Genomic DNA, 56,822 nt, shown 5'->3' on the forward strand with positions numbered 1-56,822 from the left:
CCGCCTGCGTAAAAAGCTGCACGACAGCGCCACCGAACCTTATCGGATAAAAACCATCCGTAATAAAGGTTATCTGTTTGCGCCACATGCCTGGGATACGCACGCGGAATGAGAAAACTCTTTATCCAGTTTTATCTGCTGTTGTTCGTCTGCTTTCTGGTAATGACCATGCTGGTCGGCCTGGTGTACAAATTCACCGCCGAGCGCGCCGGGCGTCAGTCGATGGACGATTTGATGAAAAGCTCGCTTTATCTGATGCGCAGCGAGCTGCGGGAAATTCCGCCGCGCGACTGGAACAAAACCATCAACAATCTTGATTTGAACCTCTCGTTTAAGCTGCATATCGAGCCGATGAGCAAATATCAGCTTGATCCGGTCAGCATGCGCCGCCTGCGCGCCGGGGAAATTGTGGCGCTGGACGACGAATACACCTTTTTGCAGCATATTCCACGCAGCCACTATGTGCTGGCCGTCGGCCCGATCCCCTACCTTTTTTATCTGCATGAGATGCGGCTGCTGGATATCGCGCTGCTGGCGTTTATCGGCATGTCGCTGGCGCTGCCGGTATTTATCTGGATGCGCCCCTACTGGAAAGATATGCTGAAACTGGAATCAGCGGCGCAGCGCTTCGGCAAGGGGCATCTGGATGAGCGCATTCATTTCGATAATGCTTCCAGCCTGGTGCGTCTTGGCGTCGCCTTTAACCAGATGGCGGACAATATCAACACGCTGGTGGCCAGCAAAAAACAGCTCATCGACAACATCGCCCATGAGCTGAGAACGCCGCTGGTGCGCCTGCGCTACCGGCTGGAGATGAGCGATAATCTCAGCGTGGCGGAATCGACCGCGTTGAAGCGCGATATCGGCCAGCTCGAATCGCTGATAGAAGAGTTGCTGACCTATGCGCGGCTCGATCGTCCGCAGGTAGAGCTGTTTTTGCAGTCGGTGGATCTCGCCGCCTGGCTCAGCGAGCGCATCGCCGATATCCGTTCGGTGCATCCTGAATATGAGATCGCGCTCGATCTGCCTCAGCGCGACAATATCGGCGTCTCCGACACCCGACTGATGGAGCGCGTGCTGGACAACCTGGTGAATAACGCGCTGCGTTATGCCAGCCAGCGACTGCGGGTCGGACTCTGGTTCGACGGTAATCTGGCCTGCCTGCAGGTTGAGGATGACGGCCCCGGCATTCCGCTTGAAGAGCGTCAGCGCGTACTGGAGCCGTTTGTGCGTCTCGATCCCAGCCGCGACCGCGCCACCGGCGGCTGCGGTCTGGGGCTGGCGATTGTGCAGTCAGTGGCGCAGGCGCTGGGCGGCTTTGTCGTCATCGACAGCAGCCCGCTCGGCGGCGCCAGCGTTCGCTTTTGCTGGCCGGTTGATCTACCCTTGCGCAGTACGGCGATCCGTTCCTAACTTATCAAGGAGATATGCGTGACATCGGCTTATCAACAACTGACCCAGACTTTTCAGCGCCTGTCGCGCTTCGGCCATCTCTCCGCCATCGCCGGCTGGGATATGCAAACCATGATGCCGCCCGCCGGCAGTCAGGCACGTGGCGAAGCGCTGGCGGAACTGAGCGTTTTGCAGCATCAGATTCTGACCGACAGCAGGATGGAAGCCTGGCTCGATGCGGCGCAGCAGGAATCCCTGAACGACGTGGAACAGGCCAATCTGCTGGAGATGCGACGCGCGTGGCAACAGGCGGCGCTGCTGCCCGCCTCGCTGGTGGAGGCGAAGTCGATTGCCGGCTCGCGCTGCGAACACGCCTGGCGTCAGCAGCGTCCGGCTAATGACTGGCAGGGTTTCTCCGCTAATCTGAAAGAGGTGGTGCGCCTTAGCCGCGAGGAAGCGGAAATCCGCGCGCAGGCCGCGGGCTGCTCACGCTATGACGCCTTGCTCGATCTCTATGAGCCAGGCATGACCAGCGCGCAGCTGGACGCCACGTTTGGCGATCTGATCCAGTGGCTGCCGACGCTGCTTGAACGCGTCGTGGAGAAACAGGCGGCAGAGCCGGTCGATGTGCCGCTGGGCCCCTTCCCGATCGAGGCGCAGCGCCAGCTCGGTTTACAGCTGATGAAACTGCTTGGCTTCGATTTTAACGCCGGACGTCTCGACGTCAGCGCCCATCCTTTCTGCGGCGGCGTGCCGGAGGATGTGCGCATCACCACGCGCTATAACGAAAACGAGTTCGTCAGCGCAATGATGGGCGTCATCCATGAAACCGGCCACGCGCGCTATGAGCAGAACCTGCCAAAAGCCTGGCGCGGCCAGCCGGTGGCGCTGGCGCGCTCCACCGCCATTCATGAGTCGCAGAGCCTGTTTTTCGAGATGCAGCTGTCGCGCAGCGCGCCGTTCCTGCAGCATATTCTCCCGCTGGTAACCGCGCAGATGGGCGAACAGCCCGCGCTGACGTCCGGTAACTTTGTACGGCTGAACCAGCGAGTGAAGCGCGGCTTTATCCGCGTCGACGCCGATGAGGTCAGCTACCCGCTGCACGTCATTCTGCGTTATGAGATCGAGCGCGCGCTGATTGGCGGCGATATCGAGGTGGAAGATATTCCGGCGCTGTGGGATGAGAAAATGCAGCGCTATCTGGGGCTGGATACCCAGGGCAACTACCGTGACGGCTGTATGCAGGATATACACTGGACCGACGGCGCCTTCGGCTACTTCCCGACCTATACGCTGGGCGCGATGTACGCGGCGCAGCTGTTCCAGGCGGTGCGCCGCGCGCTGCCGCAGCTGGATCAACAGATCGCCGCTGGTGAACTGCAGCCGATTTTCGACTGGCTTTCACAGAATATCTGGCAGCACGGCAGCCGCTTCCCGACGGCGCAGCTGATAACGCAGGCGAGCGGTGAAGACCTGAATCCGCTTCACTTCCGTCTTCATCTGGAGCAGCGCTACCTCGGTTAAGCGCTTGTCACCGGCCTGCCGCCCTCGCGCAGGCCGGTTTTTCTTGTTGTACATTCCGTTACACGCCGATACCAATCACTCACGGAAAGCCCGCGCGCGTTTCTTTATATTCTCTTCACCGGCCCCGCAGTGGGCTAATACATGAAGAAACATTCGAGGGTTTTACAATGAAAAAATTATTCGCTCTGGTTGTCGCCGCTGCTATGGGTCTCTCTTCCGTTGCCTTCGCAGCTGAGACCACCGCAGCTCCGGCCCCGGCCGCCGCCACTCCGACCACTGCGGCTCCGGCTAAAGTTGAGCATAAAGCCGTTCATCATAAACATAAAAAAGCAGCTGCTCAGAAAGCGCAGGCGGCTAAAAAGCATCACAAAAAAGCGGCTAAACCGGCGGAGCAGAAAGCCCAGGCCGCTAAAAAGCATCACAAAAAAGCGGCTAAACCGGCTGAGCAGAAAGCCCAGGCCGCTAAAAAGCACCACAAGCACGCCACTAAACCGGCTGCGCAGAAAGCTCAGGCCGCTAAAAAGCACCACAAGCACGTCGCTAAACCGGCTGCGCAGAAAGCTCAGGCCGCTAAAAAGCACCACAAAAAAGTTGTAAAATCAGCGGCAAAATAATGGCGGGAGCCAGCTCCTGACGAGAACAGCTAACAAACACCCGGTTTTCCGGGTGTTTTTTCCTGGAGTAACGGAAATGGTACGTCGCTATCGTTTCGAAATAATCCTTGCCGTAATGATTTTGTGTGGCGCAATTGCGGCCTGCTTCTATATTTGATAGTCGTAGCGTACTGATATTCTGGATTAAACTCCCTTTTTTGTTTCTCACCGACTATAGTTAACGCATGACGCGTGTTAACCCTTTATTCTTATCATTCTCCCCCTTCCTGAGAGAGATATGCGCATAACGGCTGTGTTAGTAGTGGGTTTGCTCTGTTTTCCCTTTTTTACGCATGCAGATGATGACAGCGATGAAGGGCCGGGTCCCGAAGAGATTAAAATGCTGTTCTTCGGTCATGACGACCGCAAGCCAGTCGATCGCCCCGCCAGCGTACCGTGGGAAGCGATTGGACAGCTGGAAACCGAAAGCGGCAACCTGTGCAGCGCAACGCTGATCTCCGCACATCTGGCGCTGACCGCCGGTCACTGTCTGGTGACGCCGCCTGGCCGTCTGGATAAGCCAGTCGCCCTGCGCTTTATCGCCGGGGACAATGGCTGGCGTTATGAAATTCACGATATCGAAGCGCGCGTAGACCCCAGCCTTGGCAAAAAACTCAAAGCTGACGGCGACGGCTGGATCGTTCCCGCCGCCGCAGCGCCTTATGATTATGGTCTGATTGTGCTGCGCAATCCGCCTTCCGGTATTACGCCAATTCCACTGTTTGACGGCTCACGCAGCGATCTCACCGCCGCGCTAAAAACCAACGGCCGCAAAGTCACCCAGGCGGGCTATCCTGAAGATCACCTGGATGCGCTCTGGTCGCATCAGGACTGTCTGATTACCGGCTGGGCGCAGCGTTCGGTGCTGTCGCATCAGTGCGATACGCTGCCCGGAGACAGCGGATCGCCGCTGCTGTTGCAGACCGACGACGGCTGGCGGCTGATTGCGGTGCAAAGCTCCGCGCCGGCGGCGGCGGATCGTTATCGCGCCGACAACCGCGCCATCGCCGTTACCGCGTTTCATGATGATTTAGAGGCGCTGGCCGCAGAATAATCCGCTGTCGCGGAAGAAAACGCACGGGCGGCCGTCACGTTATGATCGTTGCTTATCGCGCTGACCGCAGATGATTCTGCGGCCAGCTGCGATCAGGCGGCGATTTGCTCCATCGCCTGCAGGATGCGTTTATCGGAAACAGGATAAGGCGTGCCAAGCTGCTGGGCGAAATAGCTGACGCGCAGCTCCTCGATCATCCAGCGTATCTCCTGTACATCCTCGTCATCGCGACGCGCGGGCGGCAGCTTATTCAGCCAGCTCTGCCATGCCTGCTGCACCTGCTCCACCTTCAGCATTCGCGCGCGATCGCTGTGCGGATCGACCGGCAGCTTCTCCAACCTGCGCTCAATCGCCTGCAGATAGCGCAACGTATCCGGCAGCCGTTTCCAGCCGTTCTGCGTTACGAAGCCGCGATAAACCAGACCGCTCATCTGCGCTTTGATATCCGACAGCCCTAACGCCATGGTCATATCCACGCGTCCTTTCAGGCGCTTGTTGATATTGAACACCGCCGTCAGGATCTGCTCCACCAGTTTAGCGATGTCCACCACGGTCTCGTTCAGTCCGGCGCGCACCTTATCATGCAGCTGCTGGAAATCCGCTTCTTTCCAGGCCGGTCCGCCATTTTCCGCCATCAGCTTATCGATGCCGCAGGTAATACAGTCGTCGATCAGCTCCAGCACCTTGCCGTAAGGATTAAAGTAGAGTCCCAGCTTGGCTTTGTTCGGCAGCTTTTCGTGCAGATATTTAATCGGCGAGGGAATATTCAGCAGCAGCAGACGACGCTGGCCGCGCCACATCATTTTTTGCTGTTCATGCTGGCTGTCGAACAGGCGTATCGCCACGCTGTCCTTTTCATCCACCAATGCTGGCCAGGCCTTGACGCTGTAGTTGCCGCGCTTCTGCTCGAACTGTGCGGGCAGATCGCCGAAGCTCCAGATATGCAGGCCGCTCTGCTCCAGACCGTCATCGGCCACTTTCGACAGCGTCTCCTGCACCTTGCCTTTCAGCGAGGCTTTCAGCGCCGCAAGATCTTTGCCCTCTTTCAGCTTGCGGTTATGTTCATCCAGCACGCGGAAGGTGATTTTCAGGTGATCGGGCACCTGATCCCACTGCCAGGCGTCGCGGTCGATGGTGACGCCGGTCATGCGGCGGAATTCACGCTCCAGCGCGTCCAGCAGCGGCGTCTCGGTGCCGGTGACGCGGCCGAGGAACGCCTCGGCGTAGTTAGGCGCGGGCACAAAGTTGCGGCGCACCGGCTTCGGCAGTGATTTAATCAACGCGATGATCAGCTCGCGGCGCAGGCCGGGGATTTGCCATTCAAAGCCCGCCTCTTCCACCTGATTCAACAGCGGCAGCGGAATATGCACCGTGACGCCATCCGCGTCCGCGCCCGGCTCAAACTGATAGCTGAGGCGCAGCTTCAGGTTGCCCTGATGCCAGAAGTTGGGATAGTCGAGCTTGCTGATCTTGTCCGCGCCCTCTTTGATCAACATCTCTTTATCGAAAGAGAGCAGATCGGGCGTTTGCTGGCTGACCTTTTTCCACCAGCTGTCGAAGTGGCGCGCGGAGACGACTTCATGGCCGACGCGGCTGTCATAGAAGGCGAACAGCGTTTCGTCATCCACCAGGATATCGCGCCGCCGCGATTTATGTTCCAGATCTTCCACTTCGCTGCGCAGCTTCTGGTTCGCCTTAAAGAAGGCGTGGCGAGTTTGCCAGTCGCCCTCCACCAGCGCATGACGAATAAAAAGCTCACGCGACAGCTGCGGATCGATGGGGCCGTAGTTCACCTTGCGCGCGCTCACGATCGGCAGGCCGTACAGCGTCACCTTCTCCATCGCCATCACCGCGCCCTGCGCTTTTTCCCAGTGCGGTTCGCTGTAGCTGCGCTTGATCAGATGCTGCGCAAGCGGCTCGATCCACTCAGGATCGATGCGCGCGGCGATGCGTCCCCACAGGCGGCTGGTTTCCACCAGCTCCGCCACCATGGTCCATTTCGGCGGCTTTTTAAACAGCGCCGAGCCGGGGAAGATGGCGAAGCGCGCGTTGCGCGCGCCGCTGAATTCCTGCTTTTCCGCATCCTTGAGGCCGATATGCGACAGCAGGCCGGTCAGCAGCGCGGTATGAATTTCACGGTACGGCGCCGGTTCGCTGTTGACCGGCATACCCAGCTCGCGCACGACCTGGCGCAGCTGGGTATAGATATCCTGCCATTCACGCACGCGCAGATAGTTCAGATAATCGACCTTGCACTGGCGGCGGAACGCGTTGCCGGAGAGCGCTTTTTGCTGCTCCTGCAGATAGTTCCACAGGTTAACGAAGGCGATAAAATCGGACTCTTTATCGGCAAAGCGGCGATGTTTCTCATCGGCGGCCTGCTGTTTTTCTGCCGGACGTTCGCGCGGATCCTGAATCGACAGCGCCGCAACGATAATCATCACTTCGCGCACGCAGCCATATTTCTGCGCTTCCAGCACCATCCGCGCCAGGCGCGGGTCAACCGGCAGCTGCGCCAGCTGGCGGCCCGACGGCGTCAGGCGATAACGGCCATTTTCCTCTTCGGTAATCGCGCCCAGTTCTTCCAGCAGGCGCACGCCATCCTGGATGTTGCGCTTATCGGGCGCCTCGACAAACGGAAAGGCGCTGATATCGCCCAGCCCCAGCGCGGTCATCTGCAAAATAACCGAGGCCAGGTTGGTGCGCAGGATCTCCGGGTCGGTAAATTCCGGGCGGCTTAAGAAATCCTCTTCGGAATAGAGGCGAATGCAGATGCCTTCAGAGACGCGGCCGCAGCGCCCTTTACGCTGGTTGGCCGAGGCCTGCGAAACCGGCTCGATCGGCAGGCGCTGCACCTTGGTGCGGTAGCTGTAGCGGCTGATGCGCGCGGTGCCGGGATCGATAACGTATTTGATGCCGGGCACCGTCAGCGACGTTTCGGCCACGTTGGTGGCCAGCACGATGCGACGACCGCCGTGCGGCTGGAACACCCGATTCTGTTCGGCGTTCGACAGGCGCGCGTAGAGCGGCAGAATTTCAGTATGCGGCAGGTCGCGTCGGCTCAACGCATCGGCGGTGTCGCGGATTTCGCGTTCGCCGCTCATAAAAATCAGGATATCGCCGTTGCTCTCCTGGCCCAGCTCATCCACCGCGTCGAAGATCGCCTGCAGCTGATCGCGGTCGCTCTCATCGACATCGCTGACCACCGGACGATAACGCACCTCCACCGGATAAGTGCGGCCTGAGACTTCCACCACCGGCGCATGATTAAAGTGGCGCGAAAAGCGCTGCGGATCGATGGTGGCGGAGGTAATGATCACTTTCAGATCGGGACGACGCGGCAGCAGCTCGCGCAGGTAGCCGAGCAGGAAATCGATGTTCAGGCTGCGCTCGTGCGCCTCATCGATAATGATGGTGTCGTACTGCATCAGCAGCCGATCCTGCTGGATTTCCGCCAGCAGAATACCATCAGTCATCAGCTTGATCTGGGTGGCGTCGCTGACCTGATCGTTAAAACGCACCTTATAGCCGACGCAGCCGCCGAGCGAGGTTTCCAGCTCCTCGGCGATACGGTTCGCCACGGTGCGCGCCGCCAGACGGCGCGGCTGGGTATGGCCGATCAGCCCTTTCACCCCGCGCCCCAGCGACAAACAAATTTTCGGCAGCTGAGTCGTTTTACCTGAGCCGGTTTCGCCCGCCACGATCACTACCTGATGATCGCGGATAGCGTCGGCGATCGCCTGCTGCTTCTGGCTGACCGGCAGATTGTCCGGGAAGCGAATGGTGGGCGTCAGCGACAGACGCTGCTGCAAACGCTGTTCCGCCTGGGCGAACTCTTTTTCCAGCTCGTCAGCGATGCCCTGCTGCGCAGCAGGATTTTTCACCTTTTTGGCGCCGTGCAGGCGCCGTTGCAGCCGCTGGCGGTCGCGCAGCGTCACGTTTTCCAGCCGCGCCCAAAAAGGCGCAAGCGGCGATGTGTTTGATTCGACAGACATATTGATTACCTTTTTCACGCGGCGGCTTCTGCTTGCTGTTATGGCCGCCGCGTCGTCGGGCCTCGCCGACGCTACGTTCATTTACTGCGGCGTATGTTACCACAGGCGGTGCGGACAGGGATGGCCTGCTCCGCGCTTGTTCAAGAATTTCGAACATCGGTCTCGAAATATTGCGCTTTCACTGTCGCGATAAACTCCCTACAGTGTAAGCCATTGAGCGGACAGACTTCCGTATTTACAGACAGGAAAAAATTATGAGCAAAGTATTAGTCTTAAAATCCAGTATTCTTGCCGGTTATTCTCAGTCTGGTCAGCTGGCCGACTTTTACGCCGAGCAGGCGAAAGCCAAAGGCGATCAGGTGACGGTACGCGACCTGGCGGCAGATGCGATTCCGGTGCTGGACGGCGAACTGGTTGGCGCGCTGCGTCCTTCCGATGCGGCCCTGAGCCCGCGTCAGCAGGAAGCGCTGGCGCTGTCTGATGCGCTGATCGCTGAACTGAACGCGCACGATGTGATTGTTATTGCGGCGCCGATGTACAATTTCAACATCCCGACGCAGCTGAAGAACTACTTCGATCTGATCGCCCGCGCCGGCGTCACCTTCCGCTACACCGAAGCGGGCCCGGAAGGCCTGGTGAAAGGCAAACGCGCTATCGTCATCTCCAGCCGCGGCGGCATTCATAAAGATACCCCAAGCGATCTGCTGACCCCTTACGTACAGCTGTTCCTGGGCTTTATCGGCATTACCGACGTCAGCTTCGTCCTTGCCGAAGGCATCGCCTACGGTCCGGAAGTGGCGGCCAAAGCGACTTCGGAAGCGAAAGAAACGCTGGCGCAGCTGGCTACCGCCTGATGCGCAACGCTGGCCGCCGATCGGCGGCCAGCCTGCTTTACTTCTTAATCCACTGTCCGTTTATTCCCTGCACATACTCGCCCGCCGCAGCGCGGCGCACCAGTTTTTCGCCGGCGATACGCGCCACCTCATCCGTGCTTAAATGATTCTGCTGCGCAATCTGCTGATAATGTTGCTCGCGTCCCTGATTGATGCGCGCCACCAGCGCCAGCGTTTCCGCATCCTGCTGACGAGGCGCCAGATAGCCGTTCAGGGTTTCGCCGACGCGTCCCTGCTGGCGCGCTTCGTCGAGCGTCAGCGCCATGGCCGCCGGCGAAGCCAGCGCCAGCAGCAGACAGAGTTTAACCCAGCCTTTCATCCCGCCTCCGCTCAAAAAAGATCGCTCTGGTTTAACAGCGCTTCCACATCTTTATCCACCTTAATATGGATCTCATGTTCAATCTTCACGTTCATATTGATGGTGATCGGTTCTTTCGGCGCCGCGACTTCGATGCGCGGTACGCAGCCGACCAGCCCGCTACAGCAGGCCAGCAGCAGCAGCCGGTTAATTTTCATGATGGGTGTCCTTTTTTGTCGGCAGAGTGGCGTTCTGCTCTACCCAGGATTGTAAATTATCGCCAAAGCGCAGGCTGCGCCACAGCTGAAACAGGTTCTCCTGATGGCGGTAGGTCAGATTCACATGCTGGTCGCGGTTGCTGAAGCGGCTGGTGCCGTTGACCTGCGCCTGCATTGTCAGATCGCCGATGGCGTTAAGGTTTATCGTGGCCCAGCTGCGCGAGATTTCCATGTAGCGCAGCCAGTCCAGCGCCGCGCCCGCAGCGATATTATTGCTGGCGATGGCGTCCGCCATCTGCTTATCCAGCCGCAGCGTTAAAGCGCCGTCGTTGGCGATCCAGCCCTCTTTCACCAGCCAGGGCGAATCGTTCAGCCACAGCGGCAGTTCGCCGTTGATGCGCCCAGACAGCGCGATCTGCTTGGGTTTCAGTGCAGTGATCAGCTCGCTGAGGCTGATCTCCCGCAGGCGTATTATCGCGGGCTGGTGCTGCGGCAAACGCAGCTGCGGCATACTCAGGCTGCCGCCGAGCAGACCCATGCTGACGTCGCTGAGGGTCAGCGGCTCGCGTTCGCTCCAGGGCCAGCTGCCCTGCAAATCGGCGCTGACGCTGGTCATGGGAAACTGGCTGTTGATGGTCTTGATGCGCAGCGACACCGGACCGTGCGTGCCGAGCCGCCAGCGGCTGTCGCGCAGCCGGAACGGCAGGGAAAAATCGATGCCCCGGATACTATTGTCCGGCATCCAGATCGCGCCGTCCTCGACGACCCAGTGACCGCCGGCGGCGAAACCCTGCTGGTCAGAGGCGGAAAACGCCACCTGCGCGCGCAGCGTGCCGTCGGTGATCTTCATTTTCAGATCGGGACTCAGCAGCGGCTGGAAGACGGTCAGCGACTGGCGCGGCCACCAGGCCTGCCCGCGCAGCCGCTCGCCGTCCCAGCGGCCATTCACGCGCACCGGCCCGATATCGCGCGCGCGCAGCTCGCCGTTAAACAGGAAATGCGCCGGATCGCCGCCCTTAAGCGTCAGCCGCAGCGCCGGTGAAGGCAGATAGCCGCCGTTGTCGAAGCGCGTTTCGCGCGCCTCCAGCGTCAGGGCGCCGCCAACGGCGCCGTCGCCGTCGCCGACGCCGCGCCGCCAGACCAGCGGCTGCGTCAGATACAGGCGCGGCTGCGCAACGGTGGTTTTGCCGTAGCGCAGCTTGTCAAAGCCGGTAGAGAGCGTATCGAGCGTGATAATGTTCTGCTGCCAGCCGCCGGTGCCCTGTCCATCCCACTTCGCCGCCAGCGGCGCCAGATAGCCGTTGCCCCAGTAGCGCCAGTCCCAGCGCCCGCTGTCGGGCCAGAAATCATGGGCGCGGCCGTCAAGATGCAGCATAAAGCGTCCCCGGCTGGCGTCATGCGCGCGCAGGATCGCCTGTAAACGTCCGTTAACGCCGGAGGATGAGATCGTGACGCCCGCCAACGGCCAACGCGCTTCATCCACCTCCAGCGTAGAGAGCAGCCGACCGCGCATCCGCAGCAGCGCGCCGGGCGCGATACGCAGCTGCGGGTCCAGCAGCGAGCCGCTCAGCGTGCCGGGCAAAGAGGCGTAAAATTGCAGCGCGGCCAGCTTGCTTTCGCCAGTCAAACGTAGCGGCAGATCGCTGTCGCTCAGTGACAGACGGCCCGGCCCCAGGGTTAGCACCACGTTGCCTTTGCCGCCGCGCCCCTGCGTCAGCATATTCATGCGTCCGCCGATCCCGGTCGCCTCCAGCCCCTGCCGCCAGTTTGTAAACGTCAACGCCACGCCGCCCGCCAGCGGCTGCGTCGCCCACGGCCAGCGCCAACGGCCCGCCGTAATGCGAATCTGTTCAGCGCTGACCTGCCACGGCAGATCCACCAGCGGCGTCGCTTCATCTGGCGAGGTGACGGTCAGACTGCCCGCCTGCTGACGCCAGTCAAGGGCGACATGCAGCGGATGCGGCGCCTGCGCCAGCGTAAAATCGCCTTCAAGCCGCCCGGTTTCCGGCACGCCGTTGGCGAACTCCGTCAGTTCCAGCGCGCCATGCAGCGTAACGGGCTGGGTAAGGCCCGGCGCCTGAAGCGTCAGCTGACGCAGCGACAGATGCTGCCCTTGCAGATCGGCCTGCACGCGCAGGTTCTCGCCCTGATAATCGAGCCGCTGCGCCGTGCGGTCGAGGGTCAGCCGCAGCGCGCCCGCCCAGCTCTGATAAGGATTCACGATCAGCTGCTTTACCGTTACGTCGGCGGACGGCAGCAGCGCCTGCCACTGCGCCAGGGTGCGCGGCGCGGCGGGAGAGGCATCGTTATCGGGCAGCTGACTCAGGCAGGCGCTGTCGAGCGCCAGACGCTGCGCGTCGGCCTGCCAGCGTGAATGGCCATAGCGCAGCGTCAGTTCGTCGACCTCAGCCAACAGGCAGTCGCCCGCCAGATAGCGCAGCGCCGGAATATATAGCGCTCTCTGCCGCCAGCGCGGAGAGGCATCAAGCGCGATGCGCGTGCCTGCGGGCAGCCAGATCCCTGCCAGGCGCGGCAGCCAGTGCGTCACGCTCAGCAGCAGCGCCAGCACCAGCAGAACCAACGCCAGCAGAAAGGCCAGAGCGAAAGAGAAGCGCCGACGCATTGCCATAACAGTCCTGTTCTGTAAAAAATCCCGACGGCTATGATGGCACGATCGTCAGGCAGGGTGAAGAATCGAGACGCGTTAATCCCTGTGTAAACGTAACGTAGATTAAAGGTTACGTCATATGACAGCCAGTCTAGAATAAAGGGAGAAGACAATAAGGAGACGATAATGAAACTTGCGGTCTATAGCACCAAACAGTATGACAAGAAATATCTCGATCATGTTAACGAGCGCTTTGGTTTCGATATCGAATATTTCGATTTCCTGCTGACTGAACGTACGGCGATCAACGCCGTCAACTGCGAAGCCGTTTGTATTTTTGTTAATGATGACGCCAGCCGCCCGGTGCTGGAGATTCTTCATGCCCAGGGAGTAAAAATTATCGCGTTACGCTGCGCCGGTTTTAATAACGTCGATCTGGACGCGGCGAAAGAGCTGGGAATGAAGGTGGTGCGCGTGCCGGCCTACTCGCCGGAGGCGGTAGCGGAACACGCGGTCGGTATCATGATGACGCTGAACCGCCGTATTCATCGCGCTTATCAGCGCACCCGCGACGCCAACTTTTCGCTGGAAGGGCTGATCGGCTTTAACATGCATGGCCGCACCGCTGGCGTTATCGGCACCGGGAAGATCGGCATCGCCACGCTGCGCATCCTGAAAGGGTTCGGCATGCGTCTGCTGGCGTTCGATCCTTATCCAAACCCGCAGGCGCTGGACCTGGGCGCGGAGTATGTCGATATCAAAACGCTGTTTAAAGAGTCGGACGTGATTACGCTGCACTGTCCGCTGACGCCGGAAAACCATCATCTGCTGGACGCCGCCGCCTTCAGTCAGATGAAAGATGGCGTGATGATCATCAATACCAGCCGCGGCGGCCTGGTCGATTCGCAGGCGGCGATTGACGCGCTGAAACAGCAGAAAATCGGCTCGCTCGGTATGGACGTCTATGAGAATGAGCGCGATCTGTTCTTTGAAGATAAGTCTAACGATGTGATTCAGGATGACGTTTTCCGTCGTCTGTCGGCCTGCCATAACGTGCTGTTTACCGGCCATCAGGCATTCCTGACCGCCGAAGCGCTGACCGCTATTTCTGAAACCACCCTCTCCAATTTGCAACAGTTGCAAAAAGGCGAAGCCTGCCCGAACGAAGTCAACGCTTAGCCACTTATTGCTGGTGCGTTCTGCGCGCCAGCCTCCTTAAAAGCGTGCGCAGCTTCCGCTTTCCAGCGCGCTTTCGCTACAGCGGCGTCCATTCGCTAACTGACACATGCCGATGCTGCTGCCATCAAGCTGACGTGAAAACGCCAACGTGCCGCCTGCGCTGGCGCAGTTGCTTTCCGCTAAGGATGACATGGCGACTCTGGGCTGTACGTGAGCGGCGGTAGCCTGCTGTGGTGGTTCATTGTCGCTGCTGCTGCATGCTGAAAGTAGCAGCGCAGCGCCGGCAAGCAGAAAGGAGGCTGCTTTCATCTGTCGGGCTCCGGGATTAGTGAAGTGAAGGCTTTGCCAGCATAAGCGACGTTTATCGGTGCGTCGAGATGTGAAACAACTTTTTACGTAATTTTCCCGTGCAAAAGTCTCCAGGAATACTCCCGTTTCGCTTACGGAATAGACCGAAATTATTTCATGCCGAAAGCAATGCGCTATCTCCCTTCTGAAAAGGATCGCTTGTCAATCTTCGAACGCTCTGGCATTTTGGAAACGAATGTTTCCTTATTCGGAAAAGCGATCATGACATTATTAGCGGGTACTGCCGACAGCGGCAAAGAACGCGGACGCCCCAGGGCGTTCGATCCTGAACTGGCGCTGGATAACGCCATGCTGGTCTTCAGGCAGAGGGGTTTTCACGCAGCCTCGATTGCGGACTTAACTACCGCAATGAACCTCACCGCGGGCAGCCTGTATAAAGCGTTTAAAGATAAGCGCACCCTTTTTTTGCAGGTTTTCGACCGCTACATCGCCTTACGCCATGCCGAACTGCAGTCGCGGCTGGCGCAATGCGCCAACGGACGCGCGCGCGTCGCCGAGCTGCTGCGCTTTTACCTTGATTCGGCATTTGATTTTGAAGGACGCCGCGGCTGTCTGGTGGTCGGCAGCGCGACAGAACTTCAGGTGTTGGATGAGGAACTGTCGGAGCGGGTGCGTCAGGCGGTGATGCGCAACAAAGCGCGACTGATTTCAATGCTGGAAGAAGGACAACGTGACGGTTCCGTGTCCTCCGCCATTCATGCGGAAACCGCCGCCGGGCTGATTCTTTGCATCACCTTTGGCATCCGCGTAGTGGGAAAAATCGAAGATATCGCTGAACGCGAGAATACCGTCAGCCTGGCGCTGAAGATGCTCGACTGACCTTTTTTACAGACATAAACAGTCTGAACCTGTTAATGCCGCATTCAATCATAAGGTGACCAGATGGATAATTCGAACCAGGCCGTGAATACCACGCCATTGCGCTATGCCGTTGCCGACCCTGCCGCTTTAAGCGATCCGCGTCTTACTGGCTTTACGCACCGTTACGCTAACGTGGAAGGCGTGCGAATGCATTATGTCATGGGCGGCGATGCCGCAGGCGAAACGCTGGTGCTGCTGGCGGGCTTTCCGCAGAGCTGGTACGCATGGCGCAAAGTGATGTCGATGCTGGCGACAAGTTATCGCATTATCGCGCTGGATCTGCCAGGCCAGGGTGACTCCGATCGGCCTGAAACAGGCTATGACACCCGTGCGCTGGCGGAAAAAGTACACGGCCTGTTAGCACAGCTCCATATCGACCGCTATTTTATCGCGGCGCATGACGTGGGCGCATGGGTGGCATGGCCTTACGCCGCGCTGTATCGGGATGAGGTGCGCGCGCTGGCGCTGCTGGATGCGGGCATTCCGGGCGTAACTTTGCCGGACGCGCTGCCGGTTTCGCCCGACAAAGCCTGGAAAACCTGGCACTTCGCCTTTCATGTGATCCCCGATTTACCGGAGGCGTTGATTGCCGGACGCGAACGTCTTTATATCGACTGGTTCCTGAAGCGTAAAGCGGCCCGCCCCGACTGCTTTACCGATGAGGATATCGATGAATATCTGCGCGTGCTGATGATAAACGGCGGATTGCGCGCAGGCCTGGGCTATTATCGCGCCGCCGCGCTTTCCGCCGCGCAGAATCGCGAACTGTTGCAGACAGGCCCGCTCAGCATGCCGATCCTGGCGCTTAGCGCCGATCAGGGGTCGATTGCCGATATGGCCGCCCCGCTGCGCCCATTTGCAGAAAACGTATCGGGCGTATTGATCCCGCACTGCGGCCATTTTATTCCTGATGAACAGCCTCAGGCGGTCGCCAACGAATTGCGCGCCTTCTTTAACTGATAAAGCCTCATGGTTGACCGCTCGTTCAGGCGCTCATCTCCGCGCGGTTGCGTCCGTTGCGCTTCGCGTCGTAGAGCGCCTTGTCCGCGCGCTCCTTAAGCCGCTCCGCTTCGCCCTGCTGGCCGCTGGCGATCAGGGTGCAGCAGCCTGCGCTGATCGTCACCACCTTTTCCTGACGTTCCGTCGCTTCGTGGAGAAGGCCCGCTTCGCGCACCGCACGCACCGCTTTCTCAGCAAACAGCTTTACGTCAGCCACGCCGGCAAAAGGCAGAATGATGGCAAACTCCTCGCCGCCGTAGCGTGCCACCACATCACTATGACGATGGGTCAGCCCGCGTAGCACTGTCCCTACTTTTTTCAGGCACATATCGCCGGCAACGTGTCCGTAGGTATCGTTGTAGCGTTTAAAGAAGTCGATATCCAACATAATCAGCGACAGCGGCTCGCCGCTTTTGCGGGAGCGCTGTAACTCCTGCTCCAGCAGCGCATCGAATTGCCTGCGATTCGCCAGCCCGGTCAAGCCATCCACCAGCGCCAGCGATTGTAGCGTATGGTTTATTGTCGTCAGCTCATCCCTGACCTGCGTCAGCTCGATTTGGTTTCTGACATTGGCGCTAACCTGTCGTAAAACAAACCAGCCCATAATGATTATCATTGCCAGCAGCACCAGGTTCAGTATGACGTCAGTCAGATTCGCGGCAAGCCAGTCAGCGCGAATTTTATCGCGATCATAGCCTGCGGTGACAATCAACGGATACTGCTCCAGGCGGGCATAGCCGTAGATGCGCTCGATGCCGTCCAACGCCGAACGCCATGTCGCGCTGCCGCTGGCAGAGGTTTTAAGCATGGTGGTAAAGAGCGGACTGGCGGAGAGGCTTTTATTGATCACCGAATCCGGCAGCGGACGCACGTAGAGAACCGCACTGTCAGCCAGAATCAGCCCCAATACATCACGCTCGCCGAGAATGTAGTAGCTATAAAACTGCCTGAAGTAATCCACCTTTACCGTCGCCAGCGCCACGCCGGCAAATTCGCCTTTGCTGTCATTCAGACGCACCGATACCGGAATCACCAGATCGCCGGTGGAGCGGCTGCGGATGACACGGCTGATATGTGCTTTGGCATCATTATGCGTCCGGTGCCAGATAAAATATTCCCGATCCGCATTGCTGGCTTTGGCAGGGATATAGTTCCCCGATGTAACGATCCAATTGCCCTGCTTATCATAAATAAACAGGCCATGCAGCTGCGCCAGCTTGCCATGCTGCTCCTTCAACTGACGAGCAAATGCCGGAGAGGAGGCATAGCCCGGCCCGTTTTGCCGCAGCTGTCTCACCGCGTCGGCCAGCGTGATATCGACCTGAAGAAACGCATCCTGCGCCTGGCGCGCCAGCGAGACCGAAAGATTGCGGGCGTCATTTTCGCTTTTAGTCAACGTATGTTCCCAGGAAACCCATAGCGACCAGCTGTTGATGCCAATGACGGCCAGGCCGGTAAACAACAAGAAAACGGCCATGCTTCGACCAAGAGAAGTGCGTAAAAGTGATGAAACTGAGCTATCCGATTTTCTGGTAATGACTCCAACTTATTGATAGTGTTTTATGTTCAGATAATGCCCGATGACTTTGTCATGCAGCTGCACCGATTTTGAGAACGACAGCGACTTCCGTCCCAGCCGTGCCAGGTGCTGCCTCAGATTCAGGTTATGCCGCTCAATTCGCTGCGTATATCGCTTGCTGATTACGTGCAGCTTTCCCTTCAGGCGGGATTCATACAGCGGCCAGCCATCCGTCATCCATATCACCACGTCAAAGGGTGACAGCAGGCTCATAAGACGCCCCAGCGTCGCCATAGTGCGTTCACCGAATACGTGCGCAACAACCGTCTTCCGGAGCCTGTCATACGCGTAAAACAGCCAGCGCTGGCGCGATTTAGCCCCGACATAGCCCACTGTTCGTCCATTTCCGCGCAGACGATGACGTCACTGCCCGGCTGTATGCGCGAGGTTACCGACTGCGGCCTGAGTTTTTTAAGTGACGTAAAATCGTGTTGAGGCCAACGCCCATAATGCGGGCGGTTGCCCGGCATCCAACGCCATTCATGGCCATATCAATGATTTTCTGGTGCGTACCGGGTTGAGAAGCGGTGTAAGTGAACTGCAGTTGCCATGTTTTACGGCAGTGAGAGCAGAGATAGCGCTGATGTCCGGCAGTGCTTTTGCCGTTACGCACCACCCCGTCAGTAGCTGAACAGGAGGGACAGGTGATAGAAACAGAAGCCACTGGAGCACCTCAAAAACACCATCATACACTAAATCAGTAAGTTGGCAGCATCACCCGAATAAGGTGCTTTATATTTTTGATTGATGGATACTTTAAGGATTAAAAATATTATCCTTATGCAGCTTGTTCTCTTTTCCTGGGTCAAGACCTGCAGCAAGCCATGATCCACATTCGTCCCGCTTTTCCCTGGCTTGCTTCAATGACATATCAGGATTTTACCCAGCGTCATCCAGATCGGGGCGCAATTACGCCCACCAATACGGAAGAAAAAACAAAACTTAGCGCTCCCTTTTGGCTCACGCGAACGGAAAGCCCGCGACCATCAGCTATGATTTTTGCCTATCCTGCGGCTTCCCGTGCAAAGCTTTCAGCGCCTTATCCGACAGTTTTTTCACCCCCATACCCCCCCTTTTGCAATACACATTGCAATACGCGATTACATGTAACCCACCGATAGGCACGAAAAAACAGACAATGTAAAAAGCCAACAGCCTTTTTATAAACATACATTTATGGACAATACCTGATTTTTCGTAATGTCTCATGGGTTATTGTGATGGTTTATGGATCACAAACCAGAGCAAAAGTTGTACAGAACAGACGTCCCCTGACCATGCAGCTGTAAAACGTGCTGGCATTCGGCGGCGTAATCCGTACCATACGCGCCATACTTATGCATGCTGGCTGTTATCTGCCGGTGCGAATCCGTCATTTATCGCTAACCAGATGGGGCATGAGAACGCGCAAAGGGTGTGTCATAGTGACACCACCTGGATTGAAGAAATGAACGGCGATCGGCTTAATGCCCGTCTGGCGATGTAGCAATCCCGCCCCTTATCTGCCCTTGCTGGTTCCTGAGACATTAAAAATGCAAGAAAACCAACCAAATAACAAAAAAGAGCAGTACAACCTGAACAAACTCCAGAAGCGCCTGCGCCGCAACGTGGGCGAAGCGATTGCCGATTTCAATATGATTGAAGAAGGCGACCGCATCATGGTCTGCCTGTCAGGTGGCAAAGACAGCTATACGATGCTGGAAATTCTGCGCAACCTGCAACAGAGCGCGCCGGTGAATTTTTCGCTGGTGGCGGTCAATCTTGACCAGAAGCAGCCGGGCTTCCCGGAGCATGTGCTGCCGCAGTATCTGGAATCGCTCGGCGTGGAATATAAAATCGTCGAAGAGAACACTTACGGCATCGTCAAAGATAAAATTCCGGAAGGCAAAACCACCTGCTCGCTCTGTTCACGCCTGCGTCGCGGCATTCTTTACCGTACGGCTACCGAGCTGGGCTGCACCAAAATCGCACTGGGGCATCATCGCGACGATATTTTGCAGACGTTGTTTTTGAATATGTTCTACGGCGGCAAGATGAAAGGCATGCCGCCGAAGCTGATGAGCGACGACGGCAAGCATATCGTTATCCGTCCGCTGGCCTACTGCCGCGAAAAAGATATCGAGCGTTTCGCCATTGCGCGCCAGTATCCGATTATCCCCTGCAACCTGTGCGGCTCGCAGCCGAATCTGCAGCGTCAGGTGATCGCCGATATGCTGCGCGACTGGGATAAACGTTATCCGGGACGGATAGAAACTATGTTCAGCGCAATGCAGAACGTGGTGCCTTCTCACCTGGCTGATACCACGCTGTTTGATTTCAAAAGCATTCAGCACGGCAGCGAAGTGGTGGACGGCGGCGATCTCGCCTTTGACCGCGAAACGCTGCCGCTGCAACCTGTCGGCTGGCAGCCGGAAGAAGATGATGTCGCGCCCGGCGCGCGTCTCGATATTCTGGAAATTAAATAGTATTTAACGCCATACCGGAGATGACCGGTATGGCGGCGATCACATATGCGGCGGTGGATCGATAATGGGTTCCGGGTCCGGCGAGGGATCGGGCTGCGGCTGGGGTTGCGGAATCGGCTCTGGAATCGGCACGGGATCGGTCGGCACAGGATCGGAAGCGGAAATTTGATGGGGTGTCCACTTAGTCAGCATACTCTCCTCCTCATTGGCTCACTTCTTTAAGCGTAGAGGAGTTTGCCGTTAAGTGGCGAAGCGGCAAAAAAAAAGCCGGCGTTTAAGCCGGCGTCGTACGAATCAATTGTGCTATGCAGTAATTCAAAAAAAGGAAGTAAGACAATATGGAGCGCAACGCCCATCGCTTGACGTTGCATTCACCTGCGAGAAAGAGTTTGCCCCAGCTGTAGCTGACGTTTATTGACACCGATCAGCTTTTTTTCGCTTTCTTGCCTCACCGGGTCCTGTCGCTACAACCACTTACGTTTACGCAACCACAGGGCAACACCCACCACCAGTACGACTAACATCAGACAAAAAATCGCAAATCCCTGATGGCTTTCCGCGCCAGGAATGCCGCCCAGATTGACGCCAAACAGGCCGGTGAGAAAGGTGGTCGGGAGAAAAAGCATCGCCAACAGCGACATGGTGTAGGTGCGTCGGTTCATCGCTTCCGCCATCACCGAGGCGATCTCATCCGCCAGCACGGCGGTGCGCGCTACGCTGGCATCGAGATCGTCGAGGCTGCGCCCCAGCCGGTCGGAAATTTCCTGCATGCGGCGACGTTCATCATCATCCATCCAGCCCAGCTTTTCGCTGGCCAGCCGCGCATAGACATCCCGCTGCGGCGCCATATAGCGTCGCATCACGATCAGCTGCTTGCGCAGCAGCGCCAGCTCGCCGCGCGGCGGCACGTTCTGATCCATCAGCGCATCTTCCAACTCAATAATCTTATCCTGCAAGTCTTCGATAAATTCACTGGCGTGGTCGGTTAACACGTCGCACACCTCTACCAGCCAGCTGCCACCATCGACCGGACCATTGCCGTTTTGCAGCTCGTTCAACACCTCATCGATGGCGTATACCTTGCGGCGGCGCGTGGAGACAATCAGCTTATCGTTGATAAACACCCGAATGGCGACCAGCTGATCGGGACGGGAATCACTGTTGAGGTTAACGCTGCGCAGCGTGATCATAAATCCGTCGCCGAGCCGGCTGACGCGCGGACGCAGGCTGTCGCCCGCCAGCGCATCGCGCACCGCATCCGGGATCAGCGGCGTGGTGGAGAGCCACTCGGCGCTCTGCCGGTGGGTATAGTTAAGGTGCAGCCAACAGGGCCGCTCGCAGTGGATAACATCTTTATCTTCAATCGGGATAAGACCGCCCTGTCCATCAAGCTGGCAGGCGATAATCGCATCCGATACCTGTAGCGCTTTTCCTTCTATGACGTTCACGTCATGCCTCTTAAGCCGCATAATCAATGTGATACAGTCTAGCGCGCCGCCAGGCAGAATCAATCTTCCGGCGCGGCGCCAGGCGTTATCGCTGGGGAAAAGCGCAATGAGAGTGCGCCAGCGTTATCAGCAACCAGCATAAAAGTATAGCGGCAGTCGAAGCAGAGGCCGGTGAGGCGCGTCCTGCCATTACGGCGACAGGACGCATTCGTTTCGTTAAGGGACGCCTGAACCTCAGTGCTTCAGAATATAGAGCTGGCGGCTGTAGGCGACATCTTCCGGGTTGTTGATCGGATAGCCTTTGACCCACGGTTTAATCAGGCGACCGTTGGTGTATTGATAAATCGGCGCAATCGGCACCTGCGAATCAATAATCTGTTCCGCCCGGTTGTAGTCCTCATTGCGCGCCTGAGCGTTGCTTTCCTTGCTCGCCTGCGCCAGCACCGCATCATAGTCGGCGTTATGGAAGCGGGCGATATTGCCGCTGTGGCTGGAGGTCAGCAGGCTCAGGAAGGTGGACGGTTCGTTGTAATCGCCAATCCATGAGGCGCGGATCACATCGAAATTTCCGCTGTTGCGGCTGTCGATGTAGGTTTTCCACTCCTGATTTTGCAGCTTCACTTCTGCGCCGAGGTTTTTCTTCCACATGGAGGCCACGGCGATGGCGATCTTCTGGTGATTCTCTGAGGTGTTATAGAGCAGCGTCAAACGCAGCGGTCGGGTCGGCCCGTAACCCGCGGCGGCCAGCAGCGCTTTCGCCTGAGAATTCAGCTCCGCCTGGCTGTGCTGTTGTAAAAACGACGGTTTCGGGCTGAAGCCAGCGGTGACATCAGGGGTAAAGTGCCAGGCCGGTTTTTCGCCGGTGCCCAAGACCTTCTCTGCAATAATACGACGATCGATGCTCCAGGAGAGCGCTCTGCGCACGCGTGCGTCGGCGGTCGGCCCCTTCTGCGTATTAAACGCGTAATAGTAGGTGCCTAACTGATCGGGCGTGTAGACCTCGTCCGGGATGGTTTTCTTCAGCATGCCGTAGAGGTTTTTCGGGAAAGATTCGGTGATATCGATGTCGCCAGCGCGGTAGCGCTTAGTGGCGCTGGACTCTTCATTGATCGGCACGAAGGTGACCTGGTTCAACACCGAGTGCGCGTCATCCCAGTAGTGGCGATTGCGCGTCAGAACGATTTTCTCATTCACTACGCGGCTTTGCAGCTGATAGGCGCCGTTGCCGATCAGGTTGCCCGGTTTGGTCCAGGCGTCGCCCCATTTTTCTATGGCCTTGCGCGGCGCGGGAAACAGGCTGACGTGCGCCGTCAGGCTGGGAAAGTGCGCTACGGGATGATCGAGCGTTACCTTCAGATGATAGTTATCCAGCGCGGTCACGCCGAGACTTTCCGGCGACAGTTTGCCCTCAGTAATCGCGTCGGCGTTATGGATCGCCGCCAGCCCGGCGAACCAGGCGAACGGCGAAGCGTTTTTGCTGTTGACCAGCCGCTGCCAGCCATAAACAAAGTCATGCGCGGTGACCGGCTCGCCGTCAGACCAGCGCGCATCCTGGCGCAGCGTAAAAATCCAGCTCTGGTTATCGTAACTTTGCCAGCTCTGCGCCACGCCCGGCACGACCTTGCCCTGCGCGTCCTGATTGGTCAGCCCTTCAAACAGATCGCGGATAACCTGTATTTCCGGCAGCCCAACCGCTTTAATCGGATCAAGGGAGGCGGGCTCGTCTTTGATATGGCGCACGATCTCCTGGCGCGCCGCCAGTTCTGTGCCGGGCGGCACCTGCGCCGCCATGGTCGGCATCTGCGTCGCCAGTAAAAAGGCGCCCAGCGCAATGCGAAATGATTTCATCTTGTCCTACCCTTAAAGCTGCCGGAGTGGCAAAAGCGTGAGATGGCTTATGCTAACCGGCACTTTAGCGCAAATAATTGATCCCGAACCAGCTGTTTTGCTTATTGTCCGTCGCCGTCGAGCCGCTCTGCGACGCTTTTCACAGGAGCTGAAGATGACCCTGTTATATCCGCGCCCGTTGCGCGGCGCGCTGGAAGTGGAAATGACGCGCTATGGCACCTCGGTGCTGGGCGCACCGCTAATCTGGTTTCCCGCCGCGCAGGCGGACAGCGACAGCGGGCTGGTGCTGGCGGGCACCCATGGCGATGAGAGCGCGGCGCTGGTAACGCTCTCCTGCGCCCTGCGCACTCTGCACAGCGCCCACCGTCGACATCATGTGGTGCTGGCGGTCAATCCTGACGGCTGTCAGCTGGGACTACGCGCCAACGCGCGCGGCGTCGACCTTAACCGCAACTTTCCCGCCGCCAACTGGCAGTCGGGAGAAACGGTCTACCGCTGGAACAGCGCCGCCGAAGCGCGCGACGTGCGCCTGTCTACCGGCGGGCGCGCCGCCTCCGAGCCGGAAACCGCCGCGCTGTGCCAGCTGATTCACCAGCTGCGTCCGGCCTGGGTCGTCTCTCTGCATGAGCCGCTGGCCTGCATCGACGATCCGCAACAGACGCCGATCGGCGAATGGCTGGCGGCGCAGACCGGACTGACTCGCGTCGCCAGCGTCGGCTACAGCACGCCGGGATCGTTCGGCAGCTGGTGCGCCGATCTGGCGCTGCCCTGCGTCACCGTCGAACTGCCGCCGATCTCTACCGACGAGGCGACGGAACGCTATCTCAGCGCCTTCACCGGCCTACTCAGCTGGCGGCCGTGAAATCGATGCGGCCGCTACCGAAATGCAGGCCGGGCTCCACATCTACCGCCAGCCAGGTGGGGCCGTCCAGATCGATAAAGCGCGCGCGCGGCACCAGCGGCAGCGAGGCGCTGATGGCGCGCGAGGTGCAAAGCATGCAGCCCAACATAATCGTCAGACCGGCCTGCTCCGCCTCGTCCGCCAGCGCCAGCGCCTCGGTCAAGCCGCCGGCTTTATCGAGCTTAATGTTGATCATGTCATAACGCTGACGCAGCGTGGCCAGATTGCCGCGGGTATGGCAGCTTTCATCGGCGCACACCGGCAGCGGATGAATAAAGTTCGCCAGCGCCTCATCATCATTTGCCGGCAGCGGCTGCTCCAGCATCTCTACGCCAAGATCGGCCAACAGCTGACAGCGCGCCGCCAGCCCTTCGCTGCGCCAGGATTCATTCGCGTCAACAATCAGCCGCGCCTCCGGCACCGTGCTGCGAATCGCCATCAGCCGTTCGGTAATCAGATGATCGTCCAGCTTAATCTTTAGCAAGCGCGCGCCGTTTTCCCACAGCGCCAACGCGCTGCTCGCCATCGACTCAGGGGTGTCGATAGTCACGGTTTGCGCCATATGGACCGTATCCGGCAGCGTCACGTTAAGCTGTCGGCACAGGCTTTGCCGTTGCTGGCGGCAGGCGAGATCCCACAAGGCCGAATCTATCGCATTGCGCGCCGCGCCCGCAGGCAATGCCGTCTGCAACGCTTCGCGCGTCATGCCCAGCTCCAGCTGTGGCAGCATCAGGGCGATCTGCGCCAGCACCGACGCCTCGCTTTCGCCATAGCGCGGATAAGGAGTGCATTCGCCCACCCCTTTAACGCCCTCTTCTTCCAGCTCCACTACCACCACGCCAGCCTGTTCCCGGCTGCCGCGCGCAATAACAAAAGGCTTATTGAGCGGCCAGGCTTCAGGATAAACTTTAACCGTTCTCATCTTTTTTTCTCTCGTTAATGATAATCAGGTAAAACAGCAACGTGGCGGGCCTCGCAAACTCTGCCGTCGCCACGGGCTTCGGTCTCTTGTGTCTGTTATATAATTTACTGTCTCACCTTAGTGCGTTCCTTTACACTGTTAACCTTGTTAAGCAAAAGTAAAAGGATAGATTATGTCTCAGACTGTTAATTTTCAGGGCAATCCGGTTAGCGTAGCAGGCCAGCTGCCGCAGGCTGGCGAAAAGGCGAAAGCTTTTACGCTGGTGGCAAAAAACCTTTCTGATGTTTCCCTTTCTGATTACGCAGGCAAGCGTAAAGTGCTGAATATTTTCCCAAGCATCGATACCGGCGTTTGTGCGGCATCGGTACGCAAATTCAATCAGCTGGCGGGCGAAATGAAAAACGCCGTGGTGCTATGTATTTCCGCCGATCTGCCGTTCGCGCAGTCGCGCTTCTGCGGCTCCGATGGGCTTTCTAACGTGGTAACCCTGTCGACGCTGCGCGGCAGCAACTTCAAGGATGACTATGGCGTGGCGATCGTGGATGGTCCGCTACAGGGCCTGACGGCGCGCGCGGTTGTGGTATTGGATGAGAATGATACGGTGATCTATAGCCAGCTGGTGGATGAAATTACCACCGAGCCTGACTACGATGCGGCGCTGGCGGCGCTGAAGTAAAAAACGGGCGCCTCCTGAACGTGGAGGCGCTATTTATTAAGTGAGCGATTAAATAATTTTCTTACCATTTATTTATTCCCCTGCATTTCATCATTTTATTTATCAATGCCTCGCATTACGCTTCCGGTAATGACTCCAACTTATTGATAGTGTTTTATGTTCAGATAATGCCCGATGACTTTGTCATGCAGCTCCACCGATTTTGAGAACGACAGCGACTTCCGTCCCAGCCGTGCCAGGTGCTGCCTCAGATTCAGGTTATGCCGCTCAATTCGCTGCGTATATCGCTTGCTGATTACGTGCAGCTTTCCCTTCAGGCGGGATTCATACAGCGGCCAGCCATCCGTCATCCATATCACCACGTCAAAGGGTGACAGCAGGCTCATAAGACGACCCAGCGTCGCCATAGTGCGTTCACCGAATACGTGCGCAACAACCGTCTTCCGGAGCCTGTCATACGCGTAAAACAGCCAGCGCTGGCGCGATTTAGCCCCGACGTAGCCCCACTGTTCGTCCATTTCCGCGCAGACGATGACGTCACTGCCCGGCTGTATGCGCGAGGTTACCGACTGCGGCCTGAGTTTTTTAAGTGACGTAAAATCGTGTTGAGGCCAACGCCCATAATGCGGGCGGTTGCCCGGCATCCAACGCCATTCATGGCCATATCAATGATTTTCTGGTGCGTACCGGGTTGAGAAGCGGTGTAAGTGAACTGCAGTTGCCATGTTTTACGGCAGTGAGAGCAGAGATAGCGCTGATGTCCGGCAGTGCTTTTGCCGTTACGCACCACCCCGTCAGTAGCTGAACAGGAGGGACAGGTGATAGAAACAGAAGCCACTGGAGCACCTCAAAAACACCATCATACACTAAATCAGTAAGTTGGCAGCATCACCGGGCTTTTAATAAACCGTTGCCCCCGCCCACCATCGCCCTGCCCTTATAAACCGCGAGCGCCTGATGCGCCCGCAGCCACGGTGCGGCAGCACGGTTAGCTCTCCGGCTCCCCTTTCTTCTGGCTCAGCCCATATTCGCGCAGCTTGTTGGCTATCGCGGTATGGGAGACGCCAAGCCGTTTCGCCAGCTTGCGCGTGCTGGGGTAAGAGAGATAAAGCCGCGTCAACACTGAACGCTCAAAGCGGCTGGTAATCTCATCCAGCGATCCTTCCATTGCCTGCTCGTCCAGCGCCAGCTGCTCGGTAAACTCCGGCAGCATGATGTCCTGCGGACGTAGCTCATATCCTTCCAGCTGCGCCAGCGCACGGTAGAGCGCGTTTTTCAACTGACGCACGTTGCCCGGCCAGTTATAGCGTGTCAGGAAGGCGTTCAGCTGCGGCGACAGGCGCGGACGCGGCACGCCCTGCTCGTCGGCGAAGCGGGCGACGAACAGCTCGGTCAGCGGCAGAATATCCTGTGGACGATCGCGCAGCGGCGGCAGATTAAGCGTCAGCACGTTCAGACGATAGAAAAGATCCTCGCGGAATTCGCCGCGCTGTACCAGCTCCGTCAGATTGCGCTGGGTGGCGCAGATCACGCGCACATCGACATGCACCTCGTGCTCCTCGCCGACGCGTCGGAAGGTGCCGTCGTTAAGAAAACGCAGCAGCTTGGTCTGCATGCGCGGCGACATTTCGCCAATCTCATCCAGCAGCACCGAACCGCCGTTAGCCTGTTCAAAAAACCCTTTTTTACCTTCCAGCGCGTTGGGATAGGCGCCTGGCGCATGGCCGAACAGCTCGCTTTCCGCCACGTCGTCGGGCAGCGAGGCGCAGTTGAGCGCAAGGAAGGGTTGTTTGCCGCGCGCGCTGCGAAGATGACAGGCGCGCGCCAGCATATCTTTGCCGGTGCCCGTATCACCGACAATCAGCAGCGGCGCATCGAGCATCGCCAGCTTGCGCGCCTGTTCCACCACCTGACGCATTTTCGGACTGACCGCGACGATATGCTGAAACTCGCGGTCGTCGTTGACCGCCAAGTTTTGCAGCTGGCGGCCCATGCGCGCCGTCGATTTCAGCATCACCATCGCGCCGACCGGCAGCGTGGCGCCCTCTTCCTCGGCGGCGTAAACCGGACGCGCCTCCAGCAGGAAGTCGCGCCCCTGGATCACTACGTGCTGCGTCTGCGCCTCTACCCGCTCGCTCTCCAGCCAGCGGGTAAAGTTAAAGCCGCTCACCAGCGTGGCGATGCCGTAGTTGCGGATTTTATGCTCATCCAGACCGAACAGGCTTTGTGCCGCCGGGTTCGCCAGCTCCACTTTGCCCTTCATATCGATAGAGAACACCGGTTCCGGCATGGCGGTCAGCAGCGCGCTCAGCGCGCGATGCTCGCGCTCTGAAGGCATATAGGCGATGGTGCGCACGTCGGTGACGCCGGGAATACGACGAATTTCCGCCATCAGCTGGCTGAACTGCTCAAAGGCGATAGCGGAAAAGTTGAGATAAATACGGCCAATCGGCGCAATTTCAATGCCCCGCAAATCTATGCTGCGCTCCACAAGCAGATCGAGCAGTTCACGGGCGAGACCAATTCGGTCCTGACAAAAGACTTCCAAACGCATTGGGTAGGCCTTATTGAATTTGGTAACAGCGAATCATGAAATAATACGCCAACTTACGAAGAGCCTGAAGCGCTCTGTCAGGATAAGTTGACAGAGCACGGCGTTGCGCAAGGAGTGTAGCGGAAGCGTGAGCGATAATCATGCGCTTCCACCATTTTTTAGAGGGTTATAACATTTTTTTTACTTCATGCAGGACAGCATCGCCGTCAGGCCGCGATTGGTCCATTTTTATACCCTTATGAAAGCGTATCCTTTTTTTCCGTTTTAACGGCGCGCGGCTGTAGACGTGTTTTTAACTGTGCGATCAGATCACGCCGAAAATCGCCGAGCTGCGGGCGGTCATCCAGCCAGGGCAAAGGGCGACACAGCTCCATCGCCTTGATCCCCAGACGCGCGGTCAGCAGGCCGGCGCCGATGCCCTGCGCGGCGCGGGTAGAAAGCCGCGCCGCCAGATCCTGCGACAGCCAGTCCATTCCCACCTCGCGCACCAGTTCCGACGCGCCAGCAAAAGCGATATTCAGCAGCACCAGACGAAACAGGCGCAGACGGCTGAAATAGCCGAGCTGAATGCCGTAAACGCCGGCGATGCGGTTGATCATGCGCAGGTTGCGCCAGGCGATAAAGGCCATATCCACCAGTGCCAGCGGGCTGACGGCGATCATCAGCGTCGCTTCGGCGGCGTTGCGGCCGATTTCGGCGCGCGCCTGACGATCGAGTACCGGCTGAACCAGTTGGGCATAGAGCGCGACCACTTCGCGATCGTTGTGCGTCTCATGCAGGGCCGCCTGCCAGCGCTGTAGCGCCGGGTGCCCCTGATCCAGGCCCGCCTGCCGCGCCAGCTTTTCACAGAACGCTTTGCCGCGTCCGATGCCGTGGCTGTGCAACAGTTCGCGTCCGGTATCACGCTCTTCCGCGCGCTGACGCAGCTGATAAAGATGCCGCCATTCGGTAACCAGCGCGCCGACGCCCGCCAGCACGATTAGCAGGCCTGCCGCGCCAGCGCCAAGCGCAAACCACGCCTGATCGCGCCAGGCGTCCAGCATCCACTGTACGCCCTGCGCCACCGCGCTGGCGGCAAACAGCCCGATGCCAGCCATCACCATACGGCGCCAGATGCTGCGGCGAGGACGCAGCGCGGCCTCCACTACCTGTTCCTCACGCGGCGCTTCCGCCAGCGCATCCTCATCCTGACGCGCGGTAAACAGGCTCTCTTCCGCCGCATCGAAGCGCTGCGCGGGCTTCAGCGCCTGCGCTTTTTCGCTCTCCAGCGGCTGCGCAAAATCGATGCGCGGTTTTAACGGCGGCTGACTCATCGCAATTTATCTCCTAACAAAAATTCCAGCGCGGCGTCCATACGGATATGGGGCAGCGGCCGATCGACATCCAGCGGCTGCGGCCGAAACTGTTCAAAATGAAAACCCTGCCCCTGCCAGAACGCGTTGCCCGGCAGTCGTGACGGCACTTCGCCTGGAAACACCGTCAGCGGCGCGCCGTCATTCAGACGATGGCCGCGCAGCGCAGGGATTTTTTCGCCTTGATGATCCACGATGCCGCTCTGCGTCGCCTGTACCGACGCCAGTCCAATGCAATCCATATTGATGCCTTCGAACGCGGCGTTTTGCCAGGCGTCCTGCACCAGCTGCTGTAACAGCGACACCATATTGGCGTGTTGATCGGCGGTGATATGGTCAGCTTTGGTCGCTGCGAACAACAGCTTATCGATAACCGGGGAAAAGAGACGGCGAAACAGCGTACGCTGGCCGTAGTGGAAGCTTTGCATCAGCTGGGTCAGCGCTAAGCGCATATCGTTGAACGCCTGCGGCCCGCTGTTCAGCGGCTGCAGGCAGTCCACCAGCACAATCTGACGATCGAAGCCCAGGAAGTGATTTTTATAGAATCCCTTAACGATATGCTGGCAATAGTAGTCATAACGCGCCCGCAGCATAGCGATGTTGCTGCCCTTATCCGCCTGCGCCAGACGCGCTTCGCTGACGTCGCCTTCCTGAGGCCAGGGAAAAAACTGTAACGCCGGCGCGCCAGCCATCTCGCCCGGCAAGACGAAACGTCCGGGCTGAATAAAGTGCAGCCCCTCCTGCTTGCAGCGCAACAGCGAAGCGGTCCAGGCGTCGGCAATCGCGGCCAGGCGGTTTTCATCCGCCGGGGCCAGCGGATCGAGACCGTGACAGAGACGACGCCACTCCGCCGCCCATTCCACCCGCTCGCCCTGCAACAGACCATTCATCTGACGCGACCAGCTGAAGTAATCCTGCGCCAGCATCGGCAGATCGAGCAGCCACTCTCCTGGATAATCGACGATTTCCAGCCACAGCGTCGCCGTCTGCTTGAAATGACGCAGCAGCGAATCTTGCGAACGGAAGCGCAGCGCCAACTGCATTTCGCTGACGCCGCGCGTCGGCGTCGGCCACGCGGGCGGATCGCCATAGAGCTGCGCCAGCCCTTCATCATAGGTAAAACGCTGGACGCCCATATCGCGCTGCGGCACGCGCTTCACGCCCAGCAGTCGCTCTTCGCGCGCCACGGAGAACAGCGGCAGCCGCGCGCCGCCGTGAATATTCAGCAGCTGATTGACCAGCGAGGTAATAAAGGCCGTTTTACCGCTGCGGCTCAGGCCGGTCACCGCCAGCCGCAGATGACGATCTACGCCCCGGTTAACCCATGTCGCCAGTTCATGTTGAATTCTTTTCATCAGGCTCATCCTTGCTGCATTTGCCGCGCCGGGAGAAACCGAGGCGTCCCGGCAGATCGACCATTAGTGTACCGTATGCGGGGAAAAAAGGGCTAACCGACGACGCGCCTGCGCTTTTTCAGCAGGCGAAGCCGGGGCCGGACGCGCCGATCAGCGCGCCGGGGAACGCAGGCGGGAAGCAAGGCGGCTGGCGGCTTTTTTCAACAGCGGCTCCAGCGCAAAGGCGATCAGCAGGCGCAGCGGCTTACGCGCCACCGCCTTTACCGCCCAGCCGCTGATGCCGGCAGGCGCCAGCATCAGGCCATGAATCAATAACTTCTTGCCGGCGCGTTTCAGCGTCGGCGTTGCGCGGATTGCGCGCTGACGAAAATTCGACATAACTCTCCTTACGGACGGCTGGCCGGGTCGCCCCGACACAGCCACATTAAAGCTGACGAAAACGGCTGCGGACGCTGAAGGTTTCCGAAGTGACGTAGCGCTCCAGATGGCGCAGCTTCGTTTCGTTCTGCTTCATCTCATGGCTTAACGCGTCGAGCAGCTCATCGGCGCGCAGCGGCGCGGCTTCGTCCTCGGCATGCGGCGGCATCGGGTCCAGCGCATAGCTGAGAATGATGTAGGCCGCCAGCGTAAACATAAACAGGCCAAACAGCATCGACAGCACCACAATGACGCGAACCAGCGTCACCGGGATTTCAAGATAGTGGGCAATCCCGGCGCAAACGCCTTTTACTTTTCCCTGCTGCGGAATACGCCACAGCTTTTTCCCGCTGAATCGGCTTTTATTCATGGCTGTCTCCATTCTGGATGTTCCGCATCAAGGATCTCTTCCAGCGCCTGGATACGCTCGCGCATACGCCTGGCGTCCTGGGTCAGCTGTTGCAGGCGCTGCATATCGCCTGATGACAGGCTGGCGGCGCCGTTTTGACGATTGCTGTAGTGCAGCCATAACCAGACCGGCGCCACAAACAGCACAAAAATCGTCAGGGGTATGGCAAGAAATAGTGCGCTCATTCTCTCTCCTTGAAGGTGTCGCCCCACGGGCGAAATGGCTAAATACAACGCGGCAGCGCCCTGCGATTCGTGAACAGGGCGTGCTTTCCTTATTCGCTGCGGTTCATTTTAGCTTTCAGCGCCGCCAGCTGCTCGCTGATGGCGTCATCCGCTTTCAGCTCGGCGAACTGCTGATCCAGCGTTTTGCTTTTACCGAAACGATGGCTTTCTGCTTCCGCTTCCATATGATCGATGCGGCGCTCAAAGGACTCGAAACGCGCCATGGCGTCGTCGATTTTGCCGCTGTCGAGCTGACGACGCACGTCGCGGGAAGAAGAAGCCGCCTGATGACGCAGCGTCAGCGCCTGCTGGCGAGCACGGGTTTCGCTCAGTTTTTTCTCCAGCTCGGCGATTTCACCTTTCATGCGCGCCAGGGTTTCGTCAATCTGGCTCACTTCCTGCTGCAAGGACGCCACCAGATCGGTCAGCTTCTGTTTTTCGATCAGCGCTGAACGGGCCAGGTCGTCTTTATCTTTACGCAGCGCCAGCTCGGCTTTTTCCTGCCATTCGTTCTGTTGCAGTTCGCCCTGCTCGATACGACGCAGCAGCTGTTTACGTTCAGCCAGCGCGCGCGCTGAAGTGGAGCGCACTTCAACCAGCGTATCTTCCATTTCCTGAATCATCAGGCGAACCATTTTCTGTGGATCTTCTGCTTTATCCAGCAGCGTGTTGATATTGGCGTTCACGATGTCGGCGAAACGAGAAAAAATACCCATAATTAACTCCTCCAGTGTTTAGCGCTAAATGTCGCTTTCGCTATCTCTTATCCAATAAGCGTGCCAACTTTTAATTCATTGATAATATTGATTTTATAAAATTGACGTTATTGCTCACCTCGGCTAAATTGGTTTTTATCACCAACTGTTGGTCAAATTAACCATGAGCGAAAGCAACGAAAACCTGTTGGGCGAAGCCAATAGCTTTCTTGAGGTGCTGGAACAGGTTTCCCGGCTGGCACCGCTGAACAAGCCGGTGCTGGTGATTGGCGAGCGCGGCACCGGTAAAGAGCTGATCGCCAGCCGCCTGCACTATCTCTCTGACCGCTGGCAGGGGCCGTTTATTTCGCTTAACTGCGCGGCGCTGAATGAAAACCTGCTCGATTCAGAGCTGTTTGGACATGAGGCCGGCGCCTTTACCGGCGCGCGCCAGCGCCATCTGGGACGCTTCGAGCGCGCCGACGGCGGCACGCTGTTTCTTGATGAGCTGGCGACCGCGCCGATGCTGGTACAGGAGAAGCTGCTGCGCGTGATTGAGTATGGTCAGCTGGAGCGCGTGGGCGGCAACCAGTCGTTGCAGGTCAACGTCAGGCTGGTGTGCGCGACCCATGCCGACCTGCCGCAGCTGGCGCAGGAGGGCCGCTTTCGCGCCGACCTGCTCGACAGGCTGGCGTTTGACGTGGTGCAGTTGCCGCCACTGCGCGAGCGCCGCAGCGATATCCTGCTGCTGGCCGACCATTTCGCCATTCAGATGTGCCGCGAGCTGAGGCTGCCGCTGTTCCCCGGCTTTTCCGACGCGGCGCGGCAGACGCTGCTGGATTACGCGTGGCCCGGCAATATCCGCGAACTGAAAAATGTGGTGGAACGGTCGGTGTACCGTCACGCCACGGCGGACGAGGAGCTGGATGAAATTATCATTAATCCTTTCGCGCAACGTTCGTCAACGCCCGCCGCCACGTTGCCGCAGGCGCCGTCGTCACAGGCTGACGCCCTGCCCGCGCTGCCGCTCGATTTACGTCTCTGGCAGCAGCGGCAGGAAAAGGCGCTGATGGAAAAGAGCCTGCGACAGGCGCGCCATAACCAGCGCCGCGCGGCGGAGCTGCTTGGCGTCACCTATCACCAGTGGCGCGCCATGTTGAAAAAGCATGAGATAAATCCTCAGCAGACAGAATAACGCGCGCAGAATTAGCTTATCGGCAGTCGCGCCGCCACAGCCCGGTTGTCGCGACGTTTAAAGCAGGCGTTAAGCGGCTGCTCGATAAAACGCCAGCAGAGAAGACCGGCAATAATCGAGCTCACCAGCAAAACGCACGTAAACAGAACATCGTGATGCGAAAGGCGCAGCATTTTCAGCGCGACGGCGCCGGCCGACAGCGTAAAGGCATGGATCAAATAGAGTGAATAAGAGGCTTCGCCAATCAGCACACATGTTTTTATGCCAGGCACTGACGACTGTTTAATATCATTTTCCAGTCCCACCACGCCGGTAAAGAATAAGAACATCGGTATTCCGCCGCTAATGACCCGGCCAGCCGCGCTATGATATATCCCGGTTTGATTCTGGATGATTAATAACAATAAACCTGACAGCGCCAGCAACGCGCATAATAGTTTCGTAAGGTGTCGATTGTGCGTCATTTTAAACGCCAGCATACCGAGAATAAACTCCAGAATAATGCCGTTGGTTAAAAATTTGGCAGTGGGATGCTGCGGCTGTAACAGCAAGCCGGTGATAAAAATTGCAATAAGCAGCAAGGAGGTCAACACGATGCGTCTTCCCGCACTGCCGGCGATAAGGCAGACGGCAAAAGTCAGATAAAAAAGGAACTCATAACTCAACGTCCAACCGTTATTGACCAGCAGTTTTTTGCCCAGCGGAAACAGCGTCCAGGAGGCAAGGATACTGGTTTCGCCGCCGGAGGCGTTAACCATGGCGGGCGCGACAAGGTAAACCGCCAGCGCAATCGCAGTCATCACCCAGTAGAGCGGGATAATTCTCTTAATACGTCTCTGAATAAATACCCAGGGAACTATTTTCTTCCCCTCCGTGGTATAACACATAATATAGCCAGAAATAATAAAGAAAAGATCGACGCCAAATTCTCCAATATGAAATCCGCTGAGCGCGTTATTATGATACTGGCCGGCTTTAATAGTAATATGATGCATCACCACCATAATGGCCGCCAGCGCGCGCAGCAGTTGTACTGAAATAATCATTCTTTATCCGTAAGCAAAAGTTAAAGATTACCCACCGGAAAACGAAAACAGCCCGGTATTAAATGCAGCGTTAACTTAATGGCGCTTATGGCTACATGACTATCTAAGCTTTGTCTGGCAAAGGACGTTCAGTGAAGTTAATCACATTTCAGGATGGGGATAACCTATGAAACGGCGGGAAAGCGGCCTGAAGATGGCGGAGACAGGGACGATAAAGCCGTGCCGCAGTCGTTTCCTTCTGCGGCACGCTGTGTATTAACCGACTGACTTCAGATCGCCCGCCTGCGGCGATCAGCTGCCTCGGTAGGTGGAAAAACCGTACTGGCTCAGCAGCAGAGGAATATGGTAGTGCTCCTGAGTGTTGGTCACCCTGAAGTTCACCGGCACGTCCGGAAAGAAAGTCTCTTTTTGCTGGCTGTGGAAATAGTCACCGGTATGGAAGGTAACGCGATACTCGCCAGCGGCAAAGTTTTTGCCGTCAGGATAAAAAGCGGGAATACGACCATCCACGTCGGTGGTTTTACTCGCCAGCCGCACCCACTTGCCGCCCTGCTGCTGTTCAAGGTCGACATTCACGCCCTGAGAAGGTTTGCCGGTCTGGGTGTTTAATACGTGTACGCTGATCGGATTGCGCGGTGTTTCTGCAACCGCGTGCTCCATCACGCCCATGCCTGCCAGCAATAAAACCGCTTGAATTTTCATTTGCATCTCCTTTGTGTTTGTCCTGACAGCCTAAGCGCAGGCGCAGGAAAGATCAGGAAATGCGTGTCAGATCTGAAATTTCCCAGAAGTGGGATTAAAAAAAAGCCCGCATCGGCGGGCAAGTCATACTGGAAGCAATGTGAGCAATGTCGTGCCCTCTCCGGTAGAGCCACCGTCGAAGCGCAGAGGAATAATAATCATTCTCAATATCGTTTGTAAACCCTTTTGTTGAGAATTTTTCTCATTCCCACAACGCGCCTGAAGGAATAGTCCCTGAACGGGGTGGAATGGTGGAAAAAACAGCGTCCGTCCCGGCAAATTTTGGGTCAACTTGCAGAGTGCGATACACTCAGCTTGTCTACCCTTGAATGTTGACTTTCTATGCTGAAATTATTATCCGGGCTGTTGTCAGGGCTTGCGCTGCTCGGCGCGGCAGCGCATGCCGCGCCGCCAGAAGATATTCGTAACGGCGGTTTCGTCTACTGCGTCAGCGGCGTCATGAATACCTTCAATCCACAGCTGGCCAGCAGCGGCCTGGTCGTTGATACCCTTTCCGCTCAGCTCTACGACCGCCTGTTGGATGTCGATCCCTATACCTATCGTCTGATCCCTGAACTGGCGGAACGCTGGGAGACGCTGGATAACGGCGCCACCTACCGTTTTCACCTGCGCCGTCACGTTCCGTTCCAGAAAACCGCCTGGTTTACCCCGACCCGCACCATGAACGCGGACGACGTGGTGTTCAGCTTCGCGCGCATATTCGATCGGCAACATCCCTGGCATAACATCAACGGCGGCGATTATCCCTATTTCGACAGCCTGCAATATGCCGATGCGGTAAAAAGCATCAGAAAAATCGACAACGATACCGTCGAAATCCGCCTGAAAGGACCGGACGCCTCGTTTCTCTGGCATCTGGCGACCCACTATGCGCCCGTGCTGTCGGCGGAATATGCCGATCGCCTGGCGGCGCGCGATCGCCAGGAAGAGTTGGATCGCCAGCCGGTCGGCACCGGGCCGTTTATGCTTAACGAGTATCGCGCCGGGCAGTATGTGCGCCTGGAACGCAACCCTGACTACTGGAAAGGCCTGCCGCGCATGCCGCAGGTAGTGATCGATATGGGCGCGGGCGGCACCGGCAGGCTGTCGAAACTGCTGACCGGCGAATGCGATGTGCTCGCCTACCCTGCCGCCAGCCAGTTAACGATTCTGCGCGACGATCCTCGTTTGCGTTTAACGCTGCGTCCGGGCATGAACATCGCTTATCTGGCGTTCAACACGCGCAAAGCGCCGCTCGACCGCGTCGAGGTGCGTCAGGCGCTGGCGCTGGCGATCAATAATGAGCGCCTGATGGAGTCAATCTACTACGGCACTGCGGAAACCGCCGCATCGGTGCTGCCTCGCGCCTCATGGGCCTATGACAGCGAAGCGCGCATTACCGAATATAATCCCGATAAGGCGCGGGAGCAGCTGAAAAAGCTGGGGCTGGAGAATCTGGAGCTGAGCCTCTGGGTGCCGTCGGCGTCGCAGTCGTGGAATCCGAGTCCGCTGAAAACCGCCGAGCTGATTCAGGCCGACCTGGCGCAAATAGGCGTACGCGTCTCTATCGTGTCGGTGGAAGGCCGCTTTCAGGAGGCGCGCCTGATGGAGATGAATCACGATTTAACCCTGACCGGCTGGGCCACCGACAGCAACGACCCGGACAGCTTTTTTCGGCCGCTGCTGAGTTGCGCCGCCATCAATTCTCAGACCAATTACGCGCACTGGTGCAATACTGAATTTGATGCCGAACTGCATCAGGCGCTGCTGTCTCAGCAGCTCGCGGCGCGTATTGAAGGCTACGATCGCGCGCAGCAGATTCTGGCGCGCGAGCTGCCGGTGCTGCCGCTCGCCTCTTCCCTGCGTTTGCAGGCCTACCGGCACGATATTAAAGGCCTGGTGTTAAGTCCGTTTGGCAATGCATCCTTTGCCGGCGTACATCGTGATAACGGCGAGGAGTCGAAACCGTGATTATCTATACGCTGCGTCGTCTGGTGCTGCTGCTGGTGACGCTGTTTCTGTTAACGCTGGTAGCCTTCAGCCTGAGCTATTTCACGCCGCACGCGCCGCTGCAGGGCGCTTCCCTGCTGGACGCCTGGTGGTTCTGGTTTACCGGCGTGCTGCAACTCGATTTCGGCGTCTCCAGCATCAACGGCCAGTCGATCAATTTGCAGCTGCACGAGGTGTTTCCCGCCACGCTGGAACTTTGCATCCTGGCGTTCAGCCTGGCGCTGCTGCTGGGCATTCCGCTGGGCATTATCGCCGGCGTGATGCGCAATAAGTGGCAGGATCGCGCTATTGGCGCCTCCGCCCTGCTCGGCTTCTCGATGCCGGTATTCTGGCTGGCGCTGCTGCTGACCCTCTTTTTCTCGCTCAACCTTGGCTGGCTGCCGGTGAGCGGCCGCATCGACCTGCTGTATCAGCTGAAGCCAGTGACCGGCTTCGCCCTGATTGACGCGTTCATCAGCGATTCGCCCTGGCGCAATGAGATGATCGTCAGCGTCATTTTGCATATGGTGCTGCCGGTCACCGTGCTGGCGGTCGGCCCGACGACCGAAGTAATCCGTCTGCTGCGCAACAGCACCAGCGAGGTTATCGACGCCAACTATGTCAAAGCGGCGGCGACTCGCGGCCTGTCGCGCTTTACGGTAATTCGTCGTCACGTACTGCACAATGCGCTGCCGCCGGTGATCCCGCGGCTGGGATTGCAGTTCGCCACCATGCTGACGCTGGCGATGATCACCGAGGTGGTGTTCAGCTGGCCTGGGCTCGGCCGCTGGCTGGTAAACGCCATTCGTCAACAGGATTATGCCGCGATCTCCGCTGGCGTGATGGTGGTCGGCGGTCTGGTGATTACGGTGAATGTACTGTCAGATATTTTGGGCGCCATGATGACGCCGCTGAAACATAAGGAATGGTATGCCCTTAGATAATATCTACGCCGAGAAGCGCCTGCCCAGCCCCTTTCGTCACATCTGGCGCCTGTTTTACCATGATACCAGCGCCATGGTGGGTTTCTACGGCTTTATCGCGCTGCTGTTTCTCTGCCTGTTCGGCGGCTGGCTGGCACCGTATGGCCTCGATCAGCAGTTTTTGGGCTACCAGCTGCTGCCGCCTTCATGGTCGCGTTATGGCGACGTCTCCTTTTTCCTCGGCACCGACGATTTAGGACGTGATGTGCTGAGTCGTCTGTTAAGCGGCGCGGCGCCGACCGTGGGTTCGGCCATCCTGGTGACGCTGGCGGCGGCGCTGTGCGCGGTCGTGCTGGGCGTGCTGGCGGGTATTACTCACGGCCTGCGATCGGCGGTGATGAACCATATTCTCGATACGCTGCTGTCGATCCCGTCGCTGCTGCTGGCGATTGTGGTGGTCGCCTTTATGGGACCGCGTCTGGAGCATGCGCTGCTGGCGGTCTGGCTGGCGCTGTTGCCGCGCCTGGTGCGCGCGATCTATACCGCCGTGCACGATGAGCTGGAGAAGGATTATATCGTCGCCGCCCGTCTCGACGGTGCCACCAACGGCAACATTCTCCGGCACGCCATTCTGCCTAATATCCTGCCGCTGCTGGTAAGCGAGTTCACGCGCGCGCTGTCGATGGCGATCCTGGATATCGCCGCGCTCGGCTTTCTCGATCTCGGCGCGCAGCTGCCCTCGCCCGAATGGGGCGCAATGCTCGGCGACGCGCTGGAGCTGATCTACGTCGCGCCCTGGACCGTCATGCTGCCCGGCGCGGCCATTATGCTGAGCGTATTAATTATCAACCTGTTAGGCGACGGAATTCGCCGCGCCATCGTGGCGGGAGTGGAATAATGCCGTTACTTGATATCCGTAACCTGACCATCGAATTTATGACCGCCGACGGGCCGGTGAAAGCGGTCGACCGCGTTAACCTGACGCTGAGCGAAGGCGAAATCCGCGGGCTGGTGGGCGAATCGGGCTCCGGTAAGAGTCTGATCGCCAAAGCGATCTGCGGAGTGACCAAAGATAACTGGCGCGTCAGCGCCGATCGGATGCGCTTTAATGACATCGATCTGCTTCGCCTGTCGCCACGCGAGCGCCGCCGCATTATCGGCCACAACGTATCGATGATTTTTCAGGAGCCGCAATCCTGTCTCGACCCATCGGAAAGAGTGGGCCGCCAGATTATGCAGGCGATCCCCGGCTGGACTTACAAAGGGCGCTGGTATCAACGCTTCCGCTGGCGCCACGCGCGCGCTATCGAACTGCTGCATCGCGTCGGCATTAAAGATCATAAGGATATTATGCGCAGCTATCCCTACGAGCTGACCGAAGGGGAATGCCAGAAAGTCATGATCGCTATCGCGCTGGCGAACCAGCCGCGTCTGCTGATCGCCGATGAGCCGACCAACGCCATGGAGCCGACCACTCAGGCGCAAATTTTCCGTCTGCTGAGCCGGCTCAACCAGAATAATAACACCACCATTTTGCTGATTAGCCACGACCTGCGCACCATGAGCCAGTGGGCCAACCGCATCAATGTGCTTTACTGCGGACAGACGGTGGAGACCGCCTCCAGCAGCGATCTGATCAATACGCCGCATCATCCGTATACCCAGGCGCTGATTCGCGCAATGCCCGATTTCGGTAGCGCGCTGCCGCATAAAAGCCGTCTGAACACCTTGCCGGGCGCGATTCCGTCGCTGGAGCATTTGCCTATCGGCTGCCGTCTGGGCCCGCGCTGCCCCTACGCGCAGAAGAAATGCATCGAAACGCCGCGCCTGGCTGGCGCGAAGAATCATCTTTTCGCCTGCCACTTTCCGCTGAATATGGAGAAGCCCTGATGGTTGAGACCCTGCTGGAAGTGCGTAACCTCAGCAAAACTTATCGCTATCGCACCGGGCTGTTTCGACGTCAGCACGTTGAAGCGGTTAAGGATGTCAGCTTTACGCTGCGCGAGCGGCAGACGCTGGCGATCATCGGCGAAAACGGCTCCGGCAAATCGACGCTGGCGAAGATGCTCAGCGGCATGGTGGAGCCGACCGCGGGCGAAATCGTCATTAACGACAGCCCGCTGCACTACGGCGACTACAGTTTTCGCAGTAAGCTTATCCGCATGATTTTTCAGGACCCTTCTACCTCGCTGAATCCGCGTCAGCGCATCGGCCATATTCTCGATTTTCCGCTGCGTCTGAACAGCGATCTCGACGCCCAGGCGCGCGAAAAGCGCATTAACGCCACGCTGCGCCAGGTGGGCCTGTTGCCCGACCACGCTGCCTATTATCCGCATATGCTGGCGCCAGGTCAGAAACAGCGCGTTGGCCTGGCGCGCGCGCTGATCCTGCAACCGAAAGTGATTATCGCCGATGAAGCGATGGCCTCGCTCGATATGTCGATGCGTTCGCAGCTGGTCAACCTGCTGCTGGAACTGCAGAATAAGCACGGGCTTTCCTATATTTTCGTTACTCAGCATCTCGGCATGATGAAGCACATCAGCGATCAGGTACTGGTGATGAGCCAGGGGGAAGTTGTGGAGCGCGGCGGCACCGCCGATGTGCTGGCCGCTCCCCTGCACAACCTGACACGCCGCATGATCGCCAGCCACTTCGGCGAGGCGCTGACGGCGGACGCATGGCGCCGCGATCCGCCGGTTTAAATGCCTGGCCTTATTCACCTGCTGCGGCGCTTTTCGCCAACCGACAGGTCGGATTAACGCTATCTCCAGACTCGTGCTAGAATCGCCGGGTCGATTAACGCGGCTGCGCATTTTTTAAGCTTTGCGGCCGCCAACAACAATGACCATAAGGATTACAGCTATGGGTTTTCTTTCCGGTAAGCGCATTCTGATTACTGGCGTTGCCAGTAAACTCTCCATCGCCTACGGTATTGCACAGGCGATGCACAAACAGGGCGCGGAACTGGCTTTCACCTATCAGAACGATAAACTGAAAGGCCGCGTTGAAGAGTTCGCTAAAGAACTGGGCTCCGATATCGTTCTGCCGTGTGACGTTGCTGAAGATGAGAGCATCAAAGCGCTGTTTACTGAACTGGCAAAAACCTGGCCTAAATTTGACGGTTTCGTTCACTCTATCGGCTTCGCCCCAGGCGATCAGCTGGATGGCGACTATGTGAACGCCGTCACCCGCGAAGGTTTCAAAATCGCGCACGACATCAGCGCCTACAGCTTTGTGGCGATGGCGAAAGAGTGCCGTGCGATGCTGAACCCGAACTCAGCGCTGCTGACCCTGTCTTACCTGGGCGCAGAGCGCGCGATCCCGAACTACAACGTCATGGGTCTGGCGAAAGCGTCTCTGGAAGCGAACGTACGCTACATGGCGAACGCGATGGGTCCGGAAGGCGTGCGCGTCAACGCCGTTTCCGCCGGTCCGATCCGTACCCTGGCGGCGTCCGGCATCAAGGACTTCCGTAAAATGCTGGCGCACTGTGAAGCGGTTACGCCGATCCGTCGCACCGTGACTATCGAAGACGTGGGCAACTCCGCGGCCTTCCTGTGTTCCGACCTGGCTGGCGGCATCACCGGCGAAGTGGTTCACGTTGACGGCGGCTTCAGCATCGCTGCAATGAACGAACTGGAACTGAAATAAGGTTCTTTGGGCGAGGCGTCAGTCTCGCCCGCTTTCCCCCCGCGCTTTTTCTCGCCTCTCACGTTATAGCTTTCCGCTATTTATTATCGCTGAACATTCTTTGATGCCACCTTTCGCTTGTTGCAGGATAGTCCTGCCATTCTGACCCGAATTTACGGCGTTTTCTGCTGTGTTTTAATGCATCGGGTTTGCTCATTTGTGAAAGGAACGCGCATGGAACCACGCCGTTATTCCGGCAACAGCCACTGGTATCATGAAACCCAGGCCAGCTATCGCGCTGAACAGGCGCCCCCGCTTTATCCCGAAGCGGCGCGGGCTGACGATCGTTTTTTACTCGGCCTGCAACAGCAGGGCGACGCCCTGGCCCCGCTGTTTCATCATTTTCGTCAGTCGTTACAGGCGGGACAGGCGCTCAGCCTGCTGCTGCTGCCTGACAGCGTGACGCCGACGCTCACCCACACGCTGACGCTGTACGATAAGCTCGCCACCGCGTTAACGGTGGCGCAGGTCAACAACATCCAGCGACTGTGCAACCACTACGCTGCGCGGCTTAATCCCCTCTCCGGGCCCGACTCGTCGCGCGAAAGCAATAACCGTCTTACGCAGATGACGCAGTTCGCCCGTCAGCTCGCCAGCCAGCCCGCGGTGATCGATGCCGCCGCGCTCCAGCGGCTTGATGAGGTAGGGCTGACCGCGCCTGATATCGTCACAATCTGCCAGATTATCGGCTTTGTCAGCGCTCAGGCGCGCGTGGCGGCTGGCGTGCAGGCGATGATCGGTCTGCCGGTGTGCTGGCTGCCGGGCCTGAATGAGATGATCGATGCGGAAGCGCAGCGCTTTGCTACGCAGCGCGCCTGGCGTCCGCGTTTGCCGCCGCTGGAACGGCGCTACGCCAGCCCACAGCAGCTGGCGGCGATTGAAGCGGCGCAGGAATCATGCGCGCTGACGGAAATGGCCTGGCTGCTCGCATGGGATGAACAGGCGCTGCGCGTCTGGAGCGACTGGCACTCCACCCTGTCGCCCGCAACGGATCTGGAGCGGCTGGCGCAGGCGGTGGCGGCGCGCATCAACGGCAGCACGCTCTGCTTTGAAAGTTATCGCGGTCCGTATGCGGATGAATTACGTCAGGGCGTTGAACATGCGCTGAACGCCTGCCGTCGTGAGCCGTTAATGCAGGCGCTGATCCCGTTCGCCGCCCAGCTGACGCGCGCGCCGGATCGCCTTAGCGCCGCGCATTTGCAGCCGCTACTGGCGCAGGGTGTGTCGCAACAGCAGCTGTTCGCGCTGGTGTTGCGCGTGGCGCTGGCGGGTTGGAATAACCGGCTGGTACAGGCGCTTGGCGAGCATTAACCCTCACTGAGAATGCGCCGCACCTCATCAAAGAAATGCTGCGACAGCGGCGTGGCGCGTCCCGGTTCGGCAATGACCACCGCCGCATGACGCGCCATCGGCGCGATCGCCAGCGGACGCCGGTGCAACGCCGGGTTCATATCAGGCAGCAGGTGCCCCACCGGGGAGATCAGGCAGCCCAGCCCCACCTGTACCCCTTGCAGCAGCTGAAATATTGAGGTGCTCTCCATAATTACGCGCTGTGTCACGCCCGCTTCGCGGAAGCTGGCGTCGAGATAGCGCCGAAAATAGCGGGTTGGCTCCGCCAGGCAGAGCGGCAGCGTAGCGATATCCGTGACGCGCAGCGTGTCATACGCGTCCAGCTCAGGAAAATGGTCGGGATGGTAAACCAGTTCCACGCCGTTATCGGTCAGGGACTCCGCCTGAAAATGCAGCTCGCGCAGTGTCGCCAGTTCAAAAAAGCCGATGCCGACATCCACGGTATGGCTGTTAAGCGCCTCCAGCAGCTGATCGGCGCTGAGCACCGCGATGCGGTAATCAAGCTGCGGATAACGATCGCTGACCATCTTGAGCAGCAGCGGCAGCGAGACGCTGCACTGCGGCACCACGCCGATCCGCAGCGTGCCGTTCACGCCATGCTTCAGCGACTCCACTTCAAGCTTTAGTCCCTGATAAACCGATACGATCTCGCGCGCCCAGGCGAGCACCCTTTCGCCTTCAGCGGTAAAACCATCAAAGTTATTGCTGCGGTTGATCAGCGACAGGCCTAATTCGCGCTCCAGATTCTTCAGGCGCATTGAAAGGGTCGGCTGGCTGACAAAGCTGGCCTCCGCGGCGCGGCCGAAATGACGCTCACGCTCCAGATTGCACAGATAAATAAGTTGTTTTATATCCATAGTTATTATAATTCAGTAAGTTAGGATAGATAAAATCGGGGTGCGTGAAAATTATGTACTCGCAGGCGTACTGACTTAAAATTTAACATGCCTTCCTGATGGGTTATCCGTCGAGCAGAGGGACCTCTGGTCTCTTTATAGCGTGATTATCTTAGCATACTCACTATCTGCCTCCGAGATTGCTGCCATGCAGGCTTTTGCACAAAGCTCTTTGTGCTAACCATGGGACAAAAATAAAACGCCATAGCTGGTCTGAAGACACTGAAAGACCGTTGTTAAAAAGGCGGTCAAAGGCCGCCATCATTCGTTTCGCGCTTAAAACGGTAAAAGTTTACGCATTGAATCTGTAGGTCACCCACTCGGTGCCATTCCAGATGGCGCCCTGCGGATTAGCTGGCACCAGCTCGGTATGATAGGTCAGGCGTTCTCCAGGGTAAGGTTGATAATTTTTACTGATATTCGAACTCAGGTTCATTTCCTTCGCGGCGCTGCCAAATAACTTTTTACCCATTCCATAATGGTTGGCGCCCTCCAGACGCAGAGGCCCTTCTACAGTTGTGCCAGAGAGGATCAACGGCGCATCTTCGCTGTCATCCCGCACGTTGCGAAAAGTCAGCCCCCAGGCTTTGGTATTGGTAGTGCCGCCCTGTAAAAGCGCAACCTTGCGCACCTCATTGCCAATAACCTGTACGTTATCAAGCGTCATTTCCCCATTACCCCAGGTCTGGATAAGCGAACTCGCCAGGCCGCCTGTAAGCGGCGTTTCACCGGTTTCGTACTCCACAAAGCGAATGGTAAGGTTACGAAGCTGAGTGTTGCTGCCGACATCATAAATAACAGGTGCAGTAAAATCGGCTTTCACCAGGAAGGTGTCACCATCACTGACAAAACCCCGAACATTCGGTGTGGTGCCCGTCGTCAGCCATAAGGGATACATTTTGCTGGCGCTGGTGATGCCTGGATAAGCCCCCTCCTGGTTTTTAGGCCATGCATGGAAGGTATTATCACGAGAATGCACCAGGGCATAGGTGTGTTGGGAACGCAGCGCAACAGCGCCATACAGACGGTTCCCGGAGAAAAGAAAATAGCCGCGTCCATCGATAGCAACGACGCCCGCATTGCCCTCGCTGGCGCTGTTCTGGTTGTTGCCAAAATCAATCAGAAACACCTGTTCTCGATTCAGGTTAAGAAACGTGTTGTTGCAGATGCGCGCCGAATCCTGGCCGCGAACAACCATGCCCGCTGAATTACTCCCTTTCGTCAGCATCACCGTATTATTGGTAAAGCTCAAACCTGCGGATTTGGGGCTTGGCGCGACGCGGTTAAAAATATCCGCCCCGCCATCGACGATAAGCATACAGGAATCAATCGTCACGCCTGTTGTCGCCGCTGAGATAAGCGCACCGTCTTTAGCCGTAAAGGTACAGCCATGCGCTGTCAGTCCCGCTTTATCCGGGGCTGCGCCGCCATACCCCATCTGAGCGTTCTGTAAGTTATCTGGTCTGAGATCGAAATCTTTCGCACTCAGAATAGCCGTAATCGAGGAAAACCCAAGCTGAGGGTTACGCATCAGCCCAGCTGCCGGATCGCAGATGCCGAAAGTCCCGGTGCAGCCATGAAGCCGCATACGGCTGTTTGACGTCTGAAAAGGGATATAGCAGTCACGTACCTGAACGTTATAAAGCGTAACCTCAACATAATTTTCCGCCTTAACGCCCAGCGTATATCCCTCTACCTGACAGTTAATAATGGCATTGCCGGAAGCGATGCGATCGGTGCTTAGCTGTGATTTATTGGCTTCATGAAGATTAAATAAAACATTTGGCACATATTTAGGAAAAGCGAGCTTATTTTGTGACCAGGTCGTTTCATGGTCGACAGGATATTCTTGCCAGATGCCAATATAGCCGCAAATGCCGCCTTTGGTTTGCGTACCCTTCGGCGTAACATAATCAGCCTCAAAGCGACGGGTATTACGTACGGTTGTGCCATCTACCACCATGCCATAGCAGGAGCTGGCAAAAATAAAGCCGCCGGCATGATCCGCGTTTTCAGCGCCGTTAGCCGAGGCAACAACCTGGTTAGCGCTGATATTTTCACCGAGACAATTCTGAATACGCGGGCGATAGCATTTAAGCAGGCGAATGCCATTGCCGTAATTGTTTTTAAACTCGCAGTCGATAAGCTGAAAATAGACGGCGTACTGTACATCCATAAGCCGCGCGCCATTTCCCCAGGGCTTAGCATGGTTGACGCCCGGATTTGCGGCCGTACCGCCCTGATAAGACTGTTTGCTGTAGTCGAATCCAAGCCCTTTGATAGTAAAAGGCGGAAACGGACAGTTGTCCTCAGTTGGGCTATACAGGCTTTCAGAGGCGTTATTATCCTTAACCTTCGCAATCGCGCCTGAACCTGAGCCAAAGAACTGGAAATGCCTTATTTCGTTATACCAGCCGTTGGTTGTTACGCTGGTCACATTAATCAGCGTCTTCTGTTCCCCCTGGGATGGAAAATCATTGGTGTCTTTAGTACGACCATATTTTAGTACCGGCCGCGTCACCTTCTCACCGGCGTCATTCTCTACGGTTTGGGTCGATGCAGTTGCCAACCATAATGCCAGCGCTTTGATATTGTTAAACGAAGCCACCAGCCCGTTTACAACCTGTGCGCCTTTATCACCCGCTTTCGCCGTATATTTCACGGTCTGACCAGCAACAATAAAGCTAAAAACCGTACCGGTAGGATACACGTCATTAGTGGTTAGCGTCGGGTCAGGCGTAATGGTGACAAAAGCGGGATCGGGACTCGTATAGACAGGGGCTATATCTTCCGGCACCAGTACGCAGCCATAGGCATCGATAATGCAGCCAGGATCCTCTGGTTTGGCCACCAGTAAAATACGCGCCTCTCCGGTATCAGCGGAACCAATACGCCGGGACGTTTCAAACCCGCTGCCAATATTGACCTTGCCGACGGGCATTTTGATGGTTCTTCCTGTTGACAGACCATACTGCCAGGCTTTAATCAAATTTTTACGGCAATCGGTTTTCCCATCGGCGACCACACCGAACCAGGAGGCCTGGATATCGCCGGTAAACTGACGTTTCATCCGCTTATTGTTTGCTGCGATTATCGTTAAGGCTTCGTCTTCAGCCGTCTCTGTATCATCAGGATCGTATTTAAAGAAGCCGTCATTAAAAAAGACCATGGCGCCACGCTGTGGATCCATATTTTTAATTTGTTGAATGTTTTCAGCGGTACTGTAACCCGTATCAGGAAGCGCCTGTACTGCGGTTTGCGTTGTTTGGGTTGTCATTGAGGTTTCCTTATTGCAGAGAAAATAGTGGAATAAATAAATCTGTTTTCTGAACGATGGATTAAATAACGGTAAAACGTCATAGATTGATTCAGGCATTTCCCCCGATAATGCTGTTCAAGTCTGGTTATTACTGTCTGGCGGGTTCGACTCGGTTTTTGCGGATGAGATAATTCTGCTCAGCGATGTCAGTAAAGATGAGCTGACCGGTTATTCAGATAAAAGCTGCCGACTGCGCATGTCCCAGCCGGTTGCGTTGCCGCACAAAATAATGCACGCGTGCCGCCGCTGCGTTTGCGAGAAACGCACGATGAGTTATCGAAAGCAGTAAAAGCGCGACGGCTGAGGTGTAAAAAAGGCCGCCCGGAGGCGACCCTTGGTAAGGATTATAGAGGAGCCGCCGTCAGAGGCTTTCCCTGCCTGCGGATTCGGAGGCCGGTGCTGTCCATCTTGTCGACGGCGGCTGGAAATACTATACCCCCATAAAATGCCGAAAACGAAAAATACAGAGTATGCCTGGATGACGTTGCACCTTATTCAATGCTGCGCTGGCCCTGGTTCACCGTCGCGTTATCGATGATGCGAATTGCCGTACCGTCCTGCTGCTTGATGATATTCAACGGCACGCCGTCTGATTTACGCGTCACCAGTACGTTAATGTCTTTTTCATCATCACAGTGACAGTCACCCTGCGACGAGAGCGCAACTGCGGCTTGCTGTGTTGATAACAGTCCCGCGTTGGCGGCGGGCCGGGATGGTAAAGAGCGATGCCGCAGATGCGGCGGCCAGCAGCGCTGGCGTTGTTCTTTGCTAAGCATTGCAGTCAGGTTTTCCTGGCTACCTCTGTCGGCAGCGCCTCTACTCGAGGAGATGCACATGGCGTCCCTTGAAGCTATCGCGCCGATTAACCTGCGTTCATGTTTAAAATCTCTGGCTGACGCTTTCCTGTCTGCCCACTGCACGCTATAATTAAAGAACACTTAAATTATCTATCTAAAGGAAACTTAAGTCAAGCAGATTTAAGATATCTTAACTATGACAATGAAAACGATTGGCGATCGCCTGCGCGCGAGACGCAAAGAGTTAAGGTTAACGCAAAAGGATTTAGCGTCGCGGGTGGGTGTTTCTCATGTCGCCATCTCGCAGTGGGAAAAGACGAGACCGCGCCCAGAGGCGATAACCTGCTTCGTCTGTCGGAAGCGCTGGGCTGCGCGCCCGCTTATCTCCATACGGGTGATGGCGCAGCGACGAATGTCGCCCCCGGTTCGATAGATTTTCGCGCCGTGCCTGTTATTAGCTATGTGCAGGCCGGTTACTGGACGGCTGAGTGCACAATCCGTTCTATAGAGGGAGATATAGAGTTTCTGCATACAAATATGGAACTATCAGACTCAGCTTTTACCTTGATTATCAAGGGAAACTCAATGGAACCGGATTTTCGTGAAGGCGATGCGGTGGTGATCGACCCTGAGGTGATCCCGCTTCCCGGCGACTTTGTGGTAGCGAAGAACGGTGAAGAAGAAGCGCTGTTTAAAAAGTATCGACCGCGCGGCGTTATCGCGGGCCAGGAGGTATTTGAGCTGGTTCCGCTTAATGAAGATTACCCCACTCTGCGTTCGGATCAGGTACCAATACGTATCATCGGCACCATGATTGAGCATCGCAGATACCGAAAAAGACGCTCCTGATAGCATATTCAACCCGCCAACGTGCGGGTTTTTATCCCGTTTCTTATACTCACCCACCTTACTACCTAACATTTAAGCAAATCTGTAATATTTAAGTTATCTTAACATATCATCTTGACTATATATTTAAGTTATCTTAAATTAAATATAGCGACAGGATCTGTGTACCTCAAACAGCGTTGCCCTCACTACGTCAGGCGCGACCAGTGCGCAGAGTAAAAGACAAAAACAACGTCTTTAACCCGGACAGTTTCAGGAGATGTCTATGACCACTATTATTTACGGTCAGTCAATCGCAGTAAATGCCAGGGCACGTCGTCATGCTCGTCGCCGTGCCGCCGCACTGGAACGCGATTCTCTGGAAAAGATCGTGGATGCGGACGTTAGCGTGCGACCAGTCGTTGATGCACCGACAACATCGCATCATCTGAGCCGTATTGATAAGGCAGTTAACTCCCCTTCACTGCGCGAACGCAATAAAAGCGGGACAGTTTGCCTGCCAGCCGTAGCGCTTTATGCGGGAGGGAGGCGCAAGCACTACAAAAGAAAGGAATAAGAGCGGCAAAGGAGGTTTGCCAGGTCAGCGGGTCAGGCAGACCTGCTTTTAGCGGTAAATGTCAGGCGCGCTTTATCACAGGACGCGCCTTTCATGATTAGCCATTTACTGATGATTCGATTTCTCGCCGAAAAAGTAGAATCCCAGCGGCAGAGAGAAGATAAGGGTTAGCACCAGGGTATAGACGATAACCATCGCACCCTGTAACAGATACATCTGCATTGACCACTCCGAGAGCGGCAGGTTGTACTCTTCGATGACGCCGCCGATAGTGGCGCGAATAAGGATCGCTAACGCCACGCAAAATACAGCGGAAATGGAGAGCAAAAACTTTTTACCTTCAGGCCGTTTTAATTTCTCGCGTATCACATCTTTTCTCCTGTGAGAGATTATCGCTGCGCGCTACTTTACCATTAATGACGTTTTATTACCCGCCCCGACGCTTTTTTTGCCGTTAAGGAAACGCCGCCATCGTACTGTCAGCCACCCTTTGGCGCTTTCACAGCCTCTCCCCTTCGCGCCTACTTAATTGTCAACAAAATAATTACAAAGTTAATTATTACGTTGTGCTGGACAACGCTATCATCTCTTCTGGTAAGGTATGCGCCACAAACGCCAGGAACAGGAAACCGCCATGCTGTCTACTCTCATCTATCGCAGCCATCTTTGTGATGACGTTCCGGTAAAAATCCTGGAAGAGATGGTGAGCAAAGCCAATAAGCTCAACGAATCTTATGATGTTACCGGCATTCTGCTGTTTAACGGCACGCACTTTTTCCAGGTTCTGGAAGGTCCCGAAGAGGCCGTACTCGCCATTTACCAGCGCATCTGTAACGATCGCCGCCACCATAATCTGGTGGAGTTGTTACGCGACTACGCGCCTTCTCGCCGGTTCGGCAACGTCGGGATGGAGCTGTTTAATCTGCAAGAGTATGACCCGGCCTCGGTGTTACAGGCGGTGCTGGATAAAGGCACGACTAAATACCAGCTGACCTATGACGACAGAGCGCTACTCTTTATCCGCACCTTTGTCGAGGCGCGGGAAAAAGAGAACTATTTTGAAGTGCCGCCAGCGGATGCCTGGGATTTCCTGATCGACGAAGAGACGCATCCGGCGAAAGAAACCACGGTCTCCGATACACAGCCCTGGCACTACGCTTTTCAGCCGATTATCGACCCTTTTTCACGATCTATCGTCTCGCTGGAAGCGCTGATGCGCAGCGCCGAGGGTGGCTCTCCCCGCGCCTGTCTCACGCAGCCCGATCGTGAAGCCGCTTATGAGATCGATCTGAAATCGAAGAAACAGGCTTTCGCGCTGGCGAAAAAATTTGGCGTCGATGGGCTGACGCTTTCAATCAACCTGTTGCCGATGTCGCTGGTGGTGGTGCCCAGAGCGGTTGAGTTCCTACTGGAGGAAATTGCGGCGCATGGCCTCGTGCCTGAGCAAATCACGGTTGAGCTGACCGAAAATGAAGTGATTTCGCGTGAGGAAGCGTTCGAAACGGCGATTAAGCAGTTAAAAGCGGCGGGCATCAGCCTGGCGATCGATAATTTTGGCGCCGGCTCGGCGGGCCTGCTGCTGCTGACGCGCGTTCAGCCCAATAAGATCAAAATCGATCGCGATATCATTCACGACGTACATAAAAGCGGCCCTAAACAGGCGATTGTTCAGGCGATCATAAAATGCTGTTCGTCGCTGGAAATTTCAGTGATTGCGGAAGGCGTAGAGAAACCTGAAGAGTGGATGTGGCTCGAAGCGGCGGGCGTCTATAACTTTCAGGGGCCGCTGTTTGCCAAACCGAAACTGAACGGCATTGCGGCCGTCGCCTGGCCGGAGAAGAACTAAAGTAAAGGGCGGCTTCTGCCGCCCTTTATCTCGATGTTGTTAAATGGACAGAAACGGATCAGCGCTGGCGCCGGTCTGTGCCTCTGCGCATTATCGAAAAGCGCTAACCTGACCTTATCAGGCGTGGCTTGCCGCCGCCTTTTCCAGCGCCGCCTGAATGGCTTCCGACAGCTCATTGATTTCAAACTTGGCCACGTAGCCGTCAGCGCCCACTTTACGGACGTGCTCTTCGTTCGCGCTGCCGGAAAGCGAAGAGTGAATGACTACCGGAATTTTTTTCAGATGTTCTTCGCGTTTAATATTGCGCGTCAGGGTAAAGCCATCCATCTCCGGCATCTCCAGGTCGGTCAGCACCAGCCCGATACGGTCGCTGATCGGCTGCCCCGCCGCCTGCGCTTCCAGCGCAATCGCCTTAATGTTTTCCCAGGCCTCCAGACCGGTGGTATGCATAATCGCCGGCAGGCCCATGGTTTTCAGCCCCTGCTCCAGCATTGAACGCGCCACTTTTGAATCTTCCGCCACGATCACCGACGCGCCCGGTTTTATTTTAAACGCGCGCTCCTGGATTTCCTTCGGCGCCGCGTCGCGTACGGAAGGAATAATATCGTAAAGGATCTGCTCTACGTCCAGTACCATTGCCAGACTGTTGCTCTGCCCGTCGCTGTCCAGGCAGGCGATGCTGGTAATATTACGGCTGCTGACGCCCGACTCGGCGGTATGCACCTGACTCCAGTCAAGACGCACGATATTGTCCACCGACTCAACGGCGAACGCCTGGGTGCTGCGCGCATACTCGGTCACCAGCAGCAGATTGAGGCCGCTAGTAGGCGTGCAGCCGGCAACGGCAGCCAAATCGATAACCGGGATAATCTGTTCACGGATATTGGCCATGCCGAGCAGCGGCGACTGCATGCCCGCCGCGCGGGTGATAGTCGGCATCGGCACGATTTCGCGTAGTTTAAAAACGTTAATGCCAAACAGCTCTGCTTTCTCGCTATCGGGAGACGATCCCAGCCGGAATAATAACAGTTCGAATTTGTTAGATAAGGCGAGATTCGCTCTCTCATCAATATCTTTCTGGAAGTTATCCATTTTTACCTCTGGGTTATTATTGTGGCTGGCTCAGGCTCACAATGCGATTTCTGTAGGGCGTTTCAGCCGTTTCCGGCCCGATAACGTTTATGCTTATGCTGCCGCTCTAATAAGTTATCGGCAGATAAAAATAAAAATACAGAGGCAAAGCGCTATCTCTCTGCGCTTTCTGTTCTATTACTCACAGTTTGGCGAGAAGAAAACGGCAGAGATCCGGGTAACGACGGGCAATAATGCGTGAATGCAGAGGGCGAAAAAAACCCCGATCGGGTCAGATCAGGGTTATCGGCATTAACAGGGGAAGGATTAATGTTTGCCTTCGGTATCGTAGGGATCGCCCGTATCATCACCGCTGTCATCGCGCTTACGCGGGATTTCTCCTTCCTGATCCGGCGCGCCGTTGGCGGCAAAATCATCTTCTTCATAAGGATTAGGCGCGTGCGGCGCATCTTCAGGCAGACCGTGATGCTCATTATCGTCCGGGTAAGGCTTGTTGTGATCGGGGCGTTCTGACATAGGTTCCTCCATTAACTCAGGTAAGTTAATAAAGTATAGGCGATAGCCCGGGATAGCGCTGTGGCGGGAGCGGAGAAGACGGTAATCGTGGTCCGGCGGCAATCGATATCTCAGCGGTGCTCGGCGGGTTGACCGATCGGGCAAATAAAAAGGCCACCCTCAGGTAGCCTTCTGTTTAAATTTAATTTTATTTATAGTGCTACTGAAATAAAGCGATATCAGTATGGGGTTCCCCTGGTGTGGCGGTACTCGCGTACCATCTGCTCGTTTACGGACGCAAATTTCGGACTGCAAGCAGCATTTAGGTGGTTTTATACAAAACCGGACGAACCGTAACCGAGCAGACGCCGCCATTATTTATAAAATTAATTTATGGTTCTACTCCCCTAAAGTACAGGTCAACCCCTGACTATAGTCAATCTGACATAACGTCGAAAAAAACCTCATCGCCCTGCAAGCCGCGCCCCGCCTCATTTTTTCGACAATGGCGCATAAATATGGAACCGATTTCAGACGACGCCCAATGCTGTTTTTACCTCGTTAGCAATTTTTTCAACCTGCGGTCCATAAATAACCTGCACGTCATGGTCGCTGACACGGTTGACGCCGTTGGCGCCGGTGGTCATCAACGTCTGGTCTACCACCTCTTTCATATCTTTCACCCGCACGCGCAGGCGTGTAAAGCAGCAGTCGACCTCTTCAATGTTCGCTTCACCACCGAGGCCGCTGATGATTACACGGGTACGCTCATCGGCGCTGACCGCCTGCGCTGGCGCCTCTTGATCTTCCGATTCGCGTCCTGGGGTTTCCACATTCATGCGCCTGATAACAAATTTAAAGCCGTAATAATAGAGCGGCGCGTAGACAGCACCGAGCGCCAGCGTCCACCACCAGTGGGTTTTCGCGCCGCCGAGAATGCCAAATACCACCAGGTCGATAGCGCCGCCCTGCACGTTGCCAATCATCAGATGCAGCGCCGACATCAGCATAAACGAGAGGCCGGTCAGCAAGGCGTGCAGCACATACAGCACCGGCGAGACGAAGATAAAACAGAACTCCAGCGGTTCGGTAATGCCGGTGGTAAATGAGGTGAGCGCGCCAGCCAGCACCAGCGCCTTGACGCGCTGCTTATGCTCCGGGCGCGCGGTGTGGTAGATCGCCAGCGCCGCAGCCGGCAGGCCAAACATCATCACCGGAATTTTCCCCTGCGCGAGAAAGCGCGTGGCGCCGCGCACGGTTTCATCGGGAATGGAGCCGGGATGGGTCAGCGAGGTGTTGAAAATATTAAGCGCGCCGACGATGGTTTGGTTATCCACGGTAGCGATGCCGCCGATCGGCGTAAAGCGCACGGTTTCATTGAGAATATGATGCAGCCCGGTCGGGATCAGCAGGCGTTCGCAGGTGCCAAGCAGAAACGCGCCGTACTGCCCGCTTTTGCCGATAAACTCCCCTACCCAGGCGATGCCGGCGCCGATAGTCGGCCAGATTAACGCCAGCAGCACGCCCACCAGCGGCAGCACGACGACGGTAACGATCGGCACGAAGCGCCGACCGCCGAAGAAGCTGATCGCCGTCGGCAGCTGCTGGGTATAAAACCGGTTATGCAGCATTACCGTCAGCAAACCGGCAATCACCCCGCCCAGCACGCTCATGTTGAAGGTGAAGATGCCCAACATCTGGATATATTCCGCCGAGGTCATCATCGCGGCGGTCTGATCCATTCCGGCCCGTTGCAGCGCCTCTGGCGTGGTGGTCTGCGCCGTCAGCCCTTTCGCGGCGAGCGTGGCGCTAATGCCGACATGCATGGCGATAAAACCGATAACGGAGGCGAACGCGGCGGTCGGCTTTTCCGCTTTCGCCAGGCCGATGGCGCTGGCAACGGCAAAAAAGACCGGCAGGTTGGCGAACAACGCCCCCGCCACTTTACGGATAAAGCCGATAATAATTTGCGGCGTCTGCATATTGGCGAACGCGTCGCCGGTTATGGCGGGATTCTGCATGGCCGCAGCGACGCCCAGGAAAATACCGGCTGCGGCTATGACAGAAATAGGCATCATCAATGCTTTGCCGAACGCGTGAACTTTACTGGTAAAATCTTTCATAAATCGTCTCTGTTGCTGGCCAGAAAGCTTCAGTATTAGCCAGTGAGACGCTTAGCACCGCACAGCCCGCTGCGGTCAACGAACAAAGTTTGAACAACCTCACATTTTCCCGCCGCGCGATAAAGGAAAACTATCACACCATTAAGTCAATCAATTAGACAAAATATTTAACTCGCCGCAGACTCCTCCGCAAAAGAAGCAATAAATAATTAACAATTCATACACACCAGAAACCTGCACTCATCATGAAATTTAAATCGCAAATTAAACCGTACCAGGCCGCGGCGGGCGGCTGGGGCTCTCTCGAAGCCACGACCCGTTTCGTTATCGACAGCAAACAGGCGCTGAAAAATATGCGTAACCTGATGCGCATGAATAAGGCCAAAGGCTTCGACTGCCCTGGCTGCGCCTGGGGCGACGACAACAAAAGCACCTTCAGCTTCTGTGAGAACGGCGCCAAGGCGGTGACCTGGGAAGCGACGCGCCGCTTTATCGACGCCGAGTTTTTCGCCGCCCACAGCGTGAGCAAACTCTATGCGCAGAGCGACTATTTTCTGGAATATCAGGGCCGCCTGACCGAACCGTTGCGCTATAACCGCCTGACCGACCATTACGAGCCGATCAGCTGGGACAACGCTTTCGCGCTGATCGCCCAGCATATTCACGCGATGGATAACCCCAATCAGATGGAGCTCTACACCTCCGGGCGCGCCAGCAACGAAGCCTCCTGGCTCTATCAGCTGTTTGGCCGCATGGTCGGCACCAACAACTTCCCCGACTGCTCCAATATGTGTCACGAAGCGAGCGGCAGCGGCCTGAAGCGCAGCATCGGCGTGGGCAAAGGCACTATCCGTCTGGATGATTTCGATCACGCGGACGCGATTTTCGTCTTTGGTCAGAACCCTGGCACCAACCACCCGCGCATGCTGCACAGCCTGCGTCACGCCGCCGATCGCGGCGCGAAGATCGTCACCTTCAACACCCTGCGCGAGCGCGGACTGGAGCGTTTCGCCGATCCGCAAAAACC

At 57.0% G+C, this 56,822-nt stretch carries 52 protein-coding genes and 4 pseudogenes (2 of these 56 cut by a window edge); 27 read left to right on the forward strand and 29 right to left on the reverse strand.

Translation table 11 applies throughout. The features are described from left to right. From rstA to C2E16_RS10790, 6 genes are all read left to right on the forward strand, one after another. A protein-coding gene (gene rstA, locus C2E16_RS10770; protein WP_038626033.1) for a two-component system response regulator RstA crosses the window boundary here: on the forward strand, positions 1 to 112 show its 3' portion. Its footprint begins 614 nt before the window's first position; 112 of the gene's 726 nt are visible here — the last part of the coding sequence; its start codon lies beyond the left edge, outside the window; the stop codon is at positions 110 to 112. Continuing rightward, complete coding sequence (gene rstB, locus C2E16_RS10775) at positions 109 to 1,413, forward strand: two-component system sensor histidine kinase RstB (RefSeq protein WP_084971185.1); 1,305 nt, start codon at positions 109 to 111, stop codon at positions 1,411 to 1,413. The genes rstA and rstB overlap by 4 nt, the downstream gene beginning before the upstream one ends. An 18-nt stretch (positions 1,414 to 1,431) precedes the next feature. Next, positions 1,432 to 2,916, forward strand: coding sequence for a carboxypeptidase M32 (locus tag C2E16_RS10780; RefSeq protein WP_084971187.1), 1,485 nt, complete (start codon positions 1,432 to 1,434; stop codon positions 2,914 to 2,916). A gap of 167 nt (positions 2,917 to 3,083) precedes the next feature. Next, a complete protein-coding gene (gene asr / locus C2E16_RS10785) occupies positions 3,084 to 3,530 on the forward strand; it encodes an acid resistance repetitive basic protein Asr (RefSeq protein WP_084971189.1) in 447 nt (148 codons plus the stop codon). A 76-nt stretch (positions 3,531 to 3,606) separates the two neighbouring features. Beyond that, the gene (gene ydgU / locus C2E16_RS21495) at positions 3,607 to 3,687 is read left to right on the forward strand and encodes a small membrane protein YdgU (protein WP_457920439.1); all 81 of its coding nucleotides are present in this window, start codon (positions 3,607 to 3,609) and stop codon (positions 3,685 to 3,687) included. 120 nt (positions 3,688 to 3,807) lie between these two features. Beyond that, the gene (locus tag C2E16_RS10790; protein ID WP_084971191.1) at positions 3,808 to 4,623 is read left to right on the forward strand and encodes a trypsin-like serine peptidase; all 816 of its coding nucleotides are present in this window, start codon (positions 3,808 to 3,810) and stop codon (positions 4,621 to 4,623) included. A 92-nt stretch (positions 4,624 to 4,715) separates the two neighbouring features. Here C2E16_RS10790 and hrpA read toward each other — a convergent pair whose 3' ends face one another. Then, positions 4,716 to 8,618, reverse strand: coding sequence for an ATP-dependent RNA helicase HrpA (hrpA, locus tag C2E16_RS10795; protein WP_084971195.1), 3,903 nt, complete (start codon positions 8,616 to 8,618; stop codon positions 4,716 to 4,718). Between the two features lie 254 nt (positions 8,619 to 8,872). On the opposite strand from hrpA, the gene C2E16_RS10800 reads away from it, so the two are divergent. Next, complete coding sequence (locus tag C2E16_RS10800) at positions 8,873 to 9,472, forward strand: FMN-dependent NADH-azoreductase (protein WP_038626023.1); 600 nt, start codon at positions 8,873 to 8,875, stop codon at positions 9,470 to 9,472. A 37-nt stretch (positions 9,473 to 9,509) separates the two neighbouring features. Here the strand turns inward: C2E16_RS10800 and C2E16_RS10805 are convergent, their stop codons facing one another. Genes C2E16_RS10805 through C2E16_RS10815 form a run of 3 tightly spaced genes read right to left on the reverse strand, consistent with a single transcriptional unit; the run spans position 9,510 to position 12,650 of the window. Continuing rightward, positions 9,510 to 9,830: a YdbL family probable chaperone protein gene (locus C2E16_RS10805; RefSeq protein ID WP_038626021.1), complete on the reverse strand. Its 321-nt coding sequence runs from the start codon at positions 9,828 to 9,830 to the stop codon at positions 9,510 to 9,512. 11 nt (positions 9,831 to 9,841) lie between these two features. Then, entirely contained in the window at positions 9,842 to 10,027 is a 186-nt protein-coding gene (locus tag C2E16_RS10810) for a YnbE family lipoprotein (RefSeq protein WP_038626019.1), read from the reverse strand. Beyond that, on the reverse strand, positions 10,017 to 12,650 hold the full coding sequence (locus C2E16_RS10815; RefSeq protein ID WP_104951497.1) for a YdbH family protein: 2,634 nt from the start codon (positions 12,648 to 12,650) through the stop codon (positions 10,017 to 10,019). The genes C2E16_RS10810 and C2E16_RS10815 overlap by 11 nt, the downstream gene beginning before the upstream one ends. Before the next feature lie 171 nt (positions 12,651 to 12,821). On the opposite strand from C2E16_RS10815, the gene C2E16_RS10820 reads away from it, so the two are divergent. After that, a complete protein-coding gene (locus C2E16_RS10820) occupies positions 12,822 to 13,814 on the forward strand; it encodes a 2-hydroxyacid dehydrogenase (protein ID WP_038626015.1) in 993 nt (330 codons plus the stop codon). 36 nt (positions 13,815 to 13,850) lie between these two features. On the opposite strand, the gene C2E16_RS10825 is transcribed toward C2E16_RS10820, so the two are convergent. Then, entirely contained in the window at positions 13,851 to 14,123 is a 273-nt protein-coding gene (locus C2E16_RS10825) for a putative hemolysin (RefSeq protein ID WP_038626013.1), read from the reverse strand. 261 nt (positions 14,124 to 14,384) lie between these two features. Here C2E16_RS10825 and C2E16_RS10830 point away from each other — a divergent pair, with 261 nt between their 5' ends. Together C2E16_RS10830 and C2E16_RS10835 are read left to right on the forward strand one after the other, a co-directional pair. Then, complete coding sequence (locus C2E16_RS10830) at positions 14,385 to 15,002, forward strand: TetR/AcrR family transcriptional regulator (RefSeq protein ID WP_038629987.1); 618 nt, start codon at positions 14,385 to 14,387, stop codon at positions 15,000 to 15,002. A gap of 63 nt (positions 15,003 to 15,065) precedes the next feature. Continuing rightward, positions 15,066 to 16,004, forward strand: a complete 939-nt coding sequence (locus C2E16_RS10835; RefSeq protein ID WP_052133893.1) for an alpha/beta fold hydrolase — start codon at positions 15,066 to 15,068, stop codon at positions 16,002 to 16,004. 25 nt (positions 16,005 to 16,029) lie between these two features. Here the strand turns inward: C2E16_RS10835 and C2E16_RS10840 are convergent, their stop codons facing one another. The 3 genes and pseudogenes from C2E16_RS10840 to C2E16_RS21415 all read right to left on the reverse strand — a co-directional run bounded on the left by C2E16_RS10840 (position 16,030) and on the right by C2E16_RS21415 (position 18,492). Continuing rightward, a complete protein-coding gene (locus tag C2E16_RS10840; RefSeq protein WP_038626011.1) occupies positions 16,030 to 17,520 on the reverse strand; it encodes a sensor domain-containing diguanylate cyclase in 1,491 nt (496 codons plus the stop codon). A 69-nt stretch (positions 17,521 to 17,589) separates the two neighbouring features. Beyond that, positions 17,590 to 18,286, reverse strand: a pseudogene (locus C2E16_RS10845) (IS1 family transposase). A gap of 92 nt (positions 18,287 to 18,378) precedes the next feature. Further along, the gene (locus tag C2E16_RS21415; RefSeq protein WP_333617360.1) at positions 18,379 to 18,492 is read right to left on the reverse strand and encodes a hypothetical protein; all 114 of its coding nucleotides are present in this window, start codon (positions 18,490 to 18,492) and stop codon (positions 18,379 to 18,381) included. 406 nt (positions 18,493 to 18,898) lie between these two features. On the opposite strand from C2E16_RS21415, the pseudogene C2E16_RS10860 reads away from it, so the two are divergent. Continuing rightward, positions 18,899 to 19,108, forward strand: a pseudogene (locus C2E16_RS10860) (tyrosine-type recombinase/integrase); the annotation flags it as partial. A 46-nt stretch (positions 19,109 to 19,154) separates the two neighbouring features. Continuing rightward, positions 19,155 to 20,087, forward strand: coding sequence for a tRNA 2-thiocytidine(32) synthetase TtcA (gene ttcA / locus C2E16_RS10865; protein WP_038626007.1), 933 nt, complete (start codon positions 19,155 to 19,157; stop codon positions 20,085 to 20,087). A gap of 39 nt (positions 20,088 to 20,126) precedes the next feature. Here the strand turns inward: ttcA and ynaL are convergent, their stop codons facing one another. The 3 genes from ynaL to C2E16_RS10875 form a co-directional block, all read right to left on the reverse strand. Next, positions 20,127 to 20,279, reverse strand: coding sequence for a proline-rich small protein YnaL (gene ynaL, locus C2E16_RS20835; protein WP_167401667.1), 153 nt, complete (start codon positions 20,277 to 20,279; stop codon positions 20,127 to 20,129). 272 nt (positions 20,280 to 20,551) lie between these two features. Next, the gene (gene zntB / locus C2E16_RS10870; protein WP_038626006.1) at positions 20,552 to 21,535 is read right to left on the reverse strand and encodes a zinc transporter ZntB; all 984 of its coding nucleotides are present in this window, start codon (positions 21,533 to 21,535) and stop codon (positions 20,552 to 20,554) included. Between the two features lie 234 nt (positions 21,536 to 21,769). Beyond that, entirely contained in the window at positions 21,770 to 23,383 is a 1,614-nt protein-coding gene (locus tag C2E16_RS10875) for a peptide ABC transporter substrate-binding protein (protein WP_084971523.1), read from the reverse strand. Between the two features lie 154 nt (positions 23,384 to 23,537). Here C2E16_RS10875 and mpaA point away from each other — a divergent pair, with 154 nt between their 5' ends. Beyond that, positions 23,538 to 24,245, forward strand: coding sequence for a murein tripeptide amidase MpaA (mpaA, locus tag C2E16_RS10880; protein ID WP_038626002.1), 708 nt, complete (start codon positions 23,538 to 23,540; stop codon positions 24,243 to 24,245). On the opposite strand, the gene ycjG is transcribed toward mpaA, so the two are convergent. Then, positions 24,229 to 25,206, reverse strand: coding sequence for an L-Ala-D/L-Glu epimerase (ycjG, locus tag C2E16_RS10885; RefSeq protein WP_084971521.1), 978 nt, complete (start codon positions 25,204 to 25,206; stop codon positions 24,229 to 24,231). The two genes, mpaA and ycjG, sit on opposite strands and share 17 nt — an antisense overlap. Positions 25,207 to 25,378: 172 nt before the next feature. Here ycjG and tpx point away from each other — a divergent pair, with 172 nt between their 5' ends. Beyond that, positions 25,379 to 25,882, forward strand: a complete 504-nt coding sequence (gene tpx / locus C2E16_RS10890; RefSeq protein ID WP_084971520.1) for a thiol peroxidase — start codon at positions 25,379 to 25,381, stop codon at positions 25,880 to 25,882. 140 nt (positions 25,883 to 26,022) lie between these two features. On the opposite strand, the gene C2E16_RS10895 is transcribed toward tpx, so the two are convergent. From C2E16_RS10895 to pspA, 8 genes and pseudogenes are all read right to left on the reverse strand, one after another. Continuing rightward, a protein-coding gene (locus tag C2E16_RS10895; RefSeq protein WP_233987823.1) for an IS1-like element IS1A family transposase occupies positions 26,023 to 26,720 on the reverse strand; the annotation gives its coding sequence in 2 pieces (ribosomal slippage) (positions 26,023 to 26,471 and positions 26,471 to 26,720; 699 coding nt in all). A 150-nt stretch (positions 26,721 to 26,870) separates the two neighbouring features. After that, positions 26,871 to 28,439: pseudogene (gene tyrR / locus C2E16_RS10905) on the reverse strand (transcriptional regulator TyrR); the annotation flags it as partial. Positions 28,440 to 28,672: 233 nt separating this feature from the next. Then, positions 28,673 to 29,749, reverse strand: coding sequence for a TIGR01620 family protein (locus C2E16_RS10910; protein ID WP_038625991.1), 1,077 nt, complete (start codon positions 29,747 to 29,749; stop codon positions 28,673 to 28,675). Then, entirely contained in the window at positions 29,746 to 31,143 is a 1,398-nt protein-coding gene (locus C2E16_RS10915) for a YcjX family GTP-binding protein (protein ID WP_038625989.1), read from the reverse strand. The genes C2E16_RS10910 and C2E16_RS10915 overlap by 4 nt, the downstream gene beginning before the upstream one ends. Before the next feature lie 150 nt (positions 31,144 to 31,293). After that, a complete protein-coding gene (gene pspD, locus C2E16_RS10920) occupies positions 31,294 to 31,521 on the reverse strand; it encodes a phage shock protein PspD (RefSeq protein ID WP_084970160.1) in 228 nt (75 codons plus the stop codon). 46 nt (positions 31,522 to 31,567) lie between these two features. Further along, entirely contained in the window at positions 31,568 to 31,930 is a 363-nt protein-coding gene (pspC, locus tag C2E16_RS10925) for an envelope stress response membrane protein PspC (RefSeq protein ID WP_038625985.1), read from the reverse strand. Then, a complete protein-coding gene (gene pspB / locus C2E16_RS10930; protein WP_038625983.1) occupies positions 31,927 to 32,154 on the reverse strand; it encodes an envelope stress response membrane protein PspB in 228 nt (75 codons plus the stop codon). The genes pspC and pspB overlap by 4 nt, the downstream gene beginning before the upstream one ends. An 89-nt stretch (positions 32,155 to 32,243) precedes the next feature. Further along, on the reverse strand, positions 32,244 to 32,909 hold the full coding sequence (pspA, locus tag C2E16_RS10935) for a phage shock protein PspA (RefSeq protein ID WP_038625981.1): 666 nt from the start codon (positions 32,907 to 32,909) through the stop codon (positions 32,244 to 32,246). 163 nt (positions 32,910 to 33,072) lie between these two features. Between pspA and pspF the strand changes: the two genes are divergently transcribed. Then, positions 33,073 to 34,083 carry a phage shock protein operon transcriptional activator gene (gene pspF / locus C2E16_RS10940; RefSeq protein ID WP_038625979.1) on the forward strand — a complete coding sequence of 337 codons (1,011 nt, stop codon included), beginning with the start codon at positions 33,073 to 33,075 and terminating at the stop codon, positions 34,081 to 34,083. Positions 34,084 to 34,094: 11 nt separating this feature from the next. On the opposite strand, the gene C2E16_RS10945 is transcribed toward pspF, so the two are convergent. Then, on the reverse strand, positions 34,095 to 35,129 hold the full coding sequence (locus tag C2E16_RS10945) for an acyltransferase family protein (RefSeq protein ID WP_052133892.1): 1,035 nt from the start codon (positions 35,127 to 35,129) through the stop codon (positions 34,095 to 34,097). Positions 35,130 to 35,420: 291 nt separating this feature from the next. Then, entirely contained in the window at positions 35,421 to 35,831 is a 411-nt protein-coding gene (uraH, locus tag C2E16_RS10950; RefSeq protein ID WP_038625977.1) for a hydroxyisourate hydrolase, read from the reverse strand. 381 nt (positions 35,832 to 36,212) lie between these two features. Here uraH and sapA point away from each other — a divergent pair, with 381 nt between their 5' ends. From sapA to C2E16_RS10985, 7 genes are all read left to right on the forward strand, one after another. Beyond that, entirely contained in the window at positions 36,213 to 37,841 is a 1,629-nt protein-coding gene (gene sapA, locus C2E16_RS10955) for an ABC transporter substrate-binding protein SapA (RefSeq protein ID WP_038625975.1), read from the forward strand. Next, a complete protein-coding gene (gene sapB / locus C2E16_RS10960) occupies positions 37,838 to 38,803 on the forward strand; it encodes a putrescine export ABC transporter permease SapB (protein ID WP_038625974.1) in 966 nt (321 codons plus the stop codon). Before sapA ends, sapB begins: the two co-directional genes overlap by 4 nt. Further along, the gene (gene sapC, locus C2E16_RS10965; RefSeq protein WP_038625972.1) at positions 38,790 to 39,680 is read left to right on the forward strand and encodes a putrescine export ABC transporter permease SapC; all 891 of its coding nucleotides are present in this window, start codon (positions 38,790 to 38,792) and stop codon (positions 39,678 to 39,680) included. Before sapB ends, sapC begins: the two co-directional genes overlap by 14 nt. After that, positions 39,680 to 40,672, forward strand: coding sequence for a putrescine export ABC transporter ATP-binding protein SapD (gene sapD, locus C2E16_RS10970; RefSeq protein ID WP_038625970.1), 993 nt, complete (start codon positions 39,680 to 39,682; stop codon positions 40,670 to 40,672). The genes sapC and sapD overlap by 1 nt, the downstream gene beginning before the upstream one ends. Further along, complete coding sequence (sapF, locus tag C2E16_RS10975; RefSeq protein WP_038625968.1) at positions 40,672 to 41,484, forward strand: putrescine export ABC transporter ATP-binding protein SapF; 813 nt, start codon at positions 40,672 to 40,674, stop codon at positions 41,482 to 41,484. The genes sapD and sapF overlap by 1 nt, the downstream gene beginning before the upstream one ends. Positions 41,485 to 41,644: 160 nt before the next feature. Then, positions 41,645 to 42,433 carry an enoyl-ACP reductase FabI gene (fabI, locus tag C2E16_RS10980; protein ID WP_038625966.1) on the forward strand — a complete coding sequence of 263 codons (789 nt, stop codon included), beginning with the start codon at positions 41,645 to 41,647 and terminating at the stop codon, positions 42,431 to 42,433. Between the two features lie 213 nt (positions 42,434 to 42,646). Beyond that, entirely contained in the window at positions 42,647 to 43,783 is a 1,137-nt protein-coding gene (locus tag C2E16_RS10985; RefSeq protein ID WP_038625964.1) for a CMD domain-containing protein, read from the forward strand. Here the strand turns inward: C2E16_RS10985 and C2E16_RS10990 are convergent. From C2E16_RS10990 to C2E16_RS11000, 3 genes are all read right to left on the reverse strand, one after another. Beyond that, positions 43,780 to 44,679 (reverse strand): LysR family transcriptional regulator, encoded by a 900-nt coding sequence (locus C2E16_RS10990; RefSeq protein ID WP_038625962.1) that lies wholly within the window; start codon positions 44,677 to 44,679, stop codon positions 43,780 to 43,782. The genes C2E16_RS10985 and C2E16_RS10990 overlap by 4 nt on opposite strands. A gap of 331 nt (positions 44,680 to 45,010) precedes the next feature. Then, a complete protein-coding gene (locus tag C2E16_RS10995; RefSeq protein WP_144380558.1) occupies positions 45,011 to 48,094 on the reverse strand; it encodes a hypothetical protein in 3,084 nt (1,027 codons plus the stop codon). A 434-nt stretch (positions 48,095 to 48,528) separates the two neighbouring features. Next, complete coding sequence (locus C2E16_RS11000; RefSeq protein ID WP_038625958.1) at positions 48,529 to 48,813, reverse strand: hypothetical protein; 285 nt, start codon at positions 48,811 to 48,813, stop codon at positions 48,529 to 48,531. Positions 48,814 to 49,036: 223 nt separating this feature from the next. On the opposite strand from C2E16_RS11000, the pseudogene C2E16_RS21135 reads away from it, so the two are divergent. From C2E16_RS21135 to C2E16_RS11010, 3 genes and pseudogenes are all read left to right on the forward strand, one after another. After that, positions 49,037 to 49,114, forward strand: a pseudogene (locus tag C2E16_RS21135) (DNA-binding protein); the annotation flags it as partial. 26 nt (positions 49,115 to 49,140) lie between these two features. Continuing rightward, positions 49,141 to 49,683 carry a S24 family peptidase gene (locus tag C2E16_RS11005; protein ID WP_257152218.1) on the forward strand — a complete coding sequence of 181 codons (543 nt, stop codon included), beginning with the start codon at positions 49,141 to 49,143 and terminating at the stop codon, positions 49,681 to 49,683. A 265-nt stretch (positions 49,684 to 49,948) separates the two neighbouring features. Continuing rightward, positions 49,949 to 50,239: a transcriptional antitermination N peptide gene (locus C2E16_RS11010; RefSeq protein WP_038625954.1), complete on the forward strand. Its 291-nt coding sequence runs from the start codon at positions 49,949 to 49,951 to the stop codon at positions 50,237 to 50,239. 105 nt (positions 50,240 to 50,344) lie between these two features. On the opposite strand, the gene C2E16_RS11015 is transcribed toward C2E16_RS11010, so the two are convergent. Beyond that, complete coding sequence (locus C2E16_RS11015; protein ID WP_038625951.1) at positions 50,345 to 50,608, reverse strand: DUF2534 family protein; 264 nt, start codon at positions 50,606 to 50,608, stop codon at positions 50,345 to 50,347. A 265-nt stretch (positions 50,609 to 50,873) separates the two neighbouring features. Here C2E16_RS11015 and C2E16_RS11020 point away from each other — a divergent pair, with 265 nt between their 5' ends. Then, complete coding sequence (locus C2E16_RS11020; RefSeq protein WP_084970161.1) at positions 50,874 to 52,085, forward strand: diguanylate phosphodiesterase; 1,212 nt, start codon at positions 50,874 to 50,876, stop codon at positions 52,083 to 52,085. A gap of 117 nt (positions 52,086 to 52,202) precedes the next feature. Here C2E16_RS11020 and C2E16_RS11025 read toward each other — a convergent pair whose 3' ends face one another. The 3 genes from C2E16_RS11025 to C2E16_RS11035 form a co-directional block, all read right to left on the reverse strand. Then, positions 52,203 to 53,177 (reverse strand): chemotaxis protein, encoded by a 975-nt coding sequence (locus C2E16_RS11025; protein ID WP_038625949.1) that lies wholly within the window; start codon positions 53,175 to 53,177, stop codon positions 52,203 to 52,205. Positions 53,178 to 53,483: 306 nt separating this feature from the next. After that, the gene (locus tag C2E16_RS11030) at positions 53,484 to 53,693 is read right to left on the reverse strand and encodes a hypothetical protein (RefSeq protein WP_038625947.1); all 210 of its coding nucleotides are present in this window, start codon (positions 53,691 to 53,693) and stop codon (positions 53,484 to 53,486) included. A 509-nt stretch (positions 53,694 to 54,202) separates the two neighbouring features. After that, positions 54,203 to 55,795 carry a PTS transporter subunit EIIC gene (locus tag C2E16_RS11035; protein WP_038625945.1) on the reverse strand — a complete coding sequence of 531 codons (1,593 nt, stop codon included), beginning with the start codon at positions 55,793 to 55,795 and terminating at the stop codon, positions 54,203 to 54,205. A 245-nt stretch (positions 55,796 to 56,040) separates the two neighbouring features. Between C2E16_RS11035 and C2E16_RS11040 the strand changes: the two genes are divergently transcribed. Then, positions 56,041 to 56,822: the 5' portion of an FdhF/YdeP family oxidoreductase gene (locus tag C2E16_RS11040; RefSeq protein WP_038625943.1), read on the forward strand. The gene runs 1,525 nt beyond the window's last position; the window shows 782 of its 2,307 coding nt (coding positions 1–782); its start codon is at positions 56,041 to 56,043; its stop codon lies off the right edge, out of view.

The organism is Mixta calida, from assembly GCF_002953215.1.
GTDB lineage: Bacteria > Pseudomonadota > Gammaproteobacteria > Enterobacterales > Enterobacteriaceae > Mixta > Mixta calida.

Excerpts from the sequence above, each read along its gene's own strand:
- rstB (WP_084971185.1), top strand. The coding sequence starts at position 109 with ATGAGAAAACTCTTTATCCAGTTTTATCTGCTGTTGTTCGTCTGCTTT.
- asr (WP_084971189.1), top strand. The coding sequence starts at position 3,084 with ATGAAAAAATTATTCGCTCTGGTTGTCGCCGCTGCTATGGGTCTCTCT.
- ydgU (WP_457920439.1), top strand. The coding sequence starts at position 3,607 with ATGGTACGTCGCTATCGTTTCGAAATAATCCTTGCCGTAATGATTTTG.
- C2E16_RS10790 (WP_084971191.1), top strand. The coding sequence starts at position 3,808 with ATGCGCATAACGGCTGTGTTAGTAGTGGGTTTGCTCTGTTTTCCCTTT.
- hrpA (WP_084971195.1), bottom strand. The coding sequence starts at position 8,618 with ATGTCTGTCGAATCAAACACATCGCCGCTTGCGCCTTTTTGGGCGCGG.
- C2E16_RS10800 (WP_038626023.1), top strand. The coding sequence starts at position 8,873 with ATGAGCAAAGTATTAGTCTTAAAATCCAGTATTCTTGCCGGTTATTCT.
- C2E16_RS10805 (WP_038626021.1), bottom strand. The coding sequence starts at position 9,830 with ATGAAAGGCTGGGTTAAACTCTGTCTGCTGCTGGCGCTGGCTTCGCCG.
- C2E16_RS10810 (WP_038626019.1), bottom strand. The coding sequence starts at position 10,027 with ATGAAAATTAACCGGCTGCTGCTGCTGGCCTGCTGTAGCGGGCTGGTC.
- C2E16_RS10815 (WP_104951497.1), bottom strand. The coding sequence starts at position 12,650 with ATGCGTCGGCGCTTCTCTTTCGCTCTGGCCTTTCTGCTGGCGTTGGTT.
- C2E16_RS10820 (WP_038626015.1), top strand. The coding sequence starts at position 12,822 with ATGAAACTTGCGGTCTATAGCACCAAACAGTATGACAAGAAATATCTC.
- C2E16_RS10825 (WP_038626013.1), bottom strand. The coding sequence starts at position 14,123 with ATGAAAGCAGCCTCCTTTCTGCTTGCCGGCGCTGCGCTGCTACTTTCA.
- C2E16_RS10830 (WP_038629987.1), top strand. The coding sequence starts at position 14,385 with ATGACATTATTAGCGGGTACTGCCGACAGCGGCAAAGAACGCGGACGC.
- C2E16_RS10835 (WP_052133893.1), top strand. The coding sequence starts at position 15,066 with ATGGATAATTCGAACCAGGCCGTGAATACCACGCCATTGCGCTATGCC.
- C2E16_RS10840 (WP_038626011.1), bottom strand. The coding sequence starts at position 17,520 with ATGGCCGTTTTCTTGTTGTTTACCGGCCTGGCCGTCATTGGCATCAAC.
- C2E16_RS21415 (WP_333617360.1), bottom strand. The coding sequence starts at position 18,492 with ATGTCATTGAAGCAAGCCAGGGAAAAGCGGGACGAATGTGGATCATGG.
- ttcA (WP_038626007.1), top strand. The coding sequence starts at position 19,155 with ATGCAAGAAAACCAACCAAATAACAAAAAAGAGCAGTACAACCTGAAC.
- ynaL (WP_167401667.1), bottom strand. The coding sequence starts at position 20,279 with ATGCTGACTAAGTGGACACCCCATCAAATTTCCGCTTCCGATCCTGTG.
- C2E16_RS10875 (WP_084971523.1), bottom strand. The coding sequence starts at position 23,383 with ATGAAATCATTTCGCATTGCGCTGGGCGCCTTTTTACTGGCGACGCAG.
- mpaA (WP_038626002.1), top strand. The coding sequence starts at position 23,538 with ATGACCCTGTTATATCCGCGCCCGTTGCGCGGCGCGCTGGAAGTGGAA.
- ycjG (WP_084971521.1), bottom strand. The coding sequence starts at position 25,206 with ATGAGAACGGTTAAAGTTTATCCTGAAGCCTGGCCGCTCAATAAGCCT.
- tpx (WP_084971520.1), top strand. The coding sequence starts at position 25,379 with ATGTCTCAGACTGTTAATTTTCAGGGCAATCCGGTTAGCGTAGCAGGC.
- C2E16_RS10910 (WP_038625991.1), bottom strand. The coding sequence starts at position 29,749 with ATGAGTCAGCCGCCGTTAAAACCGCGCATCGATTTTGCGCAGCCGCTG.
- C2E16_RS10915 (WP_038625989.1), bottom strand. The coding sequence starts at position 31,143 with ATGAAAAGAATTCAACATGAACTGGCGACATGGGTTAACCGGGGCGTA.
- pspD (WP_084970160.1), bottom strand. The coding sequence starts at position 31,521 with ATGTCGAATTTTCGTCAGCGCGCAATCCGCGCAACGCCGACGCTGAAA.
- pspC (WP_038625985.1), bottom strand. The coding sequence starts at position 31,930 with ATGAATAAAAGCCGATTCAGCGGGAAAAAGCTGTGGCGTATTCCGCAG.
- pspB (WP_038625983.1), bottom strand. The coding sequence starts at position 32,154 with ATGAGCGCACTATTTCTTGCCATACCCCTGACGATTTTTGTGCTGTTT.
- pspA (WP_038625981.1), bottom strand. The coding sequence starts at position 32,909 with ATGGGTATTTTTTCTCGTTTCGCCGACATCGTGAACGCCAATATCAAC.
- pspF (WP_038625979.1), top strand. The coding sequence starts at position 33,073 with ATGAGCGAAAGCAACGAAAACCTGTTGGGCGAAGCCAATAGCTTTCTT.
- C2E16_RS10945 (WP_052133892.1), bottom strand. The coding sequence starts at position 35,129 with ATGATTATTTCAGTACAACTGCTGCGCGCGCTGGCGGCCATTATGGTG.
- uraH (WP_038625977.1), bottom strand. The coding sequence starts at position 35,831 with ATGAAAATTCAAGCGGTTTTATTGCTGGCAGGCATGGGCGTGATGGAG.
- sapA (WP_038625975.1), top strand. The coding sequence starts at position 36,213 with ATGCTGAAATTATTATCCGGGCTGTTGTCAGGGCTTGCGCTGCTCGGC.
- sapC (WP_038625972.1), top strand. The coding sequence starts at position 38,790 with ATGCCCTTAGATAATATCTACGCCGAGAAGCGCCTGCCCAGCCCCTTT.
- sapD (WP_038625970.1), top strand. The coding sequence starts at position 39,680 with ATGCCGTTACTTGATATCCGTAACCTGACCATCGAATTTATGACCGCC.
- sapF (WP_038625968.1), top strand. The coding sequence starts at position 40,672 with ATGGTTGAGACCCTGCTGGAAGTGCGTAACCTCAGCAAAACTTATCGC.
- fabI (WP_038625966.1), top strand. The coding sequence starts at position 41,645 with ATGGGTTTTCTTTCCGGTAAGCGCATTCTGATTACTGGCGTTGCCAGT.
- C2E16_RS10985 (WP_038625964.1), top strand. The coding sequence starts at position 42,647 with ATGGAACCACGCCGTTATTCCGGCAACAGCCACTGGTATCATGAAACC.
- C2E16_RS10990 (WP_038625962.1), bottom strand. The coding sequence starts at position 44,679 with ATGGATATAAAACAACTTATTTATCTGTGCAATCTGGAGCGTGAGCGT.
- C2E16_RS10995 (WP_144380558.1), bottom strand. The coding sequence starts at position 48,094 with ATGCCTGAATCAATCTATGACGTTTTACCGTTATTTAATCCATCGTTC.
- C2E16_RS11000 (WP_038625958.1), bottom strand. The coding sequence starts at position 48,813 with ATGCTTAGCAAAGAACAACGCCAGCGCTGCTGGCCGCCGCATCTGCGG.
- C2E16_RS11010 (WP_038625954.1), top strand. The coding sequence starts at position 49,949 with ATGACCACTATTATTTACGGTCAGTCAATCGCAGTAAATGCCAGGGCA.
- C2E16_RS11020 (WP_084970161.1), top strand. The coding sequence starts at position 50,874 with ATGCTGTCTACTCTCATCTATCGCAGCCATCTTTGTGATGACGTTCCG.
- C2E16_RS11025 (WP_038625949.1), bottom strand. The coding sequence starts at position 53,177 with ATGGATAACTTCCAGAAAGATATTGATGAGAGAGCGAATCTCGCCTTA.
- C2E16_RS11030 (WP_038625947.1), bottom strand. The coding sequence starts at position 53,693 with ATGTCAGAACGCCCCGATCACAACAAGCCTTACCCGGACGATAATGAG.
- C2E16_RS11035 (WP_038625945.1), bottom strand. The coding sequence starts at position 55,795 with ATGAAAGATTTTACCAGTAAAGTTCACGCGTTCGGCAAAGCATTGATG.